The sequence below is a fragment of the Breoghania corrubedonensis genome, from assembly GCF_003053845.1.
GTDB lineage: Bacteria > Pseudomonadota > Alphaproteobacteria > Rhizobiales > Stappiaceae > Breoghania > Breoghania corrubedonensis.
Genome location: NZ_QAYG01000003.1, coordinates 285990 through 343218 on the forward strand (window position 1 = coordinate 285990; position 57229 = coordinate 343218).

Annotated in this window: 50 protein-coding genes, 1 tRNA gene and 1 pseudogene (2 of these 52 only partly in view); 19 read left to right on the forward strand and 33 right to left on the reverse strand. The window is 61.6% G+C overall.

The annotated features are described in order from the left end of the window. From C8N35_RS11740 to C8N35_RS11770, 7 genes are all read left to right on the forward strand, one after another. Window positions 1-568, forward strand: the 3' portion of a protein-coding gene (locus C8N35_RS11740; protein WP_107989873.1) for an ABC transporter substrate-binding protein. Its footprint begins 425 nt before the window's first position; 568 of the gene's 993 nt are visible here — the last part of the coding sequence; its start codon lies beyond the left edge, outside the window; its stop codon occupies window positions 566-568. Window positions 569-641: 73 nt separating this feature from the next. Beyond that, window positions 642-1427 (forward strand): ABC transporter ATP-binding protein, encoded by a 786-nt coding sequence (locus C8N35_RS11745; RefSeq protein WP_107989874.1) that lies wholly within the window; start codon window positions 642-644, stop codon window positions 1425-1427. A gap of 54 nt (window positions 1428-1481) precedes the next feature. After that, the gene (locus tag C8N35_RS11750) at window positions 1482-2213 is read left to right on the forward strand and encodes an ABC transporter permease (protein WP_107989991.1); all 732 of its coding nucleotides are present in this window, start codon (window positions 1482-1484) and stop codon (window positions 2211-2213) included. A gap of 4 nt (window positions 2214-2217) precedes the next feature. After that, window positions 2218-2718 carry a nucleoside deaminase gene (locus C8N35_RS11755; RefSeq protein WP_107989992.1) on the forward strand — a complete coding sequence of 167 codons (501 nt, stop codon included), beginning with the start codon at window positions 2218-2220 and terminating at the stop codon, window positions 2716-2718. Window position 2719: 1 nt separating this feature from the next. Beyond that, entirely contained in the window at window positions 2720-3448 is a 729-nt protein-coding gene (locus C8N35_RS11760) for an FAD binding domain-containing protein (protein WP_170122085.1), read from the forward strand. Further along, window positions 3445-5640 (forward strand): xanthine dehydrogenase family protein molybdopterin-binding subunit, encoded by a 2196-nt coding sequence (locus tag C8N35_RS11765; protein WP_107989876.1) that lies wholly within the window; start codon window positions 3445-3447, stop codon window positions 5638-5640. Before C8N35_RS11760 ends, C8N35_RS11765 begins: the two co-directional genes overlap by 4 nt. 137 nt (window positions 5641-5777) lie before the next feature. Next, window positions 5778-6083, forward strand: coding sequence for a (2Fe-2S)-binding protein (locus C8N35_RS11770; RefSeq protein WP_170122086.1), 306 nt, complete (start codon window positions 5778-5780; stop codon window positions 6081-6083). A gap of 20 nt (window positions 6084-6103) precedes the next feature. On the opposite strand, the gene C8N35_RS11775 is transcribed toward C8N35_RS11770, so the two are convergent. The 4 genes from C8N35_RS11775 to C8N35_RS11790 form a co-directional block, all read right to left on the reverse strand. Next, window positions 6104-7315 carry an ABC transporter permease gene (locus C8N35_RS11775; protein WP_107989878.1) on the reverse strand — a complete coding sequence of 404 codons (1212 nt, stop codon included), beginning with the start codon at window positions 7313-7315 and terminating at the stop codon, window positions 6104-6106. Then, window positions 7312-8235 (reverse strand): ABC transporter permease, encoded by a 924-nt coding sequence (locus C8N35_RS11780; RefSeq protein WP_210203493.1) that lies wholly within the window; start codon window positions 8233-8235, stop codon window positions 7312-7314. The genes C8N35_RS11775 and C8N35_RS11780 overlap by 4 nt, the downstream gene beginning before the upstream one ends. 5 nt (window positions 8236-8240) lie before the next feature. Continuing rightward, window positions 8241-9344, reverse strand: a complete 1104-nt coding sequence (locus tag C8N35_RS11785; protein WP_107989879.1) for an ABC transporter ATP-binding protein — start codon at window positions 9342-9344, stop codon at window positions 8241-8243. A 214-nt stretch (window positions 9345-9558) separates the two neighbouring features. Further along, window positions 9559-10698 (reverse strand): ABC transporter substrate-binding protein, encoded by a 1140-nt coding sequence (locus tag C8N35_RS11790; protein WP_107989880.1) that lies wholly within the window; start codon window positions 10696-10698, stop codon window positions 9559-9561. 257 nt (window positions 10699-10955) lie between these two features. On the opposite strand from C8N35_RS11790, the gene pdxR reads away from it, so the two are divergent. Then, window positions 10956-12443: a MocR-like pyridoxine biosynthesis transcription factor PdxR gene (gene pdxR / locus C8N35_RS11795; RefSeq protein ID WP_210203494.1), complete on the forward strand. Its 1488-nt coding sequence runs from the start codon at window positions 10956-10958 to the stop codon at window positions 12441-12443. A 66-nt stretch (window positions 12444-12509) separates the two neighbouring features. Here the strand turns inward: pdxR and aptA are convergent, their stop codons facing one another. Next, entirely contained in the window at window positions 12510-13826 is a 1317-nt protein-coding gene (gene aptA, locus C8N35_RS11800; RefSeq protein ID WP_210203495.1) for an omega-aminotransferase AptA, read from the reverse strand. Between the two features lie 183 nt (window positions 13827-14009). Between aptA and C8N35_RS11805 the strand changes: the two genes are divergently transcribed. Then, window positions 14010-14759, forward strand: a complete 750-nt coding sequence (locus C8N35_RS11805) for an SDR family NAD(P)-dependent oxidoreductase (protein WP_107989881.1) — start codon at window positions 14010-14012, stop codon at window positions 14757-14759. Window positions 14760-15060: 301 nt separating this feature from the next. Next, entirely contained in the window at window positions 15061-16167 is a 1107-nt protein-coding gene (locus C8N35_RS11810; RefSeq protein ID WP_107989882.1) for a siderophore-interacting protein, read from the forward strand. A gap of 54 nt (window positions 16168-16221) precedes the next feature. Here the strand turns inward: C8N35_RS11810 and C8N35_RS11815 are convergent, their stop codons facing one another. The 14 genes from C8N35_RS11815 to torC form a co-directional block, all read right to left on the reverse strand. Beyond that, the gene (locus C8N35_RS11815) at window positions 16222-17085 is read right to left on the reverse strand and encodes a F0F1 ATP synthase subunit gamma (protein WP_107989883.1); all 864 of its coding nucleotides are present in this window, start codon (window positions 17083-17085) and stop codon (window positions 16222-16224) included. Then, the gene (locus tag C8N35_RS11820; protein WP_107989884.1) at window positions 17082-18596 is read right to left on the reverse strand and encodes a F0F1 ATP synthase subunit alpha; all 1515 of its coding nucleotides are present in this window, start codon (window positions 18594-18596) and stop codon (window positions 17082-17084) included. Before C8N35_RS11820 ends, C8N35_RS11815 begins: the two co-directional genes overlap by 4 nt. Then, entirely contained in the window at window positions 18589-19323 is a 735-nt protein-coding gene (locus tag C8N35_RS11825; protein WP_107989885.1) for a F0F1 ATP synthase subunit B, read from the reverse strand. Before C8N35_RS11825 ends, C8N35_RS11820 begins: the two co-directional genes overlap by 8 nt. 4 nt (window positions 19324-19327) lie before the next feature. Beyond that, complete coding sequence (locus C8N35_RS11830; RefSeq protein ID WP_107989886.1) at window positions 19328-19573, reverse strand: F0F1 ATP synthase subunit C; 246 nt, start codon at window positions 19571-19573, stop codon at window positions 19328-19330. 15 nt (window positions 19574-19588) lie between these two features. Beyond that, entirely contained in the window at window positions 19589-20269 is a 681-nt protein-coding gene (locus C8N35_RS11835; RefSeq protein WP_107989887.1) for a F0F1 ATP synthase subunit A, read from the reverse strand. After that, on the reverse strand, window positions 20266-20568 hold the full coding sequence (locus C8N35_RS11840; protein WP_107989888.1) for an N-ATPase subunit AtpR: 303 nt from the start codon (window positions 20566-20568) through the stop codon (window positions 20266-20268). Before C8N35_RS11840 ends, C8N35_RS11835 begins: the two co-directional genes overlap by 4 nt. Next, window positions 20565-20840 (reverse strand): AtpZ/AtpI family protein, encoded by a 276-nt coding sequence (locus C8N35_RS11845; protein ID WP_107989889.1) that lies wholly within the window; start codon window positions 20838-20840, stop codon window positions 20565-20567. Before C8N35_RS11845 ends, C8N35_RS11840 begins: the two co-directional genes overlap by 4 nt. Continuing rightward, a complete protein-coding gene (locus C8N35_RS11850; protein WP_107989890.1) occupies window positions 20840-21253 on the reverse strand; it encodes a F0F1 ATP synthase subunit epsilon in 414 nt (137 codons plus the stop codon). Before C8N35_RS11850 ends, C8N35_RS11845 begins: the two co-directional genes overlap by 1 nt. Further along, entirely contained in the window at window positions 21250-22674 is a 1425-nt protein-coding gene (gene atpD / locus C8N35_RS11855) for a F0F1 ATP synthase subunit beta (protein ID WP_107989891.1), read from the reverse strand. Before atpD ends, C8N35_RS11850 begins: the two co-directional genes overlap by 4 nt. Before the next feature lie 351 nt (window positions 22675-23025). Further along, entirely contained in the window at window positions 23026-25503 is a 2478-nt protein-coding gene (gene torA / locus C8N35_RS11860) for a trimethylamine-N-oxide reductase TorA (protein ID WP_107989892.1), read from the reverse strand. Between the two features lie 191 nt (window positions 25504-25694). After that, entirely contained in the window at window positions 25695-28166 is a 2472-nt protein-coding gene (torA, locus tag C8N35_RS11865) for a trimethylamine-N-oxide reductase TorA (RefSeq protein WP_107989893.1), read from the reverse strand. Window positions 28167-28350: 184 nt separating this feature from the next. Then, entirely contained in the window at window positions 28351-30828 is a 2478-nt protein-coding gene (torA, locus tag C8N35_RS11870; RefSeq protein WP_107989894.1) for a trimethylamine-N-oxide reductase TorA, read from the reverse strand. 51 nt (window positions 30829-30879) lie between these two features. Next, window positions 30880-31521: a molecular chaperone TorD family protein gene (locus C8N35_RS11875; RefSeq protein ID WP_107989895.1), complete on the reverse strand. Its 642-nt coding sequence runs from the start codon at window positions 31519-31521 to the stop codon at window positions 30880-30882. A gap of 73 nt (window positions 31522-31594) precedes the next feature. Further along, window positions 31595-32896 (reverse strand): pentaheme c-type cytochrome TorC, encoded by a 1302-nt coding sequence (gene torC, locus C8N35_RS11880; RefSeq protein ID WP_245926765.1) that lies wholly within the window; start codon window positions 32894-32896, stop codon window positions 31595-31597. Between torC and C8N35_RS11885 the strand changes: the two genes are divergently transcribed. Next, complete coding sequence (locus C8N35_RS11885) at window positions 32895-33620, forward strand: response regulator (protein ID WP_107989896.1); 726 nt, start codon at window positions 32895-32897, stop codon at window positions 33618-33620. The genes torC and C8N35_RS11885 overlap by 2 nt on opposite strands. A gap of 23 nt (window positions 33621-33643) precedes the next feature. On the opposite strand, the gene C8N35_RS11890 is transcribed toward C8N35_RS11885, so the two are convergent. The 4 genes from C8N35_RS11890 to C8N35_RS11905 all read right to left on the reverse strand — a co-directional run bounded on the left by C8N35_RS11890 (window position 33644) and on the right by C8N35_RS11905 (window position 38568). Next, window positions 33644-36277: an ATP-binding protein gene (locus C8N35_RS11890; RefSeq protein ID WP_170122087.1), complete on the reverse strand. Its 2634-nt coding sequence runs from the start codon at window positions 36275-36277 to the stop codon at window positions 33644-33646. A 185-nt stretch (window positions 36278-36462) separates the two neighbouring features. Further along, window positions 36463-36984 carry a molybdopterin adenylyltransferase gene (gene mog / locus C8N35_RS11895; RefSeq protein ID WP_107989898.1) on the reverse strand — a complete coding sequence of 174 codons (522 nt, stop codon included), beginning with the start codon at window positions 36982-36984 and terminating at the stop codon, window positions 36463-36465. An 8-nt stretch (window positions 36985-36992) separates the two neighbouring features. Then, window positions 36993-38030 (reverse strand): GTP 3',8-cyclase MoaA, encoded by a 1038-nt coding sequence (gene moaA / locus C8N35_RS11900; protein WP_107989899.1) that lies wholly within the window; start codon window positions 38028-38030, stop codon window positions 36993-36995. Between the two features lie 4 nt (window positions 38031-38034). Further along, window positions 38035-38568, reverse strand: a complete 534-nt coding sequence (locus C8N35_RS11905) for a DUF2478 domain-containing protein (RefSeq protein ID WP_170122088.1) — start codon at window positions 38566-38568, stop codon at window positions 38035-38037. A gap of 483 nt (window positions 38569-39051) precedes the next feature. Here C8N35_RS11905 and C8N35_RS11910 point away from each other — a divergent pair, with 483 nt between their 5' ends. Further along, a complete protein-coding gene (locus tag C8N35_RS11910) occupies window positions 39052-39576 on the forward strand; it encodes a gamma carbonic anhydrase family protein (RefSeq protein ID WP_107989901.1) in 525 nt (174 codons plus the stop codon). Between the two features lie 171 nt (window positions 39577-39747). Here the strand turns inward: C8N35_RS11910 and C8N35_RS11915 are convergent, their stop codons facing one another. The 9 genes from C8N35_RS11915 to C8N35_RS11950 form a co-directional block, all read right to left on the reverse strand. After that, the gene (locus C8N35_RS11915) at window positions 39748-41274 is read right to left on the reverse strand and encodes an OmpA family protein (protein WP_170122089.1); all 1527 of its coding nucleotides are present in this window, start codon (window positions 41272-41274) and stop codon (window positions 39748-39750) included. Between the two features lie 239 nt (window positions 41275-41513). Beyond that, window positions 41514-41861, reverse strand: coding sequence for a hypothetical protein (locus C8N35_RS11920; protein WP_107989903.1), 348 nt, complete (start codon window positions 41859-41861; stop codon window positions 41514-41516). 317 nt (window positions 41862-42178) lie between these two features. Beyond that, window positions 42179-42472 carry a hypothetical protein gene (locus C8N35_RS23655; RefSeq protein WP_146177386.1) on the reverse strand — a complete coding sequence of 98 codons (294 nt, stop codon included), beginning with the start codon at window positions 42470-42472 and terminating at the stop codon, window positions 42179-42181. 223 nt (window positions 42473-42695) lie between these two features. Continuing rightward, on the reverse strand, window positions 42696-43529 hold the full coding sequence (gene sseA, locus C8N35_RS11925) for a 3-mercaptopyruvate sulfurtransferase (RefSeq protein WP_107989904.1): 834 nt from the start codon (window positions 43527-43529) through the stop codon (window positions 42696-42698). Window positions 43530-43573: 44 nt separating this feature from the next. Next, complete coding sequence (locus C8N35_RS11930) at window positions 43574-44287, reverse strand: alanyl-tRNA editing protein (RefSeq protein ID WP_107989905.1); 714 nt, start codon at window positions 44285-44287, stop codon at window positions 43574-43576. A gap of 90 nt (window positions 44288-44377) precedes the next feature. Continuing rightward, window positions 44378-45832: a cardiolipin synthase gene (gene cls, locus C8N35_RS11935; protein WP_107989997.1), complete on the reverse strand. Its 1455-nt coding sequence runs from the start codon at window positions 45830-45832 to the stop codon at window positions 44378-44380. Between the two features lie 163 nt (window positions 45833-45995). Then, window positions 45996-47033 (reverse strand): cysteine synthase A, encoded by a 1038-nt coding sequence (locus tag C8N35_RS11940; RefSeq protein ID WP_107989906.1) that lies wholly within the window; start codon window positions 47031-47033, stop codon window positions 45996-45998. A gap of 160 nt (window positions 47034-47193) precedes the next feature. Next, complete coding sequence (locus tag C8N35_RS11945) at window positions 47194-48642, reverse strand: cryptochrome/photolyase family protein (RefSeq protein WP_107989907.1); 1449 nt, start codon at window positions 48640-48642, stop codon at window positions 47194-47196. A gap of 174 nt (window positions 48643-48816) precedes the next feature. Then, the gene (locus C8N35_RS11950) at window positions 48817-49374 is read right to left on the reverse strand and encodes a hypothetical protein (protein ID WP_146177387.1); all 558 of its coding nucleotides are present in this window, start codon (window positions 49372-49374) and stop codon (window positions 48817-48819) included. Window positions 49375-50230: 856 nt separating this feature from the next. Between C8N35_RS11950 and gfa the strand changes: the two genes are divergently transcribed. After that, complete coding sequence (gfa, locus tag C8N35_RS11955) at window positions 50231-50857, forward strand: S-(hydroxymethyl)glutathione synthase (RefSeq protein ID WP_107989909.1); 627 nt, start codon at window positions 50231-50233, stop codon at window positions 50855-50857. A gap of 215 nt (window positions 50858-51072) precedes the next feature. Here gfa and C8N35_RS11960 read toward each other — a convergent pair. Then, window positions 51073-52638: pseudogene (locus tag C8N35_RS11960) on the reverse strand (methyl-accepting chemotaxis protein); the annotation flags it as partial. 450 nt (window positions 52639-53088) lie between these two features. Between C8N35_RS11960 and C8N35_RS11965 the strand changes: the two are divergent. From C8N35_RS11965 to nuoE, 6 genes are all read left to right on the forward strand, one after another. Next, a tRNA-Asp gene (locus C8N35_RS11965) sits at window positions 53089-53165 on the forward strand. A 619-nt stretch (window positions 53166-53784) separates the two neighbouring features. After that, complete coding sequence (locus C8N35_RS11970; RefSeq protein WP_107989911.1) at window positions 53785-54150, forward strand: NADH-quinone oxidoreductase subunit A; 366 nt, start codon at window positions 53785-53787, stop codon at window positions 54148-54150. Then, window positions 54141-54719 carry a NuoB/complex I 20 kDa subunit family protein gene (locus C8N35_RS11975; RefSeq protein WP_107989912.1) on the forward strand — a complete coding sequence of 193 codons (579 nt, stop codon included), beginning with the start codon at window positions 54141-54143 and terminating at the stop codon, window positions 54717-54719. The genes C8N35_RS11970 and C8N35_RS11975 overlap by 10 nt, the downstream gene beginning before the upstream one ends. A 34-nt stretch (window positions 54720-54753) precedes the next feature. Continuing rightward, a complete protein-coding gene (locus tag C8N35_RS11980; protein ID WP_107989913.1) occupies window positions 54754-55359 on the forward strand; it encodes an NADH-quinone oxidoreductase subunit C in 606 nt (201 codons plus the stop codon). A gap of 9 nt (window positions 55360-55368) precedes the next feature. Then, window positions 55369-56553 carry an NADH-quinone oxidoreductase subunit D gene (locus C8N35_RS11985; RefSeq protein ID WP_107989914.1) on the forward strand — a complete coding sequence of 395 codons (1185 nt, stop codon included), beginning with the start codon at window positions 55369-55371 and terminating at the stop codon, window positions 56551-56553. Between the two features lies 1 nt (window position 56554). Beyond that, window positions 56555-57229, forward strand: the 5' portion of a protein-coding gene (nuoE, locus tag C8N35_RS11990; RefSeq protein WP_107989915.1) for an NADH-quinone oxidoreductase subunit NuoE. It continues 471 nt past the right edge of the window; 675 of the gene's 1146 nt are visible here — the first part of the coding sequence; the start codon lies at window positions 56555-56557; the stop codon falls past the right edge of the window.

Below are 57229 nucleotides of genomic sequence, written 5' to 3' on the forward strand. Positions count from 1 at the left end.
CAACGTGGTCTGGCCGCTGGTGCTTGAGGCCAACGGCGTCGATCCGAGTTCCGTTCAGCTCATCAAGGTCGATCCGGGCGCCCTGGCGCCAATGCTGGCGACTGGGCAGGTCGATGCGACCATCAACTGGATGACGGTCGCTCCCGCCTTTGCCGGTCCGATGAAGGAAGCGAACAAGACCTTCAAGGCGCTGCCATGGTCGGAGTACGGCTTTGACGGCTACGGCCTGTCGATCTTCACGTCCGACAATATGATTTCCGAACGTCCCGAAGTCCTGAAGCGCTTTCTCGTCGCGTACAAGACGGCTACCGAAATGGCGATCAAGGATCCGGAAGGTGCTGCCGCCGCGGTCAAGGTCATGGTTCCGGAGATCGACGAGGCGACCGCCGCCGAGCAGTGGAAGGCCTCCATTCCGCTCATGGTCAACGACGTTTCCAAAAAGGATGGCATTGGAGCCTTCGAGCCTGAGCTTCTAAAGGCGACCTGGAGCTGGGTTGCCAAGTCGCAGGGACTGGCGGCGGATGCGCTCGACCCGGAGAGCGCCGTCAATCGCAGCTTCCTCAAGTGAGATAATTCCAGGGGGCGCCGGCGGGCGGCTTGATCCGCCCGCCGGCATTTCATTTTTTCGTCAGGGGATACGTATGGCGGCCAATCCACCGGTCATCCGGTTTCGCGATGTCGAGCAGATCTTCACCGGAAACGACGGACGTCCGATCCACGCGCTGACCGGGCTCGACTTCGAGATTTCGCGGCATGAGTTCGTCTCGGTTCTGGGCCCCTCTGGGTGCGGGAAGTCCACGCTGCTGCGGCTTGTCTCCGGCCTCATTCATCCCAGCGCGGGTGCTGTCGAGATCTACGGCATGGAGGTGACCGAGCCGCGCGACGAGATCGGCATCGTCTTCCAGAAGCCGACGCTGCTTCCCTGGTTCAACGTCCAGAACAACGTCACCTTCCCGATGCGCCACAAGTACGGCCGCGTCCACAAGGAAGACAATGAGCGCGCGCTTGAACTGCTGGACCTTGTCGGCCTCGCCGATTTCGCTCAGAAGCGGATTGATGAGCTTTCCGGCGGCATGCAGCAACGTGTCGCCATCGCGCGGGCGCTGCTGCTCGACCCCGATATCCTCCTGATGGATGAACCGTTCTCCGCGCTCGATGCGCTGACGCGCGACGAAATGAGTTTCGAATTGCTGCGCATCTGGTCGGAAAGACCCAAGACTGTGCTTTTCATTACCCATTCCATCCCCGAGGCGCTGCTTCTCTCCGACCGGATCATCGTGATGTCGGAACGCCCGGGGACGGTACGCGAGATCATCGACGTGCCTTTCGCCCGTCCGCGCACCATGCAGACCCTGTCGGATCCCGCCTTCACCGAACTCGCCAATCACATTCGCGGAGAACTCTTCTCCAAGCCGGCTGCGGCCTGAGGGGAAAGCGCCGTGAAGAACATCATTCGTCTCCTGGATCGCTTCGCACCCGTCATGGCGGTCGTCTGTGTCCTCGGTATCTGGCAGGCGGCCACTTGGCTCTTCGCCATTCCGTCGTTCCTGCTGCCATCTCCCACGAGTATCGTCGCGGCGGGCTTCGGCGTCGATCCGTCCGTGTGGATCGGCCACATATGGGCCACCTTGCGTGTGGCCGTGATGGGCTATGCGCTGGCCATCGCCATTGCCATTCCGCTTGCCATCAGCCTTTCCATGTCGCGGCTCTTGTCGCGCACCCTCTATCCGATGTTGGTCGTGATCCAGTCGACGCCGATCGTGGCCGTCGCCCCCATCATCGTCGTGACGCTGGGGGCCGGCGACATGCCGAAAGTGGTGATCACCTTCCTGATCACGTTCTTTCCCATCGTCGTCTCCACGACGACCGGTCTGCTGGCGACGCCGGAAGAGCTGATCGAGCTGTCACGGTCCCTGCGTGCCGGCCGGACACGGGAAATCTTCCACATCCGTCTGCCTTACGCGCTGCCGTTCCTGTTCTCGGCACTCAAGATCTCGACCACGCTCGCCGTGATCGGCACCGTGGTTGCGGAATTCGTCGCAGCTGAAAAGGGTCTCGGCTTTTTCATCGCGTTCTCCACCTCCTTCTTCAAGATCCCCCAGGCCTTTTCGGGGCTCGTCATTCTGGTGCTGCTGTCGCTGACGCTCTTCCGCCTTGTCGGCTTCGTCCAGAAGCGCTTTGCCCCCTGGTCGCTGCCGAAATCAGAAAGGTGAGTTGATGCCCAAGTTCGACGAAACCCGCGACGAGGAACACCTTCGCCGCGCCATCGCGGTTGCCGAGGAGGCCCGCAAGGGCGGGGACCATCCCTTCGGGTGCATTCTCGTGGGTCCCGACGGCGACGTGCTCATGGAACAGGGCAACGCCTATTCGGCCGAAGGCGGCGACCTGACGGCGCATGCGGAAAAGGTGCTCGCGAGCCGGGCGGCCAAAAAGTGGAAACCCGACTTCCTGGCCGGCTGCACGATGTTCACCTCCGCGGAGCCGTGCGCCATGTGTTCCGGCGCCGTCTACTGGGCCGGCATAGGACGCGTGGTCTACGGCCAGAGCGAGCGGTCGCTGAAGGAGATGACGGGTGATCACCCGGAAAATCCGACGCTCGACCTGCCTTGCCGCATGGTCTTTGCCGCCGGCCAGCGCGATGTCATCGTCAAGGGGCCGTTCCTGGCCGAGGAGGCGGCGAAGGTTCAGGCCGACTTCTGGAAAGACCGCGAGGACTGATATGGTCTTCGTCATCGCCGAAACCGCAGACGAGGCGCTGCACTTGAAGGCGACGTTCGGGGAGAGGGCTATCTTTGGCGGCGGCCTCACTGCCTTGCAGCTTGGTTGGGCGAGCGGCATGCCCGGTGCGCCTGTGATCGATGTCTCGCGGATCGATTTCGGCCCGATTGTTTCGGCGTTGCCGACAGGCGGGCTGCGCCTTGCGGCCAATGCCAGACTTGAAGCGTTGCGGCGCGATCGGATGGTGGCGGAACGCCTCCCGGCGCTTTGCGACCTGCTGGCACAGGTCGGCGCCTCGGGCGTGCGTAACCTCGCCACTATCGCCGGAAATCTTGCCTGGGGCACCGGTGACACGGAAGTCCTGCTGGCAGCGCTTGAAGCCGACTATCTTCTGGCTGGGGGCGCCCGTTTTCCGGTCGGGAAACGCCTGCCGACCGGCGGCCTCGTGGAGGCGGTAGAGGTTCGAGATGTCGGCGCAGGCGACGTCTTCGCCGAGAAGGTCGGGCACAGGGCATCCTTTTCGTCATCGAAACTCGTCGTTGCGGGCGCGCGGTGCGAAGGCGGCTGGAATATCGCAGTCCGATTGGGGGCGATACCGATCATCATTTGCAAGCTCAGTGGGGACGTGCCAGCCACGTCATCGGTATTCGCCGGGTCTGATCGGCGGCTGGCGCGTGTCGCCGCGAACCTCATCGCCGGTCATGTCCGGCGGCTTGGAGCCGTCGCATGAGCCTGCGTGTTGCCGAGAAGCTATCCGGACGCTTCCGCTATCTTGCAGACGATGCGCCGAAAGGTGCGCTCGTCGGGCTTGTCCTGCGCAGCGCGCACCCCCATGCGCGGATCTCGAGGCTCGATACGCGTGCGGCCGAGGCCGTGCCCGGGGTACATGCGGTGGTAACAACGGCGGATGTGCCCGCCGGTTTCCGCTTCGGCTTGCGCCTCAAGGATCAGCCAGTGCTGGCGGACGGCGTCGTGCGCCACCTGGGCGAGGCTGTCGCCGCCGTGGCGGCCGAAACCATGGAAATCGCAGCGGCGGCTCTGGCTGCCATTGATGTCGACTACGAAATCCTGCCACCTGTGACCGATCCTCATGTGGCGCTCGGGAAGGAGGCGGTCGCGCTTCACGACGGCGGCAACCTCTGCCATGCCTTCGATTATCTAAAGGGCGACGTTGCGGTTGCGCTTGAGGCATCCGCTCATACCGTCGATCTGTCGCTGGACACCCCGCGACAGATGCACGTGGCGCTGGAACTTGAAGGCGGCGTCGCCATTCCAGGCGAGGGAGACCTGGTGCTGCGCGCGCCCGCCCATGACCCTCACCATGTTCGTCATGTGCTGAGCGAACTGACCGGACTGGAGGAGGAGAATATCCATGTCGTCGGCTCTCCCATCGGAGGAAGCTACGGCGGCAAGGAAGATCTCCATGTACAGCCGGTCCTCGCGCTTCTTGGGTTGAAGGCAAGGCGACCTGTCCGTCTCGTCCTCAGCCGGCCGGAAGCGGTTGCGGCCGGCATCAAGCGCCATCCGTTCTCCATCCGGCTGAGGGCGGGATGCAATGCGGACGGACGCCTGACGGCCCTCGATTTTGATGCTGTGGCCGATACCGGCGCCTATGCCAGTCATGGGCCGGAGGTGCTGGAAACGGCCATGGAATGCGCCCCCGGCGCCTATGACTGGCCGTCCGTCCGTCTCGCGGGACGTCTTGCCTATACCAATAATGGCATATCCGGTGCCTTTCGCGGGTTCGGAGCAGTCCAGACCCAGAGCGCCCTGGAACTGGCCATCGATGCGCTGGCGGACAAGGCGGGTGTCGACCGGATCGCATTCCGCCGCCTGAACCTGGCGGCCGCCGAGGGGCCGGGTCCCCTTGGACAAACCATGGTGCCGATGCTGGAACTTGAGCCTCTTGGCGAGGCGCTCGCTGCTCTGCCGGCAGTGCCTGTGGGTCGGCCGGATGAGCGATTTGTTGCCGGAACGGGCGTTGCCCTCATTCGCAAGGGCGAGGGCTTTGGCGGCGGCGGACCGAACGGAGCACTTGGCCGGCTTGCGCTCGGTTTCGATGGCCGGATCCGTCTGGAGACCTCGCTGACCGAGATGGGGCAGGGGCTTGAAGCCGCTGCTCTGGCAGCGCTTCGGCAAGCCTTCGGCGTGGATGGCAGGGATGTGGGCTTGCGGATCGGGGAAACGGCCGTGGGCAATAGCGGGCCCACGTCGGCCTCGCGCGGAACGCAGATCGCGGTCCGTCTGGTGCGCAAGGGAGCCGAGACCATGCGCCAGGCACTTGGGGCGGCGGCCGCGCGCAAGCTGGGGGGCGCCGCCGAGGACTATATCAGCGGTCCCGGCGGGATGTTCCGGGCTGATGATCGTCGCAACCGGCCGGATATCGGCTTTGCCGCATTGGCGGAAGGGGAGGACATCGCGGTCGATGTGGAGATCGAGCCGATTGAAACCCATCTCGACGGCCTTGCCTGCCACACACTGTTCACGGCTTGCGCGGCGCGGGCTTTCATATTGGTCGACCGCTGGACGGGCCGGATTACCTGCACCGGTATCGATGTCCTGCCGGCTTGCGGCATGCCGCTGGTGCCTGCCGCCTTCGACGGACAAATGGCGGGCGGCGCGGCTCAGGCGTTGGGTTTCTGCCTTACCGAGGATCTTCTCGCGACAGACGGCTCGTTCGCCGCGCGCAATCTGGACGGATATTTCGTTCCGACCATTGCCGACATGCCGCCGGTCCGCATCCATCCGCTTGTCGAACTAGATGCGCGCGACCCCGTCGGCTTGCGCGGTGCCGGCGAAATCGGATTGAACGCCGTGGCGCCGGCCATCGCTTGCGCGGTGCGCGACGTGCTTGGCATCCCGCCGCTCCGATTGCCGGTGGACCCGGATTGGGTGCTGGATGTGCTGGAAGCCCGGCGATGAGGATCTCTTTTACCCTGAATGGGCGCCCGGCCGCACTCGAGGCGGAGCCTTTCGAGCGGCTCGCCCCGCTTCTATCGTCGAACTTCGACCTGAAAAGCGTTCGTACAGCGTGCGGTATCGGCAGGTGCGGGGCCTGCATGGTGCTGGTTGACGGCAAGGCCGTTAACGCATGCCTGCTGATTGCGGGCAAGGTCGAGGGCGCGGAGATCTTTACCGCCGAGGGGCTGGAAGCGGTCGCCGCGCCGCTGATCGCCGCTCTGGAAGCGCACGGCGCGATCCAGTGTGGCTATTGCGCGCCGGGCTTGCTCGTTTCGCTTGCTGCATCCTTGCTGGCCGGCGATCGGGTTCGGGCTGAGGACGTCGAGGCGACACTCACGGGCAACCTGTGCCGATGCACCGGCTATGCGGGCATTCGCGCGGCGATTGCAGATGTCTTCGGCTGAAGCTTTTCGCGAACGGGTGGTTATTCCTTCGGTTTCAGCGCATTCGGCTTGAAGGCCCCACCGAACGGGGAGGGGTTGGCGGGTGCCGTCTCTTCCTTCGGGGCGAGCATGCCGGGTTTGAAAGCGCCGCCGAACGGCGAGGGATTGTTGGTCGCAGGCGCATCGGTCGTCGCCGGGCCGGCCTTTTCGCGAAGCTTGCGAATACGCGCGCGCTGTTCCTCAAGGAGCTGTTCTTGAACCGCGCGCTTCTGTTGGAGGATACCCGCCTTGCAGGCGGATGCGTCGTGACGGCTGCCGAGATAGACGAGCAGGCCCGCGAGTGCGATCAGCATGATCGCAATGCCCGCCGGATGGGTCATCACCCGCGTGACCGGATTGGCATAAAGCGGGGAGAGCTGCGGTTTGCCCGAGCGCAGCAACGCCTGCCGGCGCGTACGCGCCTCGTGCACCATGGCGCCGATCAGGGTAAGCCCGATGATGATCACCGCCAGGGCGGAAAGTGAGGGATCGGTGCCGAGCCGGACTTTCGAGGCGAGAGCGGTCGTGAACGTGCTGTCCGACAGGATTGTGAAGACGGTGGTGTTGTAGTTCTCGAAGGAGGCGAGCAGCGTCAGGAAGGCGGCCGAGCCGATGGCGGGCTTGAGGAACGGCAGCAGGATCTTGCGGAAGCACTGACCGGGCGTCGCGCCGAGGTCGAGGGCCGCTTCCGTCAGTGTCGGATCGAAGCGCTGAAGCCGGGCGGAAAAGACAAGCATCGCATAGGCCGAGATGAAGGTGATCTGGCCGATAAGGGTGAGAAAGATGCCATTGTAGAAGGTGGAGGCGTACTCCTCGCCGAACGCGCGCCCGACAATGCCCCAGAAGACGATCGTGGAGATGCCGAGGACGACGCCGGGAATGAGGATCGGGGTGATCAGCACCGTGTAGAGTGCCGCGCGAAGGCGGGGCGGAAGCTCCGATAACGCCATAGCCCCGGCAAGTCCGATCGGGACGGCGCAGACAACCACGCCCGCACCGATGATGACGCTCGTTCCCAGCCCGCCCATCAGCCGCGCGTTGTTCACCAGAACGGAGAACCAGTCGGTGGTGAAGCATTCCCAGGGCGTGATGCGCGGAAACGACGAGGAGTTGAAGGCCGTCACCACCATGATGATGAGCGGTCCGAACAGGAACGCGAAGAAGAACAGCGAATAGAGGGTCGTGCCTGCGCCCGCGCCGGTGGCCTTGCTCATCGCCCGATCGCTCCGATGTTCACCTTGAAGACGCGCATCAGCAACATGACGAAGCAGATGCAGACGACCAGCAGGAGGACGGCGTAGGCCGATCCCCGCTGCCAGTTGGCGGACTGGTTGAACCACTGGTAGATGAGCTGCGTGAACCACAGGCTGGAGGGGCCGCCGAGGATCTGCGGAGCGGCGAGCGCGCCGGCCGTCAGCATGAAGACCATCGTCGCGCCCGAAGCGATGCCGGGCTTCGCGATCGGCAGCACCACGCGCCAGTGGACCCGCCACCAGCTTGCCCCCATATCGCGCGCGGCCTCGATCTGGTTGCGATCGAGCGCCTCCACGGCGTTGTAGATCGGGAATATCATCAACAGGATGTAGGCGTAAGTTAATCCGGAATAGAGCGCGACATCGGCGCGTATGAAGTCGATCGGAGCGTCCCAAAGGCCCATCGACTGGCCGATCCCGTTGATGACGCCCGTTGCTCCGAACAACACGCGGAAGGCGAAAGCGCGCAGGATCTCGTTGACCCAGAAGGGAACGATCAGGCCGATCACCATCAGCCGCGCGGCGACCCCTGTCGCCGAATGCGCCAGGATGAACGCGATCGGATAACACAGTGCGATATCGATCAGTGTGACGAAGATCGCTGCCAACATGGTGTTGCCGAGAACTCCGATATCGAGCGTGTTTATCGATCCGTTGGCGCTGAAGAAGAAATATGCGTAATTCGTGAGAGTATAGACGTCCTTCGGTCCGCCGACGTCCGCCACCGGCAGGTTGTTGCGGAACGAATAGTCGAGCATAGCCATCTGCGGCAGGACGATCAGGAAGATGACCCAGAAGAACACCGCGACGCCGATGAAGACCGCGGCCCCCATGCCGTGGCGCCCGACGAAACCGTGCATGGCCTTTGAAAGGGCGGACATGGCGCTCAGCCTCCGCTCTGGTCTGCGGGAAGGACGGTCGCGCTTGTCGGCGCGAAGCCGAACGTGGCGACTTCGTCGGTGGACAGCCGGCGGCTTCCCTCTCCCGAGTTGACGAGGGCCGCACGCAGATCGACCCCGCCGGCCTCCAGGAAGATCTGGCGTGCGCTCCCTTCGAATTCCTCCTTCACGCACCGTGCGACAATGGCATTGTCGCTGGTCCCGGCCTTGGCCCCGTCCCCTGCAAGGCCGAATTTCTCGGGGCGGATGAAAAGCAGGCAGTCGTCACCTGGCTTGTAGGTGCGCCCGCCGGCGGCCTTCCCCTTCAGGCGTCCAAGCGCGGTATCGATCGTCGCTATCTGGCCGCTCTGCCCGATGATCTTCCCCGCAATCCGATTGGTCTCGCCGACGAAGGATGCGACGAATGGCGTCTTGGGCCGATCGTAGACACTTTCCGGATCGCCGATCTGCTCGATGACGCCGGCATTCATCACGGCAACGCGGTCGGACATGGTCAGAGCTTCGCCCTGGTCATGGGTGATGTAGATGAAGGTCAGCCCGACGCGCTGCTGGATGGCGCGCAGCTCGGAACGCATGTGGTGGCGCAGTTTCAGATCAAGCGCGGACAGCGGTTCGTCGAGGAGCAGGATGTCGGGTTCCACGGCGAGTGCGCGGGCAATCGCGACGCGCTGCCGCTGGCCACCGGAAAGCTCGTGCACCTTCTTGTCGCCCACACCCGGCAACGCGATCATGTCCAGAAGCTCGTCCGCTCGCCTGCGCCGCTCGCGCTTAGAGATGCCGCGCACCTCCAACGGGAAGGCGATGTTGTCGGCAACCGACATAAGCGGGAAGAGCGCGAGGTTCTGGAAAATGAGCGCGGTCGGCCGCTTGTTGGGGCCGACATTCGCCATGTCCTTGCCTCCGATCAGCACGCGCCCTTCGGTGGGGTCCACGAAACCCGAAACACAGCGCAGAAGTGTGGTCTTGCCGCACCCGGACGGTCCGAGGAAGGAGAAGAATTCACCGCCCTTGATGGTGAGATACGCATTGTCGACGGCCGTATAGCTGCCGAAGCGGACCGATACGTGATCGAGGACGACGTCTTTGGTCATCTGAACTCCCGCACAAGGTGAGCAACTCGTTTCCCGAAGCCGGCATTTCCGGAAAGCCGGCTGGCTGATCTCCGCATGACAACCCAGGAAGCCGCGACGATCGCGTGGCAACGACACAGAGCGCGAATTGACGGGGAGGAGATCCGACGTGTCTTGCAGAAGCGGGAAGGCGCGGCCGTCAGCCCCCCGGCAGGCCGCGCCTCTACTGTCTGCCTCAGGCGCTCAGGAACTTGTTCGCGTATTCGGTCCGCTTTTCCGAATACCAGGGCGCCTCGGCCGGCCACGGATTGAGTTTGGCCAGTGCATCGCCGGGATAGGCGTCGGCAAAGTTCTTGGCATAGACTTCGCCGCCATAAGCGTCCGCGCCGATGACCGGCGAATTGTAGCCGTGGGTCTTGATCGCCTCGCCGGCAAGCTTGGCGTCGTAGGCTGCCCCGATGAAGGCATAGATCTGGTCGATATTCTTGGCGCCCGTGGGCATCGCGATGCCGTCGACCCAGGCCATAGCGCCTTCCTTCGGGGCCCGGTACATCACCGGCTCGCCGGCGGTTTTCAGCGCGATCGGCGGGCCGTCCCATGTCTGTCCGACGATGACGCCCTCGTTCAGAAGACCGTTCTTCTGGGTATCCGCATCGTTCCAGATGAGCTTGATGTTTTTCTTCTTCGCGATCGCCGTTTCGGTGAGCTTGGACCAGACCGCGTCCATCTTTTCCGGGCTTTCGTAGGCCGACCACATCGTGCCGGGCTCGATCTCGCCGCGGCCTTCCAGGCCGAGGCCGAGGCCAAGCATCATCGAATGGGCACGGCCCATGGTCTTGCCGGCATTCGCTTCGTCCCAAATGTCATAATAGCTCGGGAACTCGCCGGCCGGGGTGAACGCGTCGGTGCGCCATGCGACGCCCTCGGTTCCCCAGATGTGCGGCAACCAGAAGCAGCCCTTGCCGTCGAAGCTCCAGTACTCGTCGCCCAGCGCCATCGCCGGGTTCACCTTCTCCAGCGGCACCTTCGACATGTCGAACGGCTGAAGCAGGCCGAGGTCCTTCCACAGCAGGTTGCGGTTGACCGTCGGCGAGACGATGTCGAAGCCCTCGCCGTTGGTGGCCTTGAGCTTGTTGATGATCTCCTCGTTGGAGCCGATGCCGGTGAAATTGATGGTGATGCCGGTCTTTTCCTTGAAGCCGGAAACGAAGCTCTCCGGCAGATAGTCCGACCACATCATGATGTTGATCTCGCCGGAGGAGGCGAGGGTCCGGTTGGAGATGATCGCCGGCATGGCGAGGCCGGCGCCGAGCGCGCTGGCGTTCTTCAGGAAGGATCGGCGATCGATGCCGCCGCGTTTGCCAACTTTCTGCATCACATTCCCCTGGGTTGCCCGGTTTCCGGATCGATATCGCATCTCATTTTTCCGCTGCGCAAAGACCAGTCGTCCGTGTGTGTCTTTGCCGCTTTATTGCGCGGTTACTCCTGCACTGCGAAAACAGTATTGCGGTGCAGCACGGTGCCTTAGAGCCAGGGTTTGAAAACTATGGGGCCAGTGCGCGAAGGCCTGCCGGGGAACGGCGCGATCCTTGCTAGGAAGAGGGCCGGAGCCCGTGGGGGAGACAGCCTGCAATGATGATCGAGCACTATTTCGACGCGCCGTTTTCGCCGGACAAGCGTCTGCAGCAGCAGATCCAGGAACGGCTGGTCGAGGCCATTCTGGCTGGCGGCGTTTCCGCCCATGAGCCGCTGCCCTCCACGCGCTCGATGGCCGAACGCATCAAGGTCTCCCGCAACACGGTCAGCCTCGTCTACGAGCGACTGGCGGAAGATGGCTACCTGAAGCCCGTCAGCCGGCGTGGCTACTTCGTCGACGAGCGGTATGTCCGCGAGCAGCTCTCCATTCGCGTGGACGACCATGCCCACAATGCGCTGGGCGGACAGAGACGGGCAGTGGACTTCGCCCGCCGGATGAAAGTCAGGCTTTGCGACCAGCCCAACATCACCAAGCCGGCCAACTGGCACGAGTTCGAATATCCTTTCGTTTACGGGCAGATCCGTCCCGACCGGATTTCCATCAACCGGTGGCGCGATGCGGTGCGCGTGGCAGGCACCGCGGAACACGCTCCTTTCTGGATGAGCGATCTCGTCGACAATGACGATCCGATGCTGGTGGAGCAGATTATCCGCCGCACCCTACCGCAACGCGGCTTCCGGGCCGGGCCGGAGAACATCCTTGTGACGATCGGGGCGCAGAATGCGCTTTACCTCATCGCCAGCCTCCTTTCAGACAAGGGGACGCGGGTGGGCGTGGAAGAACCCGGTTATGTCGATGCCCGCAACATCTTTCTTGCCCGTGGCTGCACGCTGGCGCCTCAACCCGTCGATGCCAACGGAATGCGGGTGACGGAGGCGCTGGCGGGAACCGATCTCGTTTATGTCACGCCCGGTCATCATTCTCCGACCAATGTGACCATGGGCTTGCAGCGCCGTCTGGCATTACTGGAGGCGGCGGACAGGCACGACTTTCTGGTGATCGAGGACGATTACGAACACGAGCTGAATTTCGTCGGCGCAGCCCGCCCGGCGCTGAAGAGTTTCGATCAGTCCGGCCGGGTGATCCATGTCGGCTCGCTTTCTAAGCCGGTCTTTCCCGGTCTGAGGCTCGGCTTCATTGCTGCGGCGGAACCGCTCTTGCGGGAATTGCGGGCCTTGCGACGCCTGATGTGCCGTCATGTTTCCGCGCTGGACCAACGTGCCATGGCGATCTTTCTCGCCGACGGTCATTACGATGCGCATATCCGCCGCCAGCGCGAGAGCCTTGCCGCGAAGTGGAAGTGCATGTTGCGCGAGATCGGGCGTCAGCTGCCGGAATGCGATGTCACCATGACGACGGGAGGATCGGCGCTCTGGTTGTCTCTTCCTCGCGGCGTCGATGCCCGGCAGGTCGCCGAACGGGCGGCGCAACGTGGCGTGCTGGTGGAGCCCGGCGACGTGCACTATGCGAGCTCAAATGCTCCGCTCAATCGCCTCCGACTGGGATTTGCGGCGATTGCCCAAGAGAAGATCGCCCCCGGCTTGCAGGCATTGGGGGAGGTGATGCGCGACGTTCAGGGATAGGCGCGACCGGTCTGAAAGCCGGATTGCATCGCCGTCCGGCGTTCCGACCATTTCCGCGCGATGTCCTCAATGATCCGCCCGTCCCAGAACTTTCTGCAGGACCTCAAGCATCCGGCCGATGTCTTTCTCGCTGGAGACGAACGCGGGCGCGAAGATCAGCGCATCGCCTGTCGCCTTCAGATGAAGCCCCTCCTTGAAGAGGAGGCGCTGGATGATCGATCCCTTCTCGCCAGGGACGCTCCCGGGCTTCAGCTGAATGCCCGACATCATGCCGTATCCGCGCAAGTCGGCGACCTGCGGCAGGTTGCGCAGACCGAATACGCCATCGAGGAAAGTCTGCGACAGGGCTTTTGAGCGAGCGAAGAGACCGTCCTTCTCGTAGATGTCGAGCGTGGCCAGCGCGGCGGCGCAGGCGACAGGATGCGCGGAATATGTGTAGCCGTGCATCAGTTCCGGCCGGTCGGCCGTTATAGCATCGAGAACGGCCTGCTGGATTTCGGTCTTTACCGCCACGGCGCTCATGGGTACCGAGCCGTTGGTGAGTGCCTTGGCCATCGTGATGATATCCGGCGTGACGGCGAATTCCTGGGAGGCGAAAGCCGATCCTGTACGTCCGAACCCGGTAATGACCTCATCGAAAATGAGCAGGATGCCGTTTTCATCGGCAATCTCGCGAAGGCGCTTGAGATAGCCGACCGGCGGCACGATGGTGCCGATTGAACCTGCTATCGGCTCCACGAACACGGCCGCGATCGTCTCCCCGCCGTAGGTTCTGCACAGATCCGCCAGATCCTCGGCGAGTTCGGCGCCGGTTTCCGGCTGGCCGCGGGTAAAGCGCTGGTCTTCGTTCCAGGTGTGGCGCATGTGGACCACATCGCAGGTGATGCCGGAATATTCCCGCCGGTTGCCGACCATGCCGGCGAGCGACGTGCCGCCCAGGTTGACGCCGTGATAGGCCCACGAGCGCGATACGAAACGGGTGCGCTGCGCGTCTCCCTTCGCCCGATGATAGGCAATCGCGATCTTCATCGCGCTGTCCACGGCCTCCGACCCGGACGAGCCGAAAAAGACGCGGTCGATCCCGTCGGGCAGGATCGCCGCAAGGCGCTCCGCAAGCGCGAAGGAAACGGGCGCGGCGCGCTGGAAATGGGGCGAATAGTCAAGCTCCAGCAACTGGGCGTGGACAGCATCGGCGATCTCCCGCCGACCATGCCCGGCGGGACAACAGAACAGCCCGGAGGCGCCGTCGAGGATCTCGTTGCCCTCCGGCGTCCAGTAGCGGACCCCCTCGGCCCTGGCGAAGATCTGCGGCTCCTTGTGAAAGAGTTTGTTGTTGGTGAAGGGAAGCCAATGGTGATCCATGTTGATGGAATTGTGCATCATGGGGCCGGGTCCTCGCTGAAAGGCTGTCTGTTCACCCTCTACGCCGGAGCCTTGGCCTTGATTAGAGCCACAGCGCACAATCGTGAGGGCCAGCGGAAAATTCGGGGCGGGAAGTCTTGTCTTGCCGAATGGTGGGCGTAAGCATGCGGTCCGATTTTCAAAACAAGACAAGGGATCAGCCACATGAGTGGAACCGTCCTCATCACCGGAACGACGTCCGGTTTCGGTGCAGCCGCGGCGCGGCGCTTCGCCGGCGCGGGCTGGAAGGTCGTCGGAACCGGTCGTCGCCAGGAGCGTCTCGATGAGATGCGCAAGGAACTGGGAGACTGCTTTCACGGGGCCGCCTTCGATGTCACCGATGAGGCGGCCACAATCGCAGCCATCGAGGCGTTGCCGGCCGGGTTCGGCGAAATCGACGTTCTGGTGAACAATGCAGGCTTGGCACTTGGCACGAAGCCGGTGCCGGCGACGAAGCTCTCCGACTGGAAGACCATGATCGAGACCAACGTCACCGGTCTCGTGACAATCACCCACCATCTCATACCGAAGCTGATCGAGAGGCGGGGCGTGATCGTCAACCTGTCTTCGGTCGCTTCGACGTGGCCTTATCCGGGGGGCAATGTCTATGGCGGCACAAAGGCCTTCGTCCGTCAGTTCTCGCTCGGCCTGCGCTCCGATCTGCACGGAAAGGGCGTCCGGGTGACGTCCATCGAGCCGGGATTGTGCGAGAGCGAATTCACGCTGGTGCGGACCGGTGGCGACAAAGAGGCTTACGACAAGCTCTACGGTGGCGCCCACGCGCTTCAGCCGGAGGATATCGCGGAAACGGTCTTCTGGGTTGCGACGCAGCCACCGCATGTCAACGTCAATGCGCTTGAGATCATGCCTGTCACGCAGTCCTGGGCGCCGTTCCAGGTTGCGCGGGACGTCTGATCGGCGTCTCCCGGCGGCGGGCGGAGAGGTGCCGGTATGGCGCTTTCGCCCGCCGCCGGCATTTTGTCGCGGCCGCTTTTGCGCATGGAGTATTTGGAAAAGTTGATTTTTGCATTCAAGATTAGTAACTCTCGGCTTGACCCCCGGCGAATGCCGATGCGATTGCCTGCGAATTTGACGAGACATGTGCAAGGCGTGACCGTGACGGGCTGCTTGAGCAAGCCGTTCCTGGCCGGGGTTTTCACATCATATGGCTCCACTCCCGGAGCCATGATGCGCGAATTCCGCAAAGGAGAGGCACATGGCACAGTCAGCAGGGACGGGACAGTTTGCCGCCCGCGCCAGGATCGAGGTGTCGCAACCGGCCGTTCTGCTTGGCCGGCTGGCGGACCACTTCACCGAGCACGGCGAGGTGACGAGGGGCGAACGCGCTGCGCGTTTCGCGTTCCATTTCGGAACCGCTGAACTCGCTGTCGATGGCCGTCATCTCGATATCTCCGCGTTGGCATCAGACGCGAGCGGAATTGCCTTCGTGAAGGTGGCGCTTGCCGAACACATTTTCGAATTGTCGGAACCGGAAAGGCCGGAAATTCACTGGACGGGCGATTGTGCCGCCGGCTCCCCGGTGCCTTACCTGCGTCGCATGAAGGTCGAGCGTGTCGAACTGGTCACGTCACGGATGCGCCGGGTGCGGCTTTCGGGTGAGGATCTGGAACGCTTCTCACGAAAGGGCATGCATATCCGCCTGCTGTTTCCCCCGGAACCGGGTGGCGAATACGGCTGGCCCGTCATGGGAGAGGATGGCAGGCCGGCCTGGCCGGAAGGCTTGCCGAAGCCGATAGCCCGCGTTTACACGATCCGGCGGATCGATGTGGAGGCGGGTTGGCTCGATGTCGACATGGTCCTGCACGAAGGGGATGGATTTCCCGGTGCCGGGTTCGCCATGAGTGCAAAGCCGGGCGATGAGATCGGCATCACCGGCCCGGGCGGCGGGACCTACGGCCAGGCAAGGCGCTACCTGATCGCCGGCGATGAAACGGCGCTCCCCGCCATTGCCCGCATTCTGGAGGAATTGCCCGAGAACGCGACGGTAACGGCCGTCATCGAAATCCCCGACGCCGCAGAAGAACAAGAGCTTGCCTCTAAGGCCGATGTCGAATTGACGTGGGTTCACCGCAACGGCGTGGCGGCCGGTTCCTCGGACCTGCTTGAACAGGCGGTGAAGGCCGTCGACTGGCCGACAAACGCGCCCGACAGCTTTGTGTGGGTCGGTTGCGAACATGCGACTTTCCGCAAGCTGCGTGCCTATTTCCGAAAGGAAAAGCAAATGCCGCGCGAAAACCACATGATCGTGGCCTATTGGCGGCGCGGTCAGGCCGGTGAACATGCCGGCGGCAAGGAAGACTGACCAGCCTGGCACCAAGGTTCGTGCGAGGGGAACCGGGAGGAGCCGGCAGCCAGGTTAATCCGGCCGCCGGCGCTTGTCGTCGCGGCTCGCCAGCTCACCGGTGGCGAGTTCGATGATCTCTGCGGTAATCGCTTCCTGACGGATGTGGCGTTCGCGCGCGGTGAGCTCCGCAAGTTGGCTCTCTATCTGGCCGCGCGCCTGCGCCATGGCCGCTATGCGAGCCTCGTTTTCGGCGACGAAGGAATGCAGGGCCGCGTTGCACAGGAGCGCATGGACGTAATCGGCGCCGAGCGTCTCGAGCAGGAGAGGGGCGGGCAGGTTCGTGACCGGCGGCTGTGCGTCCCCCATGGGGGTAATCTGCGAATGATCGATCGGGAAGAGCCGACGCCGCACGACCCGGGCTCCGCTTGTCTCCCAGGTGCTGAACACCACTTCCAAGCGGTCGAGAACGCCGGCGTTGATACGTTCATAAAGCGTATTGCAGATGGTGTTGGCGAGTTTGGGGATCGCTGGAGAATGGGCTGGCAACGCGCTCGTCCAGGCGGGGGTGATGGCGCGCTCCGAGGCGACGGAGTGCCCCCGGGTGCCGATGAGAAAGAGCTCCGCCTTTTCGAGATCAGCAGAAATCGCATCGAAAATGTGCTCGGAAAAGGCGCCCGCGAACCCCTGCTCGGCACAGAAGACGACGAGGGCGAGCTTGCCACCCGTCAATCTCGATCCGTCCGGCCCGGGCGGCACTCCGGCGACGATGCGGCCCATCGCGGCGGTGATCGTTGTCGTGTAGCTGTCGACGGCGACGATCTGCCGGCGCGCCTGCTGGACGCGCACCGCTGCAATACCGCGCATGGCGTTTACCACGGCGTCGAGCTGATGGACGCCCGATATGCGGGCACCGATATCTGCAAGTCTCTCCGTCATGGCGAGAAGCGCACCGCCAGGCGCGTGAGGGCCTGAAGGAGCCGGGTTCGCCCCGTATCATCCAGTCCCCCCGTTGTCTCGATACCTACGACCGCGTCATGCGCTGTCTCGTCGAGGGCCTTCGGCAGAGCCTCGCAAAAGGCAGCGATATGGTCGATCTCGACTGCGTCGAGCAGTCCTTCCTGCACGGCTGCGACGAGTGCGACCTCGTCCGCAAGCCGCAAAGGCGCATGCGGCGGTTGCCTGAGAATGGCCCGGATACGTTCGCCCCTTGTAAGCTGGTCGCGCACGCGTTTTTCCGGCACCCCACCGAAACGGGTGAACATCTCCATCTCGAGGAACTGGGCATAATCGAGCCGGAGCGTCTTGGCTTCGTTGCGCAGCGCCTTGGCCTGGGTCTTGCCGCCCACCCGGCTTACAGACAAACTCACGTCAACGGCCGGCTTTTGCCCTTCCTGGAAGAGCTTGGCATCGACTACGATCTGGCCGTCCGTAATCGAGATCAGGTTAGTCGGGATATAGGCGGAAAGATTGCCCGCATCCGTCTCGGCTATCGGAAGCGCCGTCAGAGAGCCGCCGCCCTGCTCCTCGCTGAGCTTGGCCGCGCGCTCCAGCATCCGCGCATGTACATGGAAGATATCGCCCGGATAGGCTTCGCGCCCCGGCGACTGACGGGTGAGCAGCGCGATCTCGCGGTGGGTGGCGGCGTGCTTTGTCAGATCGTCGATCACGATCAGCGCGTGCTGGCCGCGATCGCGGAAATACTCCGCCATCGTGAACCCGGCGAAAGGCGCGAGCCATTGCAGGCCGGGAGGGCTGGCGGCCCCCGCGACGACGGTGATGCACCGTTCCGGCGCGGCGAACTCCTGTATGGCGTCGATCACCCGGCGCACGCTGGAGGTCTTCTGCCCGACCGCGACGTAGACACATATGATGTCGCTCGACTTCTGGGAGATGATCGTATCTATCGCGATCGTCGTCTTGCCGATCGCCCTGTCGCCGACGATCAATTCACGCTGCCCGCGCCCAAGCGCAAACAGCGTGTCGATCGACAGGAGCCCCGTCTGTACCGGCGCGGTGACGAGATCGCGGTCGATGATCGCTGGCGCCGGGCGCTCGGCGGGATGGTACTCGTCTGCGGCGATGGCGGGTTTCCCGTCAAGCGGGCGTCCCAGCGGATCGACCACGCGCCCGAGCAGGGCGGGGCCGACCGGCACGCGTATCACCTCGCCGGTTCCGCGCACGATATCGCCGGCCTCGATCGTGGCCACCTCGTCGAGCAGGACGCAACCAATCAGATCCCGGTCGAGCGTCTGGGCGAAGCCGAAGGCCCCCTTGTCGAAGCGCAGCAGTTCATCGAGGCGCGCATCGGGCAGGCCGGAGATGAGAGCGACGCCATCGCCGACCTCTTCGACCCGTCCGATCTGTTCCGCCTTCGGGCCGAGTTCGGTAGCTGCCAGACGAGAACGGGCATGATCGAGCCAGGTGTCGGCGGCCCTTTCGTCAGTCATGGGAAAGGCTCTCCTCGATCCGGGCGAGATCCGCGCGCCAGCTGTTGAGGATGGAGAAGTGTTCGCCGTGGAGTTCCAGTCCCTCGATCAAGGCCGGATCAGTGACGATAGCAAGATCGGGCTCGAACCCGAAGGCATCGGCGATCCTGCGGCGGCAGTCCGCTTCTTCGTTCTCCTGGAGCACGGTCGCACTGGTGAGACGCAGTGTGGCGTTGCGCATGGCGACCGACTGGCGGGTGTTCGCGGGAAGTGCCGTGATTTCGGCGACAAGGGATTCCAGAAAGACCGCGCGCACGACAGAGCCCTCAAGCCGCGCCGCGAGCTTCGCCGCAATACCGATCGCCAATGTGCCCGCTTCGTCCATTGCCGCTTTTCTCGCGGCCACGTACGCCGCTTTGATGTCCGCTTTTGCCTTGTCCTGCAGATGCTCCGCTTGCTTTGCTGCATCGTCGAGCAGGGACTGGCTGAGCTTTTCCGCCTCCTTTCGGGCTGTCTCCAGCATAGCGTCGTGTTCGCGCGAGATCCCGGCGCGCGCCGCTTCCACGTCAGAACGTGCCTGTTCGGCCGCTTGCGTTTGCACCCGCGCGTTCTCAAGCGCGGCCTCAGTCGCGGATCGGCGCTCCATGATGACGCGCGAGATCGGCTTCCAGAAAAAGCGGTGCAGGATCCAGATGAGGATAAGGACGTTGATCGCCTGAATGGCGAACGTCCACCAATCGAAGGTCATGGCGTCAGGGGATGAGAGGATTGGCGAAGAGCAACAGCAGCGCGATGACGAGGCAATAGATGGCCATCGTCTCGATCATCGCCAGGCCGACGAAGAGTGTCCGCGAAATCGTGTTCGCGGCCTCCGGTTGGCGGGCGATGGCGTCCATGGCGGCTGCAACCGCGCGCCCTTCCGCAAGCGCCGGTCCGATCGCCCCGAATGAAACGGCAACCGCCGCACCGATGATGGAAATGAAGGCCAGCCAGTTCATGAAAAGGCTCCTTTGTTACGAACGCTTGGGTTCATCGCCCGTTTCAGCCGACGCGGCCGAGATGAAGACGAGGGCGAGAACGGCGAAAATGTAGGCTTGCACGGCGCCGGTCAGCAGGTCGAGCGCCATGAGCGGAATAGGCACGAGCAGCCCGGCCAGCGACGCGACGATGCCGACCACGAAGACGCCGCTCATGATGTTGCCGAAAAGACGCACGAACATCGAAAAGACCCGCGTGAGGCTTTCCAGAATGTTGAGGGGGATCATGACGGGATTGGGCAAGGCGAAGGTCTTTAGGTATCCGCCGAAGCCGTTGGAGCGAACGCCGAACCGGATGACGGAGACGAACACAAGGACAGCCAGCGCAGCGTCGGTTTCCAGGTGCGCGGTTGGCGGTTCAATCCCGGGAATGAGCGCCGTCCAGTTTGCTATGAGAATGTAGATGAACAGCGTGCCGACGAAGGCCCGGTAGGCTTGCGGCGGCTCTCCGGTTGCCTCCCGAATTTGCAGATCCAGGGTTTCGACCACCAGTTCCAGCGTGCTCTGCAACGTGGACGGTATGAGCGTGAGCGAGCGTGTCGCCAGCCTGCACCCGATGCCGAGAAAGGCCATGATTGCCCAGGTGATGAGCACCGCCTCCGTTATCGGAACCGGCCCCAGATGGAACAGTGCGGAGGTCGCAAGCGGAGAGTTCATGGTGTGCTCCGCGAAAAACGCCGCATGACAAGCTGGCGTGCAACCAGAAGCCCCAGTGCGGCGATGAGCAACGGCAGCGCCCCGGCCCGGCTGACGAAATAGAGGCATGCCGCAAGAACCGCCATGCGGACGACGGTCAATGCAGCAGCCGCAAGGATGGCCTTGTGCGCAAACAGTGTCGCGCTTGTCTTCAGTACGAAGAAATAGCCGGCCCCGAGCGCCATTCCGAAGATAAAGAATGCTGCAAGCGCGGCAAGTGTCGCGGGATCGAACGACGTTTCAGCGAAGGTCGGGCTCATGCGCTATTCATCCATTTCCACGCAAACCAGCATCCAAGCGCCAGACCGATCATCAGCAGCGGCGCAGTCCAGAACAATCCCGTCTCAAGGGTGCGATCGAGCCAGCGGCCGGCGAAGATGCCGACCAGCATCGGCGTGACGACAATCCAGCCAAGCACGCCGATCTGCGCCAGCCGGCGCGAGATGGGCACATCCGCGTCTTCGCGTCGTTGGCGTTCCTGGCGCAACCGTATCTGCTTGACGAGCTTGTCTTCTTCATCCCTGCGCGCCATCACATTGCGTCCGCCCCCGAAGCAACCCCGGCTCGCGCGACAAGCCGGCGGATCATGTCGAGATGTAGTCGGGTTGCCTCCACGTTTTGCGTGCGCTCTTCATCGAGTTCGCCGTGGAAGCGTTCAAGAACGACCTCGTCCAGTGTCGCCAGATCCGTCCCCACGACCGCTTCGCGCGTGGCAATCGAGATTTCCGAGCCGCTCGCCACGGTCATGACGCCGCCGCGCACGGCGCAAAGGCCGGATGAGGCGTCTCGCCGTTGCCAGCGCACAATGGAGATTGCCAGGCTCGTGAGGAAATCCGCATGGCCCGGCAATATCCCGAAGCTGCCGCTGTTGTCCTCCGCGCGCACGGAGAGAACGTCCGGTTCGTCGACCGCAACCTGAAGAGGGGTGACGATAGAAAGCCTCATGACGCGGCCTCCGCTGTTGTCGCTGCGTCTTCCTTGTGCCGGGCATCGTCAAGTGTCCCAACCATGTAGAGCGAGCTTTCCGCCCATTCGTCGGCTTCGCCGTCCAGAATCGCGCGACAGCCGTCAAGTGTGTCCTGTCGGGAAACGCTGACACCCGGCGTGCCGGTGAAGGCCTGGGTGACGAAGAAGGGCTGGGCGAAAAAGCGCTGCAGGCGTCGCGCCCGCCGGACGATCAGCCTGTCGGCTGCGCCCAGTTCCTCTACGCCAAGAAGCGCGATGACGTCCTGCAGTTCGCGGAAGCGGGCGAGTGTTTCGCGAACACGCCCCGCGATTTCGTAGTGCTCTTTGCCGACAACCAGAGGGTCGAGCAGAATGGAAGAGGAGGCGAGGGGATCGACGGCGGGATAAAAGCCCTGGGAGGCCTGTGCCCGGGACAGCATGATCATGCAGTCCATGTGGCTGGAGATTGTCGTCACGGCCGGATCGGTGAAGTCGTCGGCGGGCACATAAACGGCCTGGATCGCCGTTACGGCGGCTTGCGCGACCGAGGCGATCCGCTCCTCCAGGGCGGCGACTTCGCTCGCAAGCGTTGGCTGGTAGCCCACGCGCGACGGCAGCCTGCCGAGAAGGCTGGAAACCTCCGCTCCGGCCTGGACGAACCGGAAGACATTGTCCATCAGCAGCAGCACGTTACGGTGTTGCACATCGCGGAAGTATTCAGCGATGGTGAGCGCTGTGAGCGGCGCACGCCAGCGCGCGCCCGGCGGTTCGGCCATCTGGCCATAGACCAGTACCGTCCTTTTCAGGACATCCGAACTGCGCATTTCCGTCAGGAGCTCGTGGCCCTCTCGCGCGCGCTCGCCAACGCCGGCAAAGACAGAAATGCCCTGATATTTTTCCACCATCGCGTGGATCAGTTCCATCACCAGCACGGTCTTGCCGACACCGGCGCCGCCGAACATCGCGGCCTTGCCGCCCTGTGTCAGCGGGGTGAGCAGATCGATCACCTTGATGCCGGTCTCAAAGACCTCGGTTGTCGATCGTTCGTCCTTGAGCAGCGGCGGCGGATTGTGGATGGGGCGGCGAGCGATATCGTCCGGCAACGGGGTCCCGCGATCGCCGATATTGCCCACCACATCGAGAAGCCGGCCGAGGATCGCGTCGCCAACGGGAACGGACACGGGCGCTCCGGTCGAGACAACGCGCGTTCCCCGGGCAAGACCCGCAGTCGCCTGAAGCGCGACACAGCGCGCCGTCGTCTGGTCGAGATGGGCATGAACCTCGAGAAGAAGCGGCTCCGGATGGTCCCATTTGACGATAAGAGCCGTGTCGACCGCAGGCAATGCACGGCCGGAAAACTCGACATCGATGACCGCGCCTCTGATCGAGACGACTGTGCCGTGAAGTGCTGCCACGTCCATACGGCTTTCGGTTGCCGGCGGGCTCTGTCGGATTGTCGCGCGAGGGTGCCAGAACCGCAGGCCGCGCCGGGAGCCGCCGGATGAGAGAAAATCTGGAACGGTCGCAGCTATGCATTCTCACGTTTCCCCTAGGGGAGCGCCTGGAGAAACCAATGTCAATGTATTTGGTGCGGTGCGGGAAAAATTGGCAAAAACAACAATAAAAATGACAGGGCCGGAGGGGGCTCCGGCCCTGTATGAGTCGGCGGTCCGGCCGGAAACGGTCTGCCGACTCGGGTGGCTCTTCAGAACGTCGAGGCGCTGCCGGGCCGGGTGACCGACGATACCGGCCCGGCAGGCCTGGTCGCTTTGCTACTCGGCGGCAGCGGGTGCGACGAAGGCAGTCACTTCCGGCACTTCGCCGGTGTATTTCTCGAACTGCACCATGCAGGTGTGAGCCGAGGTCGCCTGAGCGAGCCGCGAGGTGCCGATGTCGAGCGTGAGCACGTTCGGATCGCCGTATTTGCACAGCGTGTTCGGATCGCTGACATCGTCGGGATCGTACCAGGCGCCTTCCTGCACCTGGATCACGCTGCGGCGGATATCATCGGAGACCTTGGCACCGGCCAGGATCTGGCCGCGGCCGTTGAAGACCCGCACGATGTCGCCATCCTTGATGCCGCGTTCGGCGGCGTCCTCGGTGTTGATCAGGCAGGGTTCGCGGCCGGCGATGGCGTAAATCTCACGCACCTTGGTGGAGCAGAGCTGCGAATGCATGCGCCAGTCCGGGTGATTGGAGCTGAGATGGACGGGATAGGTCTTGTCCTTCTGTCCCAGCCATTCTGCCGGTTCGATCCACGAGGGATGCGGGGGGCAGTCGTCGTAGCTCATCTTCTCGATGGTCTTCGAGTAGATCTCGATCTTGCCGGTCGCCGTCGGCATCATGTTCATCAGCGGATCTTCGCGGAAGTCCGCATATTTCACGCGCCTCAGGTTTTCTTCCGGAACCTCGAATTCGACGATGCCCTTGTCCCAGAAATCATCGAAATCGGGCATTTCGACATTCTTGCGGGCCGCCATTTCCTTGGCCTGCTCGTAGATGCCCTTGATCATGTCCTGTTCGGACTTGCCTTCGGTGAACTGGTCCTTGACGCCCAACCGGTCTGCGAGTTCGGTGAAGATGTCGTAGTCGTTGCGGGCTTCGAACACCGGGTCGATGATCTTGGCCATCCGCAGAATGGCCTTGTTCGCGACCGAACCGATGCGATCGATATCGTTGCGTTCCGACGTCGTGGTGGCCGGCAGGACGATATCGGCGAAGCGGGCGGTTGCCGTCCACTGGTAGTCCTGAATGACGACGGTATCGAACTTCTTCCAGGCCTTCCGCATGCGGTTGCGGTCCTGGTGGTGATGGAACGGGTTGCCACCCGTCCAGTAGGTCATCTTCACATCCGGGTAGATGTGCGTCTCACCATTGTGCTCGAATTCCTTGCCGGGGTTCTCCAGCATGTCGACGATGCGTGCGCACGGAATGGTCTTGGCGCCGTTTTCGTCCGGCCATTCCTTGTTCTCAGTGCGCTTTCCAGGGTTGACCGCGCTGCCCAGCGCCGGGCCGTTCGATTGGGGCGCGCCCGGATTGTCGAGATGGTAGCGCTGGCAGAAGCCGCCGCCGGGCAGACCGATCTGGCCGACCATGCAGGCAAGCGTAATGAACATCCACGGCCACTGTTCGCCGTGCTGCTGGCGCTGCGGTGTCCAGCCGGAAACCAGCATCGTACGTCCGGCAACGAAGCTGCGAGCCAGTTCGCGGATCTTGTCGGCAGGCACTTCACACTGCTCGGCAGCCCATTCCGGCGTCTTCTCGATCTTGTCCCAGCCCTTGCCCATCAGGTAGTCGGCGAAGGTTTCGAAACCGTAGGTGTAGTTCTCGATGAAGTCCTTGTCGTAAAGGTCTTCGGTGAGAAGCGCGTGACAGATGCCGAGTGCCAACGGAATGTCCGCATGCGGGCGCGAGGCGAGCCATTCGCCGTCGGTCGCCTTGCACAACTCACCACGGATCGGGTTGATGAAGAGCTTCTTCATCTCGTTCTTCTTCTTCAGTTCGTCGAAGAAGAGATGCTCGCCATGGTCCGGCGGAGAATAGGCGATACGGTTGTTCTTCCAGGGATCACACGCCCAGAACACGATCTGGTCGGTGTTCTCCAGGATCGAGAGATAACTCGTCTGGGGACCCTCGGCATCGATCTGGCCCATAATGTAAGGCATGATGCCGGCCAGTGCGCCCTTGGAGTAGTCGCCCGTTGAGAAGACGGCGCCGCCCGTCAGGTTCATCAACTTCTTCAGCATTGCCTGAGAGTTGTTGGCGCGCCCCGAGCTCTGCCAGCCATAAGTGCCGGTGTAGATCGCCCAGGGGCCTTCCTCATCCTGAAGGCGCTTGACTTCCTTAGCGACCAGATCAAGCGCCTGGTCCCAGGAAACCTTGACAAAATCGCCTGAGCCGCGACTGTCGCGCTCTGCCTTCGGGCCGTTCTCCAGATACGCGCGGCGCACCATCGGATACTTGATGCGGGCCGCGTTGTAGACAACGTCCTGCACGCCATGGACCGCCTGGTTCGGGAACGGATCCTTGTCCCAGGGACGCAGGCTTACGAAGCGGCCGTCCTCGACCTTGCCGTAAAAGGCGCCCCAGTGCGACGCGGAGAGAACCTCCTTGGAATTATCGGCTGCAAAGGCGCGCGTCACGCCGCCCGGCAACACCGAGCCCGCTGCACCGAGTGCGGCGAGCGAGGCTGAGGATACGAGGAATCGTCTGCGTGATAGGGACGGGGACCATGAGCTTTTGGTCGACATCGACAGCTTCTCCAGTTTTTTGCGAAGTCCGGAACCGAGGGCTTCCGTCGGTTTATGTTCCGCCAATGGAGAGCCTAGCGACTGGGTGGTCGTTCGCCCTTGGGCGCGATACCGGACCTCGATAGTCGACCGGCATTATCGCCGGCCGGGTCCGGGCCGGCTGTGTGCCGACCCGGTATTCGTCGTCTGCGCTATTCGGCCGCCGCGGGGGCGGTGAAAACGTTGACCGCAGGAGGTGTTCCTGTGAACTTTTCCACGTCCGCCGCAGCCGAGTGACCGCAATTGCCTTGGGCGAGTTTCGAGGTGCCGACATCGAAGGTCAGAACGTTCACGTCGCCATAGGCATCGAGTGAGCCTTCCTTGAGCGGATCCGCAGGGTCGTACCAGCCGCCTTCAGAGACACGCAGGACGCCGGGAGCCGTGTCATCGGATACCCGTGCCCCGGTCAGGATCTGACCGCGGTCGTTGAAGACGCGCACGAGATCCCCATCGGAGATGCCGCGCTTGGCTGCATCGTCCGGATGGATCACGCAAGGCTCCCGTCCGTCAATCGCGTAGGTCTTGCGTAACTCGGTACCGCAAAGCTGCGAGTGAAGCCGGGCGTCGGGGTGGGAGGCGTTCACATGCAGCGGGTATTTGGTGCTTTCCACGCCGGTCAGTTCCCTGGCGGGCATCCAGGTCGGATGCGGCGGGCAATCGTCGTAGCTCATCCGCTCGATGGCCTTGGAATAGATCTCGATGAGGCCTGTCGGCGTTCCCAGCGGATTCAGCAGCGGATCGTCTCGGAATTCGGCGAAACGGACGAATTCCTTGTTGGCCTGTGGCACCTCGTAGAGGACGGAGCCTGCCTCCCAGAAGTCATCGAAGCTGGGGAAATCGATTCCCTTGGTTCCGGCCGTCGACGATGCGGTCTCGTAGAGGCTCTTCAGCCAATCCATTTCCGACTTGTTTTCGGTGAATTCGGCTTCCTTGCCGAGCTTCGCGCAGATAGCGGAGAATATGTCGAAATCACTCCGCGCTTCGCCGATCGGATCGACGATCTTCTTCATCGCCACGATGCCCTGGTTCGAATAGGAACCGATCTGCTCCATGTCGTTGCGCTCGTAGGACGTCGTTGCCGGAAGTACGATGTCGGCTTGACGGGCGGTCGCGGTCCACTGGGCTTCGTGAACGATGAACGTCTCGACCTTTTTCCAGGCCTTGACCATGCGGTTGCGGTCCTGATGGTGCGCGAATGGGTTGCCGCCCACCCAGTAAACCAGCTTGATATCGGGATAGGTCGCTCTCGTGCCGTTGAAGTCGAACTCGCCTCGCGGATTTTCCAGCATGTCGACGACGCGGGCGACCGGAATGCTGGACGCACCGCTTGAGGCGAGCCACTCCGGCTTGTTTTCGCTGGATTGCTTGCCGTCACCGATACCTGGCAGGGAGACACCATTGGCCGTCGGCGTTCCGCCGCTGCAATAGTGATAGGAGAGACCGAAACCGCCGCCCGGCGTGCCGATCTGGCCGAGCATCGCGGCCAGTGTCACCAGCATCCAGTGGGCCTGCTCGCCATATTGCATGCGCTGGATGGACCAACCGCTCGCAAGCATGGTGGTGCCACCGGCAAACAGCTTCGCGAGTTCCTTGATCTTGTCGGCCGGAATGCCGCAGATCTTCGAGGCCCATTCCGCATCCTTGGGGGTTCCATCGGCATCGCCCGTCAGATACGGCAGGAACTTGTCGAAGCCGTAGGTGTAGGTCGACAGGAAATCCTCGTCATGCAGCCCTTCGCTGTAGAGCGTGTGGGCGATGCCCAGCATCATGGCGACATCTGTCTGAGGTTTGGGGGCCAACCACTCTGCGTCCATCGTCTTGGCCGTTTCGGTGTGGAACGGATCGATGCAGATGACCTTTTTCCCTGTGGCCTTGTATGCCTTCAGGTAGTCATAGACGCCGTGATCGGGGATCAGCCAGTCGATCTGACAGGTCTTCATCGGGTCTGCGGCCCAGAAGACGAGGGTGTCGGTGTTGTCGATCAGCACCGGCCAGGAGGTCTGCTGCGAATAGACTTCCAGCCCGCCGACGACGTGCGGCATGATCACCTGGGCCGCTCCGGTCGAATAGTCGCCGGTGCCGCTGACGTAACCGCCCAGCACGTTCATCGTCCGCGCGACGAGCGTGCGGCAATTGTGAAACTTGCCCGGGCTCTTCCAGCCATAGGAACCGGCGAAGACGGCAGAGGGGCCGGATTCGTCCTGAACCCGCTTGATCTCGTTGGCAACGAGGTCGAGGGCCTTGTCCCAGGACACGCGGACGAAGTCACTGGCGCCGCGGCTGTCACGCTCCGCTTTCGGGCCGTTTTCAAGGTAGGAACGGCGCACCATCGGGTACTTGATGCGGCTCGCGGAGTACATGGAATCAAGCACGCCGGGCAACTGGTGGGTGGGGTGGGGATCCTTTTCCCAAGGTTCGATCTTGACAGCCAGACCGTCCTTGACGGTCATGTTGAAGACCCCCCAGTGGCTGCCGCTCTGAATTTTCTGTTCGCCTGCCGCGAAGGCCCTGGTGGCTCCCATCGGCATCATGGAACCGGCCATTCCAACGGCCGCCAGGGATGTGGAGGCGGTAAGGAAGCGTCGGCGCGTAAGCGAACACGATGCTAGGTGCTTGTCGGTCATTACTACTTCTCCTCTTCAGTAGCAGGACGTCTTTCGGGCGTCTTCGAAACGAGGCGTTCCGAACAAGGGAGCAAGGTCTGCTGGTCCTCGCCCCCCCCCTTTTTCGTTCTGATTGCCAGTCTGTTTCGTATGGAAGTTGTTCCGCGAGCCGGCCGGGCCGGCTCGCGAAGGTAGGCATGAGATTTTATTCGGCGGCGGCGGGCGCGGTGAACACGTCCACTTCGGGCACGTCACCTTCAAATTTCTCCACGTCCACCATGCACGTGTGAGCCGAGGTCGCCTGCGCGAGACGCGAGGTGCCGATGTCGATCGTCAGCACATTCACGTCGCCGTACTTGCACAAGGTGTTGGGATCGGCGTTGTCGAGCGGGTCGTACCAGCCGCCTTCCTGGACCTGAAGCACGCCGGGGCGGATATCGTCCGAGATAACCGCACCTGCCAGGATCTGGCCGCGGCCGTTGAAGACCCGCACCACGTCGCCGTCCGATATGCCGCGCTTGGCTGCGTCCTGCGTGTTGATAACGCAGGGTTCGCGATCGGCCACCGCGTAGAGTTCACGCACCACGGTCGCATTGAGCTGAGAGTGCATGCGGTAGTCGGGGTGGTTGGAATTCAGTTGGAGCGGATAGGTCTTGTCCTTCATTCCCAGCCATTCCACCGGCTCAATCCAGGAGGCATGCGGCGGGCAATCGTCGTAACCGAACTTCTCGATGGTCTTTGAGAAGATCTCGATCTTGCCCGTCGGCGTCGGCAGCATGTTCATCAGCGGATCCTCACGGAACTCCGCATACTTGACACGACGCAGGTTCTTCTCCGGGATCTCGAACTCGACAATGCCCTTCTCCCAGAAGGTGTCGAAGTCGGGCATGGAGACCTTGCCCTGGGAATCAGCCGTCGACTTGGCCTGCTCGTAGGTCTCGCGGACCATATCGAGCTCGCTCTTTCCTTCGGTGAAGGCCTGCCCAAATCCAAGACGACCCGCGAGGTCGGAGAAGATCGCGTAGTCGGTACGGGACTCAAACACCGGGTCGACGAGTTTTTTCATCGCAACGTAGGCGCGCTTGGACACCGTTCCCACCTGCTCGATCTCATCGCGCTCGGAAGTGGTCGTCGCCGGCAAGACGATGTCGGCGAAGCGAGCTGACGAGGTCCACTGGAAGTCCTGAACGACGACTGTCTCGAACTTCTTCCAGGCCTTGCGCATACGGTTGCGGTCCTGGTGGTGGTGGAACGGATTGCCACCGACCCAGTAGGTCATCTTCACATCGGGGTAGACGTGCGCTTCGCCGTTGTGCTCATACGGCTTTCCCGGGCCTTCCAGCATGTCGACGATGCGTGCGACGGGGATGACCTTTGCGCCTTTTTCAGCGGGCCACTCCTTTTTCTCCTGCCGCGTTCCGGTGGAAAGTCCCGGTGCAAGGTTCGGCGCGTCGGAGGAGGGAGAGCCCTGGCTGTAGAGATGGTAGTTCTGGCAGAAGCCGCCGCCGGGCAGTCCGACCTGACCGACCATCGCGGCAAGCGTCACGAACACCCAAGGCCACTGTTCGCCATATTGCATGCGCTGGGTCGACCAGCCGGAAACCAGCATGGTGCGACCGTTGACGAGCCTGCGTGCCAGAGCGCGGATATCATCGGCAGAGACCTCGGTCAGTTCGGCCGCCCATTCCGGCGTCTTTTCCACCTTGTCCCAACCTTCGCCCTTCAGATATGCGGCGAATTCGTCGAAGCCGTAGGTGTAGTCGTTGATGAAGTCCTTGTCGTAGAGGTCTTCGGTGAGCAACACGTGGCAGAGGCCGAGCGCGAGGGCAACGTCGCTGTGCGGGCGCACTGGTACCCATTCGCCGCCGAGCGACTTGCAGGACTCGATCTGGACGGGGTTGATGAAGACGGACTTGATGTCGGCCTTCTTCATGTCCTCGAACCACTTGTATTCCTCATGGTCCGGCAGGGCGAAGGCGATCTGGTTGGTCTTGTAGGGATCGGAGGCCCAGAAGACGATCAGTTCGGTGTTTTCCACGACCGACTGATAGCTGGTCTGCGGCCCGGCTGCGTCGATGGAGCCGAGCACGTAGGGCATGATGCCTTCAAGCGCGGCCTTGGAGTAGTTGGACGAACTCGTCACCGCTCCGCCAGCCATGTTCATCATGCGCTTCAGCATGACCTGCGGATTGCCGATCTTGCCGGAACTGCGCCAGCCATAGCTGCCGGCGTAGAGCGCCCAGGGACCTTCCTCATCCTCGAGCCGCTTGATTTCGCCGGCTACGAGATCAAGCGCCTGATCCCAGGTGACGCGAACGAAATCACCGTCGCCGCGGCTGTCGCGCTCTGCCTTCGGGCCGTTCTCCAGATAGGCGCGGCGCACCATTGGATACTTGATGCGGGCTGCGTTGTAGATGACGTCTTGAACGCCCGGGAGCTGTTCCGAGGGGTGATAGTCACCCTCCCAGGGGCGGATCTTGGTGAACCGTCCGTCCTCCACGGTCGCCCAGAAGGCGCCCCAATGGGAACCGCCGAGAACTTCCTTGGTGCCGTCCGCGGCGAAGGCGGAACCAACCGCACCCGGCAACAACGAGCCGGCGGCGCCGAGCGCCAGGAGCGAGGAGGTCGCGGTCAGAAAGCTCCTGCGCGACAGGGAGATGGTTGTGACGTCAGCAACGCTCATAACGTAATTCCTCCAACATTGGGTTGGCGATTGTTGTCTGTACGGTGGATTTCAGGCGGCCGCGGGCTCGGGACATGGCAGCGGAAGGTTCAGGAGGCTTTCGAGAAGGCGAGCCGCGTCAGCGTAAAACCCGGTGCGGTCAAACGCTGCGCACGCGGCTGCGAAGTCGGGAACCCAGCCATTCAGGCGTGCGTGCAGGTTGTGGATCACGTCGATATCGGCCTGCTCTTCGGTCAGCCCGGCAAGGCGCAGCGTTTCCTGAAGCAGTGAGAGCTCCAGCACCAGATGATCCGGCGCTTCGGGGAAGTCCGCGGAAGGCGCCAGACCCTGCTGGCGCAACAATTTGGCCATGATCCCGGCCGGCTCCTGGAAAAGCCGGCCATTGCCGACATAGGCGGATTCATAAGGAGGGGCAGACTTCGGTCCGCCCGCTCCCAGGAAGAGCAGGCAGAAGGCCTTGTTGAGTTCGACTTCGGCTTTCGTCGTTTCGCCGAAGCTGCGAACCCGTTCACGCAGGCCCTCCGCCGTGCCATTGAGTTGGGAAATCACGGCGAGCGCCGCCAACGGGCCCTGATCGAGTGGCAGGTAGAAATTCTCGACATCGCCCTTGTCCAGCGGGGCTCCGAATATTCCACTCAAAGTGGCGAGAGCCTCTGCGTAAAGCGGACCGGGAATGGTATCGGTGTGGTTCATGAGGACACTCGTTCCTGAAAGGCGGGAAGGAAGGGGATCTCGCCGGCGTTGACTGGCGAGATCCGCAAGAAGGTCAGCTCTGCTTGGGCATGTCCTTGGCGTGGAGCTGCAGGTAGTTCTGCAGGTAGCGGACTTCTTCCTTGCTGAGCGCGGTGTTGCCTTTCATGTCCTTGACGATGCCCATCCATTGGTTCGCCAGGAAATGATCGGGGGCGGGGGCGCTGTGGCAGGCACCGCAAGCGGCGCTATACATTTCCTCGCCATAGCCGGCCAGGGCGGTTTTTTCGGATGTGAAGTCGTCGATCCTGGTCCAGACGGTTATCTCGCCTTCCTTCCAGTTCAGGTCGGTGTCCGGATCGGTCTTCGTTTCAAGAACCTTGGCTTTCTCTGCCATTTCCTGGGTCACTGTGGCCAGGAACAGCCGGCGGCCCATTTCCTTGACGAGAACGCGCTCCATGCCTTCCTGCATCCAGCCGTCGATCCGCACCTTCATCCAGTCGCCGTTGCGCTCGACGACATGCACTTCCGTCAGCGGCAGGATGTTGCCGGCGGCCCGTCCGCCGTCGCCCTCAGGCTTTTCGGCGAACAGCTTAGTGGTGCTCATGGCGTAAAGCGTGTCGGCGCTGCGATTGTCGGGTGCCGCTGCGGCGATGTTCTTGAACAGTGACTTGTAGCCGCTTGCCATATCGGGCAGGTGGTGAGCGATGCCCTTGTGGCAGTCGATGCAGGTGTCTCCGTCCTTCATTGCCTTCTGCATCATTTTCGCCGCATTCGGCTTTTGATGCTCGAAATCCATGGCTTCGAAGGAATGGCAGCTACGGCATTGGGCGGAATCGTTGGCCTTCATATCGGCCCAGACGATCTTGGCCAGGCGCAAGCGCTCCTGTTCGAATTTCTCGCGCGTGTCGATCGAGCCGGTGAGCTCGCCCCAAACGTCGCGCGCCGCGAGGATCTTGGCCTTGTAAAGTGGCCAGCCGGCCTTGGGGACGTGGCAGTCCGGGCAACCGGCGCGAACACCCACGGGGTTTGTGTAGTGGATGGTCGTCTTGTACTCTTCGAAGTTGTTGTCCCGCATGGTGTGACAGCTGATGCAGAACTCTGTGGACGTCGTCATTTCCAACGCTGTGTGGAAGCCGATATAACCGACAACTCCAACGGCTATGCCGACAATGGCAAAAATGCCCGCGCCGCCTATAGCGACGGGGCGTTTCATGAAGCGGCCAATCGCTTTCAGGATTTTTTTCATTTGGTTCCCGACAGTCCGTAAGCAGATCACAATTAGGTGTAGGGGGAGGGTGTCGGGATGATGTAAAGGGAGGTGGCGATGACCTTTAACGAAGGTCGTGAAGTTGTAAACGAAATGAGACAGCCCCATGAGACCAGAACCCGCGAACAATCCCTTGGGGGTTCGGATTGCAGTCATCGATGACGAGCCGACTATTCAGGAAACCCTGAGGACCTACTTCGAAACCGCAGGATTCCACGTCTTTACGGCCGACAGCGCGGAAGCGTTCCGTCGTGTCATGGACCGCGAGCGCATCGATCTCTTCCTTCTCGACATCAAGTTGCCGGACTGCGACGGACTGACGCTGATGCGGGAGATCCGGGATCGTACAGATGCACCGGTGATCCTCGTGACATCTCGCTCCGACGAGATCGACAGAGTGATAGGACTGGAGCTGGGAGCGGATGACTACGTAACCAAACCGTTTTCCACACGAGAGCTGCTTGCCCGGGTGAACAGTGTTTTGCGGCGCACGCGCTCGGATGCAAGGGAAGAGCGAGTGGGGACTCGCCGGTTCGCGGGTTGGACACTTGATCTGGAATCACATCGGCTCACGTCACCCAACGGTGAGTCGAGCAGGTTGACGCATGGCGAGTTTGATCTGCTGGCCTCTTTGACGCGGCATCCGGGGAAGATCATGAGCCGGGATGAACTCATCGCATCTGTGACAGATCGTGAATGGAATCCGAACGATCGCACGATCGACGTTCTCATCAGCCGGCTTCGACGCAAGATCGAGCCGGAACCGGGCAAGCCTCGCCTGATCGCCACGGAATACGGTATCGGATACGTGTTCACCGAGCCGGTTACCTGAAGCGACCCTTCATGCCACCCGCATCACGCGGGGCGGGCTGTTCCCTTCGTTCCCTCAAGTTCACTGTCTGCCTGAGTTGCGAACCTCTTCAGTTCATCATCGAGAACACGAAGAAGAGTGGCTGCTGCGCGTAAGGCGACCTCGGCATCCCCGGAATCTGCCGCACGCTCGGCGTCGCGCGCATGCTTGGCAATCGTGCGGGCGCCCACATGCTCGGCACCTCCCGCCATCCTGTGAGCGATGTCCGCGATGGCCTGCAGATCGCCTTTGCGCAACGCCAGGTTAAGTCCTTCTGCGACATGTGGCGTCTCGGTTATGTATAGTTCGACGATCTTGTGGGCCCAGTCGACGCCCAGATCCCGAGCATGCTGGAGAAGGATGTTCTCTTCTTCCTCTGATGCCGCAGTGGTTTCCTCGTGGGCCAAAAGGCCGATGGCGCGGGCTATTGCGACATTCAGCTCCTGACGCAGATATGGCTTGCCCAGGAAGCCGTCGAAAAGATCGATTTCGTTGCCAAGTCTTTGTTCAGCTGTCAAATCCGCTGTCAGGGCGATTACGGGCACCATGCGGCGCGTTTCGTGGTCAAGAGCGCGGATCCTGCGGGTCGCTTCGATGCCGTCGATCCGGGGCATGGACAGGTCCATCAAGACAACATCGAAGTCTTCTCGCGCAGCGGCTTCGACCGCCGAAATACCATCTCCGACGACGGTCACTCCATGACCCGATCTGCGAAGGAATTCCTCCGCGATCATGGCATTCACGCGGTTGTCTTCGGCGACAAGTACCGAGAGCCGGGACACGGCCCTGATCTGTTTCCGCTCTTTCTCATCCTCTCCATGCGACCCCGCGATTTCGAACGGAATCCGGACGACGAAAGTCGTGCCACCCGTCTCCGGGCATTCAAACTCGATGCGACCGGCCATCATCTGCAGGAGCCCCTTGCAGATCGCCAATCCGAGCCCTGAACCGCCGAAGCGTCGCGATATGCTGCCATCCGCTTGCGTGAAAGGATCGAAAAGGATGTCGCGTCGTTCAGTCGGGATGCCAATGCCGGTATCCGCGACGACGAACCGGATCCAGGTGACGTGGGAATCGCGATGAGCCGGATCGAGATCCACGGTAAGGCTGACGGATCCGCTTTCGGTGAACTTCACAGCATTCCCGACGAGGTTGAGCAGGATTTGCCCGATTTTCGCGGGATCGCCAATCAGGTGATCGGGTACATCGGGCGCAATCCGCGAGGTGTATGAGAGCCCTTTCTGCTGAGCGGAGGTGGTGATGGCCGCCTCGACCACCGCCACTTGATCCCGCAGGTTGAACGGCATGCGTGCCAGAACGAATTTGCCGGCCTCGATACGCGAATAATCCAGGACATCGGTCACGAGATTTCGCAACAGGTCGCCCGACATTTCAAGGGCCTCGATCCAACGTCGCTGATCGGAGTTGAGCGGGCTGCCTCCCAGCAACTGCACGGTACCCAGAATGCCGTTGAGCGGGGTGCGTATCTCGTGGCTGATGGTTGCCAGGAACAGGGACTTTGCCTTGTTTGATTCTCTCGCATGGTCGACGAGATCATCGCGCAACTGGTCCAGATGCCGGCGCAGACGCTCCGCTTTCTGCACTTTCGCTCGCAGGCTTTCCAGCGTCGCGCCGATTGCGCCGGGCTCGTCTTCGTAACGGGAAACCGGGATCGGCGTCTGGTAGTCTCCACCTTCCAGTCTCTTGATGGAGGATGTGATCGTTGCCATCGGTTGGGAAAAACGTCTGCGGAGAAAGCGCGAGGTCAGATAGCTGAAGACGATCGAGAGGATCAGGGCCAGGGTCCAGAGGCTGCCATACGCGAGAACGCGGGTCTGCTCCGCTTCGGCATCCTTGCGCGCCAGATCAAGCGCGATATGGCCAATACCGATGATGGAGCCATAGACGTCGAAGCAATGACTGGCCCAGATCGCGGGATCCGCACCGCGCTTGCCCGTGCCGGAGAGACCGTTCAGAACAGAGCTCATCATGCGCTGGGTTTCGGCCGTCTTGGTTTGTCCCAGGCGCACAGCCTCTTGGAGTTGAGGATATTCGGGGAGATGAGAGGCGGTGACTTCCATCCGTCTCCACAATTCGCGATAGGCGCCGATATCCTGCTGCCAGGCGTCACGTTCTGCGGTTCGCAACCGGATGTCGCGTTCCACCGAACGCCGGAAGGCGGAGCATTGCCGTGAATAGCGGTCCCGGACAGCAAAGGACATTTCCCGGATCGCGACGAGCTGTCCCAACCGCGGATTGAGCGCGATGAGATCTGTTCCCACATGTACGGAAGTCATCACATAGGCCCGCGACATGCCGTAGATCGCCTGACGCCAACTTTCGATCTTGCCGACGTCGCGTTGACTGTGTGGCAATGTCGCCTGGTCGCGCGGAATATCTGCTAATGCCGCCTGCTGTGCGTAACTGCGCGAAAGTCGCGCAAGATCATCGGCCTTGCCGCCGAAATCGCGCTTCTCGATGCCCTGGTAGACGAGCCGGTAGATGTTGTCGACGCGGTGAAGCGCGTCATCGACTTTGCTGCCGGCATCCTCGTCGGTGAGGAGGGCGACGCCGATATTTCCGATTTCGCCCCGCGTCTCGGTGGATGCCACAAAAAGCGTGCGGTCGAGCGCGACCAAGTCGACGATACGCTTGGCATCCAGAAAATGGCCCCACGAAATCGCGACGCCGACAAGCGTAGCGCCGATGATGATCGCGATGGTCGTGCCATAGAGAAGCTTGATCCCCTTGGCGACGGATATCCGGTCGAACGGGCTCTCCCGGCGGCGCCCTCCCTGCGGCCGGTCTTTTGCCATCAGATCGGTCAGCCCCCCGGTCGGAAGCTGACCACCACGGCAGGATCCGTCTCGATCCGCCCGGCGCCAATAAGGTCGAGGCAATAGGGAATGGCCGGAAAGACGGCATCGAGCGACATCTCGATCGCAGCCGGCTTGCCGGGGAGGTTCAGATAGAACGTTTTACCGCGTGTGCCCGCTGTCTGGCGCGACAGAATGGAGGTCGGCGTCTGGGCCAGGCCGACCTTGCGCAGCAGTTCTCCGAACCCTGGCAGCTCCTTCTCCAGAACCGCCTTCATCGCCTCCGGCGTCTGGTCGCGCGGGGAGGGGCCGGTGCCGCCCGTGGTCAGCACCATGTCGGCATGTTCCTCATCGGCGATGCGGATGAGTTCGTCGCGAACGACTTCCTCGCCGTCCGGGATGATCACCCTCACGATCTCGCAAGGGCTGGTGATGGCCTTCTCCAGCCAGTCGACGATGGCGGGGCCCGAGATATCTTCGTATACGCCCCGACTCGCGCGGTCGGAAATGGTGACGACGACGATCTTCATTTTCGGATTCAGCCTCCGAGCACGGACATGTGACGGCCGATGCCGCTGACGGCCTCGGCTGCGACGGAAAGATTGTGGCATTCGGGTTTGTGTGCCACCGCGTCGAATATCTGGGTTTCGACCTGTTCATCACCCGAGGACCCGCGAAGCGCCTCACGCAGGCTGACTGAGCTATCCTTGCCAAGGCAGGTGAAGAGTTCTCCCGTGCAGCTTACGCGGAGTCTGTTGCAACTTGCACAGAAATCGCAGGAAAGCGGGGTTATGAGCCCGAGCCGGCCACCCGTCTCCTCGATCCGGACGTAGCGGGCGGGACCTCCGGTCTTGTCCTCGATTGGGACCAGGGTCCAGCGACTCTCCAGATCTTTCCTGACCTTGTCGAGTGGCAGGAAGCTCTTCGCGCGGTCGTGATGGACGTCGCCGAGCGGCATTTCTTCGATCAGTGTCAGGTCCATGCCGCGACCGTGAGCGAAGTCGATCAGATGGTCAACCTCGCGTTCGAACTCGCCGCGCATGGCGACCGAATTGAGTTTGATCTTCAGGCCGGCCTCCTGGGCGGCGTCGAGGCCGGCGAGCGCCTTCCTGACATCGCCGCCGCGCGTCAACGTGCGATAGCGCTCCGGATCAAGGCTGTCGAGCGAGACGTTGATGCGACGAAGGCCCAGTTCATGCAGCTTTCCGGCAAAACGTGGCAACTGGGTGCCATTGGTCGTCAGGACGAGTTCGTCGAGCTCGCCCGATTTGATGTGTCTGGAGAGCATCTCGAACAGGCACATGATGTTCTTGCGCACCAGCGGCTCGCCGCCGGTAATGCGGATCTTGCGCACCCCGTGGCGCATGAAGACGGCCGATAACCGGTACAGCTCTTCAAGCGTCAGCAGATCACGGTGCGAAACGAAACACATGTGCTCGGCCATGCAGTAGACGCAACGCAAATCGCAGCGATCGGTCACCGAGAGCCGCAGATAGGACATGGTGCGACCGAAGCTGTCGGTGAGGAGGGGGCCCTGGGGAACGGCCGGGAGAACGGAAGCTGGGTCTTGAGACATGCTGTTAACGTGCTCGGGAATGTTCAAGGGTGTCACGGCACCAGGCGAGCACAGCGACAGGGCTGGCCGGGAGGAGGACGGGAGAGAGAGCGCCGACATAGGCGGTCCAGGCGGAGCGATAGTCTTCATTGACAGCAGTGAGGACCGGGACGTCGAGTTCCAGTGCCGTTTCGAAAACGGCACGCATCCCGCCACCATCCGCCTCCGCACGCCCGAAGCGGTTGACCACTGCAATATCGGGCAGTGCCGGCAGGCGTGACAGTACCGACGCGGTCACTCTGGCGAGCTTGTCGGGATCGAGCTGGCAGCTTTGGGAGGACGGACCCAGCGACTGCATGATTGGTATGCGCTCGCCGGTTTCGACGTCTTCCATCACCGTCGTTTCGGGACATCCGGGATCGTTGCAGGCGCCGCGCTGAATAAAGCCGACGACCGTCCGCCCCTCGTCACGCAGGGAGGCGAGGATGATATCGAAAAGCGGTTCGATCGAGCCCTTTTCATCGGCGGCGATTGCCGCGAGGCGATAGTCGCTCGTCACGGTCGTATCCCGGCTTTTGTGTTGGGCGGCAGGCAGGGCTTTCGGTTCGCGCGATCGCCTGCGGCAGGAGACCTTGTGTAGCCTTGGTGTCGTCGTCCGCAAACATGCGCATCATCTGTTCATGCTGGCGAAACGTCGCGACAGACGCAACTATCGGTTGGGACCAGGCGGTACGTCGGTTCCCTTCCAATCTCCCTTTTGCGAGCGATGGCGGGATGGAGCCTTGATTTGCCTCAAGAGACGAAGTGATGGTGTGCGAATTCTGCGGGCACAAGCGCGCAGGAAGCGCAGCAACCCGCGATTGTGGCGCCGTGCGCGACAAATCGCCATAAGCATGGTCGCTCACCGGGGAGGCGGCCGATAGATGCGCTGTCAGCGGTGTCTTGATGGGGCCCGGCGAATTCGCGATGATCGCTGCGCATCCATTTGCTTCGCCGACTTTTGCATTCCGCGGCGAACGTTCCCTTTCCTTGGAGTTGTTTCATGACGCTTTACCGCCTGGACGATCATGCACCGCAGAGCGATGGAGATGCCTTCTGGGTTGCCCCCGATGCGCATGTGATCGGTCAGGTGGTCATCGGCCGAGATGTCGGAATATGGTTCGGCTGTGTTCTGCGTGGGGACAACGAGCCGGTCCGCATCGGCGCGCGCAGCAATATTCAGGAAATGACGATGATCCACACCGACCCCCGCTTTCCGGTGACGATCGGCGAGGGCTGTACCATCGGACATCGGGCGATCATCCATGGCTGCATGATCGGCGACAATTCGCTGATCGGTATGGGTGCAACCGTTCTGAATGGCGCGAAGGTCGGAAAGAACTGTCTGATCGGTGCCGGAGCGCTCGTCACTGAAGGAAAGGAAATCCCGGACGGCAGCCTCGTCATGGGAATGCCGGGCAAGGTGGTTCGCGCACTCGGGGAAGAGGCAATCGCCGACCTGCGCCTGTCAGCCGACAGATATGTCGCCAACTGGAAACGTTACGCGGCGGGGCTTGCTGAGGTTTGACGGCGGGCAATCGCCGATGAGATCTCGCGCCTTGGGGAAATACGGCCGAAAGCCACGCTCGGCGTGGCGGAGGCGAGGCACCTGACTACGAAATTCCGACGCATGCAGGAAGGGCCGCAGCTTTTGCCGCGGCCCTCTGTATCCCCGCCAATGATCCTCACAAAATGAGGGTCAACGCGAGCCTTCCAAAAGGGGAGTGATCCTGCGGATCGTCACCCGCCTGTTTCTGCGCTCCCGCTCAAGCGTATCGATCTTCAGATATTCCTCGCCGTAGCCCTGGGTAACGAGGTTCTCGGGCGGAATGGCGAAGTAGTCCGACAAGGCGATAGCAACCGATTCAGCCCGGGCATCGGAAAGCCGGAGGTTGTAGTCGTAGGATCCTGGCGCATCCGTATGGCCTTCGACGAGAAAGACCTCTGCAGGATCTCGGGCCAATTCGTCCTGGATCGAGACGCCGATCGCCTCGAGCTGGTCATACTGGTCGCCGGGAATTGCGGCCGAGTCGAAGGCAAACGTCAGGCTCAGGTCAACGCGGCGCATTTTGGCACGCAAGCGCTCGTTACGCCTGATTTCGTAGAGGGAATACGGCCTCTCTACCCGCTCGACCGGCCCTGCACGCAGGGCTTCCTCGATCATTGGCCTGCGCCCGGCTTCACCTTCCACGATGTAGCGATCTCTTGGAATGTCCACGCGAAGTGGCGGTAACCGCAGGGGGCGCTCGTCGCGACGCACGCGATCATTGTCAATCAGGACGATCTCGCGGCCATCCCGTGTCCTGCGAACGCGGCGGACGATATCTCCATCACGATCACGAACGGTAATGACGGCGCTGCCATTGGGACGGCGGATTACGGTCTGCGTCCGTCCACCCGACAGCTTTCGCACGTCGCGCTCGCCCCTGCGTCCGTCGAAGCGGTCTTCGTCGTTGGAACGAACGGTGACATTGCCGTCGTTCCGGATGATCACGCGTCCGTTCACACCGGGGATCGGAACGGAATATTCAAGCGCTCGGTCCTTGTCGGGTTTCCTGCGGTTCCTGTCGCGATCCTGGCTTTTGTCCGCAGCCCCGTTCCTGTCGTTCGCACGCTCGTCGCGTTGTTTGCGTCCGTCTGCATCGCGCTTTCGATCCGGCGGACGACGGTCTTCCGCTTGCGGACGGCGATCCATATTGTCTCGGCGTTCGTCAGGGCGCTTGCGCCCATCGAACTCTCTCGACCTCGGCTTCGCGCCAGGTTGTGCTTCCTGTCGCGGCCTCTGGCGTTGCTCGGGGCGCTTCCGCTCACGCTCGGCGGCACCGGAAGCGGGAGGCGCCTCGCGCGCTTTCTCCGGCCGTGCGGGCGCGGGTTGCTCGGGGCGGGGCTGTCTCGCCTCGTCCTTCGGTTTGTGTTCGCGCGAGGCCTTCTCTTTCTTCAACTCCTGATGCAGCCGTTGCTGGGTCTGCGAGTTGCGATTTCCGTCTTGCGAAGGCGACTTCTTCTCGAGAGGGCGCAATGCCGGTCCTTCGCCTTTCGCTTTCTGAGACGGTGCCTTCTTTCCATTGTCACGGCATCCGGGTGAATCCGGGTTCTTCTGACATTTGAAGATCGGTGGCAATGCAGACTGAGCAAGCTTGAGTTCAGCAGCATCGGCGCGGGGCGTTCCCATGACAGAGAGCCCAAGCAAGCCGACGGAAATTGCAGCGCCCAGAAGCCTCGCCATGTTGATTTGACCGGGCATGGTAATCGGAAAACCTCGCATTTGAACGGGCCTATTCAGGTGTGGGGTCGAACACTGCCGACGTTGCGGAAACAATGTGATGCACTTTGCGGTGAAAACCGGGCGTACAGGGAAAATGTTCCCCACATCGTTCCAAATTTTCAAAAAAACACCCCCGGGGCGATGTGCTCCGGGGGCTTCTTCTGCCTTGATGAGGCATAGGGAACTGTATCTGCGAACGATTAGTAAGACTTGGCCAGTCCAACCGGTTGCGAATGAGCGATGACACCCTCATACGGCCGCGTGGAACTGTTCAAGGTCTGGTCGCGCGTGGCTTCCCCGCGGGAGAAGGCGACGCCCGACTTCAACGTCGGAGCCGCGATCACGTGTTCTACGGGCCGGGTCGTCCTGGTGCCGTAACCGGTATCCATACGCGTGGCGCCGTAATTGGAAGTGACGCCGACAGGCTGCGGTGAACTGATCACGCCCTCGATGGGACGGGTATTGTTGTTCGCGGCGAGAGCGATACTCGGAGCGGCAATCGCGAGTGCCGCAATCCCGGCAACAAGCGTCTTGTTCTTGATAAACATTGTTGCGCCTTTCCTTGTTCAATGCTTGTCGTGGCGATCGGCCGACCCCGAAGGGCCCGTCGACCGCGCTTTCAGGAAATAAACGCGCGCTTCAAGAGTTGGTTTCATTCGGCGTGAAAAAAATTTACGCCCCTGAAAAAAATTACAATCCAAAACCGGGCTTCAACGAATGGCGATAGCCGTGAGAGATTGTCGTTCAGGCGTGAGGAGAAAACCCGCGGACGTTTGTCGCGCGATAACGCCCGGAACCCTGCTTCATACGGTGGGCGATAAAACAGAGCGGCTGAATCGACATATCGGGACGTGGTGAGAGAACGTCAATCGTTCGGAGTTGTGATGTTGGGTTGGACTGGCCTGTGGGCCTGATCGTCCACACGTCTTGGCGTCTTCCGCTCACTGCTTTCCTTCGGCCCTGCCTTTTTCTGCGTCGTAGGAGGTTGGCCCGTTGCATCGGGTGTTTTGGTGATTGTTTTGGGGGGTGGCGTCTGTTTGACCGTCTCGTCATGCGGGTGCGGCGTATTCTGAGCGCCCGCCGCATCCGCTCCGATCACAGGAGCGAAGATCGCCGCAGCAGCCAGGGCCGCGATGAGTTTTCCCGGTGTGCGTATCATTTGCGTTCTTTCCTCGCGTTGATCGAGCGAAACGAACCGGAGCCTCCAAGCATGGGAACCGCGCGTTTCGCTCGGCATGAGCCCAACAACCGAGAAAAGGTTTGACCAAATCGTCGTGTTTTTTGCGTGCCGATGAAATGACGAAAAGAAGGCGGCGTTGCATTGCCGTGCGGTTGGAAAGGCAGCCTTCTTTCCGATGTTTCGCGCCGATGGTACGGCGGTATCAGGGTTCTATCGGGGTATCCGGATCTCCGCCCCATTCTGTCCAGGATCCGTCGTAGACTGCCACGTGGCGGGCCCCGATTTCATCCAGCGCAAGCGCGAGAATCGCGGCGGTGACGCCGGAACCGCAGGTGGTGATGACCTGTTGCGCCGGATCCACGCCCGCTTCGCGAAACACCGCGGCGAGGCCTTCGGTCGGCTTGAGCCGGTTCTCGCTCTCGAGAAGACCCTTGTAATGGACGTTGATACTGCCTGGAATGTGTCCGCCGCGCAGGCCCGGACGCGGTTCGGGCTCCTGGGCATCGAAACGTGCCCGGGAACGTGCGTCCACGATCTGGGTCCCATTGGCGGACGCGATGCGCATGTCATCGATATCGCGCAGCACTGCGTGGTTGAGCCTGGCCGTGAAATGGCGCTCCGGCCTGGAAACCTCGCCGGTTTCAAGCGGTCGGTCTTCCGCCTGCCATTTTGGCAGTCCTCCGTCGAGCACATAGACGTGCTCGGCCCCCATCGCCTTGAACATCCACCACACGCGCGCGGAGATAAGCCCCAGACTGTCATACGCCACGATTGTCTGGCCGTCGCCGATCCCCATCTTGCGCATCATCGAGGAAAAGGCCGCAGCAGAAGGCAGCATGTGCGGCAGATCGCTGGATGTATCCGCAATGGCATCGATATCGAAAAAGAGGGCACCAGGGATATGGGCGTCCAGATATTCGCGCTTTGGGTCGCGATTTTCGGCGGGCATGTGCCACGATCCGTCGAGCACCACCACGTCCGGCGCATGGAGATGGTCCTGAAGCCAGTCCGTTGATACGAGATTGCGGCGGTCCATATGACCTCCCTTGAATGTTCTTCGTGATTGATTGGGGGTGGAGCTCAGTCGTCCAGTCGGATGCGGATGCGCCGGTTGAGGCGGCCTTTCTTTTCAATCTTGGTGATTGTGACCTGTCCGATTTCGGAGGTCGTCCTGACGTGCGTGCCGCCGCACGGCTGGAGATCGAAGTTCGCGCCGATCCTGACCAGTCGCACTAGGCCGGAACCACGCGGCGGCGAGACGCTCATCGATTTTATCAAATCGGGATTGGCGTCGAGTTGCGCGTCGGTGATCCATTCGGTCGTGACCGGATGATCCGCATTGACCGCCTCCATGATCGCGGCGAGCACGGCGTCGCGGTCGGGCGGATCCTGCATGTTGAGATCGATCCGGCTCTCTTCCTCGCCGATCTGCGCCCCGGTGATCTTCGTGCGCATCGCGGCGCAGATGATGTGAAGAGCAGTGTGCATGCGCATGTGGCGATAGCGCCGATGCCAGTCGATCGTGGCGACGATCGTTTCGCCCACGTCCGGCAAGGGGCCTTCGGCGGCCGGCACGTGGACGATCTGCTCCTTGCTCTCACCAAATACGGTTGCGCCGATGGCGATGCTGCTTCCATCCGGGCGCTCGATCATGCCGGTATCGCCGGGCTGACCTCCGCCGGTGGCGAAGAAGATGCTCCGGTCAAGCAGAATGCCGCCCCGCTCGTTGACGCCGGTCACGCGCGCCTGGCAGGTCTGAAGATAGGAGTCGTCGCGGAAAAGAGCCTCGGTCATGGAGTTGCCCAAGGTTGGAAGGGAACGGGAGTTTCGGACCTTAGAGCAAGGGCGGGGGCAAAGGAAATAGCCCTTGGCCAGCGACCGCTCTCAAAGCAGCGGCGCAAAGAGGCGCGCAAACCTGCTCGCAAGCCGGCGCCACCGGGGTCTTGTCTGGAAGTCGGCCGGCTGAAGATTGACGCTGTGGGAGAAGTCGTTTTCGAGCATCCGCTGGATGAAGGCAATCGAACCGGGGGCCGTAAGCCACAAGGTGATCTCGAAATTGATGTGGAAGGAGCGGTTGTCGAAGTTCACCGTGCCGATGCTCGCCAGCCGATCGTCCACAAGAACGACCTTCTGGTGCAGAAACCCGGCCTTGTAGAAGTATGCCTGCACGCCTTGTGCGGCCATTGTCTCGGCGAAGCAGTCGCTGGCAAGGCCTACGAACCAGTTGTCCGGGCGATAGGGGACGAGGAGCCGGACATCGACGCCGCGCAGCACGGCAGCGGCCAGTGCCGTCTGGATATCGTCTCCGGGCACGAAGTAGGGGCTGACGATCCATAGCCGTTTGCGCGCTTGTCCGATGGCCTCGGTGAAGGCGATGGCGCTTGTCTCTATGGTATCTGCCGGTCCCGATGGCATGATCAGCACTGGCTCGCCGTCAGCATGCGGTATGGGATCGGGCCAGGTGACGGGAAGCGTTTCACCTGTCGCCCAACGCCAGTCCTCGGCGTAGGATATCTGGGCTGCCAGCGCTGCCGGACCGGACACGCGCACATGTGTGTCCCGCCAGTGTTTGAACGCGGGCGTGTCGCCAAGATACTCGTTGCCGATGTTGAGACCTCCGATCCATGCCTGTCGCCCATCGGCAATGACGACCTTGCGATGGTTGCGGAAGTTGATGCGGAACGGTCTCAACAAAGAGAACATCGGACGGCTGCGGTTGAAGCCGCAGACAAGGACGCCGGCCTCTTCCAGCTTGCTCAGGTAGCGGCGCGGCAGTCCGGCTGAACCGATATCATCGTAGACAAGCAGCACGGTGAGCCCCGCGCGCGCCTTCTCCATCAGCAACCGGGCAAGCTCGCGGCCGACACGGTCGTCGCGGATGATGTAGAACTGAAGCAGCACGTAGGTTTCGGCCGCGCGGATTCCTTCGAAGATCGAATCGTAGGTTGCCTGTCCATCGATCAGGACCTCGACCTCGTTGCCATCCAGAAACGGTAGATGGGAGATGTTGGCCAGAAGTGTCCAGGTGTCCGATGCGCGATCCGCACGGTGGATGATGCGCAAATCGCTCCCCGGCTCATCGCTGCCCGACTTTGGAAGCCTGCCACCTGTACGCCTGCGCACGCGCACATAGTCGTCAAACCGTTTCCATCCGAAAGCGAGATAGAGAAACACGGTCAGGTAGGGAAAGAAGAAAAGCGACAGGAGCCAGGCGATCGAGCCCTGCGAGCTGCGTCCGTAGAGAAGCTCGCGCACCGCGCACACGGCCGCCAGAGTATAAAAGAAAAGAACGATTACGACAGGGATGGCGATGCCGACCTTCTCTATCAAAGCCGTCATGGTCGCCATCCACCCATCATGTTTCCGCTCGCCTCGGGTCTCTGCCGTGTTGTTCCTGGTGTCGCGAGCGTTATGAGGCCGCTCTGTGACACCAGGGAGGCGAGCCGCTCCCGAGACTATTCATGCTGATCAGCCAATATCAATGCGATCGCAAGAGGTTTCCTCATGTCGGTTCGTAGGGAACGGCGATCTCCGTCTTGCGTTCCATCCACGCCGGCACGGGCAGCCCCTTGGAGCGGAGAAAGTCGGGGTTGAAGAGCTTCGACTGATACCGGTTGCCGAAATCGCAAAGCACGGTGATGATCGTGTGGCCGGGCCCCAGCTCGCGCGCGAGCCGGATTGCGCCGGCGACGTTTACACCCGACGATCCGCCGAGGCACAGGCCTTCGTGTTCCAGAAGATGAAAGACCTCGGGCAGCGCCTCTTCGTCGGCGATCTGAAAGGGGAAGTCGAGAGGTAGCCCCTCCAGGTTCGCGGTGATCCGTCCTTGGCCGATGCCTTCGGTGATCGAGCTGCCTTCCGACTTGAACTCGCCGCTTGTGTAGTAGCTGTAGAGCGCGGCTCCCATCGGATCGGCGAGGCCGATCTTGATATCCTTGTTGCGCTCCTTGAGCGCCATGGCGACGCCTGCAAGCGTTCCGCCCGAACCAACGGCGCAGATGAACCCGTCGATCTTGCCGTCCGTCTGGTTCCAGATTTCAGGACCCGTCGTTTCGATATGCGCGCGACGGTTGGCAACGTTGTCGAACTGGTTCGCCCAGATCGCACCGGCCGGTTCGCTTTGCGCCATCTGCGCAGCGAGACGACCGGACACTTTCACGTAGTTGTTGGGGTTCTTGTAGGGCACCGCCGGCACTTCAACGAGCGTCGCACCGGCCAGCCGCAACATGTCCTTCTTTTCCTGGCTCTGCGTCTCGGGGATGACGATCACCGAACGAAAGCCCAGAGCATTTCCCACGAGCGCCAGCCCGATGCCGGTATTGCCCGCCGTGCCTTCCACGACGACCCCACCCGGTCCCAGGGCGCCGCGCTCTATCGCATCGCGGATGATGAAGAGTGCCGCGCGATCCTTTACCGATTGACCGGGGTTGAGAAATTCGGCCTTGCCGAGGATTTCGCAACCGGTCAGTTCGGAAGCCCGGTTCAGACGGATAAGCGGCGTGTTGCCGATCGCATCCACGACAGAGGGGCAAATGGACATGTTTCCTCGGAGATTTATGGTTCAAGGAAGGCCAAGCTAATGCTCGCTTTCCCCTCCATCAAGCGAACCGGTTTTTACCTCACGCCGATGCGAGGAAAAATAACGGGCGCAAGGTGGCGATTTGCGGAAACCGGTTTGCCCGCGATGGCGCGGGAGAGCCTTACGAACGCGCGCGCTTCATTTCCTCATAGGACGCCAACGCACGCTTGCGGGCTTTCGAATGGTCGACGAGGGGGGACGGATACGTCTGCCCCAGCGTGATCTTGGCCGACTTCAGAGCCGCTTCGGGAGCATCCCAGGGGTGATGGAGCCAGCGCTTGTCGAGAAGTGCCAGTTCGGGCACCCAATGTCGCGTGTAGGCGCCGTCGGGATCGAATTTCTCTCCCTGGAGCACCGGATTGAAGATCCGAAAATATGGGGCGGCATCCGCGCCGCAACCGGCGACCCATTGCCAGCCGGCCGGATTGTTGGCCGGATCCGCATCAACGAGCGTGTCCCAGAACCATTTCTCGCCAGCGCGCCAGTCGATCAGCAGGTGTTTGGTCAGGAACGAAGCGGTGATCATCCGCACGCGATTGTGCATCCACCCGGTGGCCCACAGTTCACGCATGCCCGCATCCACAACCGGATAACCCGTCCGGCCCTCCTGCCAGCGCGCCAGCGCCACCTCATTCTCGGCCCAGGGGAAATGGTCGAAGTCGGAATTGAAATTTCGAACGGCGAGGGCAGGATGCGCTGCGAGCAGCTGATGGCAGAATTCGCGCCAGCCGAGCTCGGCCAGGAACTTCTCGCCTGCACGGTCGGGAATGTCACCCGAGCTCTGGGCGGCCTTGACGCTGTGCCAGATCTGGCGCGGCGATATTTCTCCGAACCGCAAGGAGGGGGAGAGCCGGGAGGTAACCGCCTCTGCGGGAAAATCGCGCCCCTCGGCATAATCAAGAACCGGATGTCCGAGAAAGACCTGTAGACGCCGTTGCGCATCTTCTTCGCCCGGCGTCCATGCCTCGGCGATGCCGCCGGCCCAGTCAGGTGCTGTCGGTCGGAGGCACCATGCGTCCAGTATGTCTCCCGATATCTCACCTTCCCATCCGCTCATTGCCTTAGGAATGGGAAGGGGCCTTTCGGGCGACAGGCGGCAGGCAGCGCGCCAGAACGGGGTGAATACCCGGTAGGCCGCGCCAGAGTTCGTTCTCAGGTCATTTGTTGAGAACAGAACGTTCGCCTGAAAATGTGCTGAATCGATTCCTCGGTTTTTCAGGGCTCCGACAAGGGACTTATCCTCGTCGGCCTCACTATCCGCCCCCGCGCGCCGGTTCCAGAAGACCGCCTGCGCCTTTAGCGAGGTGGCCAGGTCGACAAGGTGTTCCATGGCCGGCCCGCGTCGCAAGACCAGCGGAATGCCACGTTTGCGCAAATCCTTTTCCAGAGCCCGCAGCGAACCAGCGAGCCACCATCGCGCCGCGCCACCGAGGGGGCGCCGCGTCTCTTCATCGAGCAGGTACAAGGCGACGATCGGTGCTTCCGAACTGGCGGCTCTGGTCAGCGCCGGATTGTCGGATAGCCGAAGGTCGTCACGAAACCACACTATGTGCGGACGGGAGGGGGACATTTCTTGCTCGTCAGCTTTGCCGGGGGAGAGGGAAAAGGGAACGTTCGGGGCTATAGAGTGCCGGCGCGGGATATGGCAATGGTGGCCGGGTCTCTAGCGGGTCGGTAAAGAGAAAGACCGGCCGGCATTGATTGCCGGTCGGCCGGGTACTTCCGGGCTACGACCGCCCTTCGATCACGCGGCAACGACGTCCATGACCCATCTGAACGCATAGCGGATGTTGTCGGCCGTGCCACTGACGAAAGCGGTAACGGCTTCCCAGACGCGCTCACCGAAGCGGGCCAGCGCAACAAGTGCGGTATCCGCGTTCTCGTGATGGGTATTGTCCTGCGTCTTTTCCTCGAAGAACTCGACGGATGTCGGCGTATCATTTTCATCGACCACGCGCCGCGTCACGACGAGATTGGCATCAGAGGCGACACGGCGGCTGTCCACCTTGGCGATCTGCGTGCCGTCCGGAAGGGCGCGAACGACGATCGCGCGACCATCAGGCAGAAGATGTGTCTCGTTCTTCTTGACCTCCGCGTCGTAGACCACCTCGCCATAGTCGTCGATCAGCTCGACCCAGACGGCCTTGCGACCCTTCAACGACACTTCGCCGACCCAGATATCCATGTTGCGCGTTGCGTCGGCCGCATCCTCGTGTCCGGCAACGCGGGCCACGGTTACGGCCAGACGATCTCCCCGGCCGTTGGCATTCGTGATGCCGTCGACGATTGACGAGGTTTCCATCCCTCCGTCCTTACCGGCGAACGCGTCGGACAGTTTTGTTTCGGCGAGAGCAGGCGCCGAGATTGCAACTGTCATGAGGCTTGTCGCCAGGACCGTGACGGCCATCCCTGCAACCGCAAGGAGACGGCTGGTCAGCAGTTGAAACGATCGATCGCTATTCAGTTTTCCATTCATGACTGCCTCCCGGGCAATGCGCAGTATCGCCGCGCGAGCGGGTCGTAACCTCTATCGGGTCATCGACCGGGCCAGATTGCATGGATCAGGCGCAACGCTTTCACTCCGTAATAATTCCATGCGGCTGACAGCCAACATGATCTACTTGCGCATTCCATTGTGTGACCTACGTCATAATAACCGCGTTAGACGCCACTTGGTTCCCATAATTCGCTACGAAAGCTGAGTGCGCTGCCATTTTGAAGGGCCGTGACAACACGCGCTCCGACTGCTGTGTGGGACTATCTTGCATCGGATGCGTGTGGTTTGCCTGAAGGATCCAAAGTCATTTTGTATCAAAATCTCCGCTGAGCATGCATTCGCATAAAGTGCGCTGTAAACAAAACGTGAGAGTTCGCGGTTCCGCGTGAATCGGCAGCCGCGGGTGGGGGATGGGTGCCAGGTAAGGGACAAGACGTTCTGTCATAAATACTGGTCCTTCGTACGATAGTAGTGAACGCCCTGGCCGCGCTACCCTGAAGGTTACCGGTCCGGAGGAGGCCGGTGTCATCCCGCTTCCGCGCGGGCCGGGTCGAGTGGCCGCGTGATCGAACCGTGTATCGATCGTCCGAACCACGACCGTCCGTCGATCTTTCCGGTCGACGGAACCCGCAAGGAGCGGGAACAATGGGGAGGATCCTGAATGGGTATTCTGAGTTCGCTGTTCGGCAATGGCGCAGAAGCGGAAACGAAGGCGCCCCGCTACGCCCATGTCAAAATACATCCTGCCGTCGATGGTGGGGTGAAGCCGGGATCTGCAAACTTCAACGGCGGAGTTCTGACCTGCCACTGCAAGAGCAATCCGGTGAAGGTGCGGGTGAGCGCCCAGACCGCACATAATCATGTCTGTGGGTGCAGCAAGTGCTGGAAGCCGCGTGGTGCGCTGTTTGCCCAGATCGCGGTCGTGTCCCGTGACAAGGTCGAGGTGATTGCAAACGGCGACAAGCTACAGATCGTCGATCCTGCCGCCGCAATCCAGCGTCATGCCTGTCGGGAATGCGGCGTGCACATGTTCGGCCGCATCGAGAATTCCGAGCATCCATTCTACGGTCTGGATTTCGTCCACACCGAACTGTCAGACGAAAGCGGCTGGTCGCCCCCGCAATTCGCCGCCTTCGTGTCATCCATCATCGAAACGGGAACACCGGCGGAGCGCATGGGCGAGATTCGCGGGCGTCTGCACGAGCTCGGCCTGGAGCCCTATGACTGCCTGTCTCCACCGCTTATGGATGCCATCGCCGCCCATGCCGCCAAAAGCAAAGCCGCCTGAACGCAAATGGCAGTTTGGGATGGCGCAGCGCGCCGCAAGGGGCGGCCAACCTGAGCTTCAGCGAGATCGTATCGATGATGCAGTGTCAGTGAACGAGCGGTCGGGTTTTCCATGTCTGAAGTTAAAAATGAAAAGACCGCCGCGAGAGGCTCGCGGCGGTCAGGGGCGTTACGTATGGCCGGTCTTTCAATCGGCCCTTTATGACACGATCTCGTTCAGGTGGTGGCAACGCGGCTGAGGAAGTGATTGATGCGCTTGCTCAGATCCGCGGTACTTGAAGACATCTGCCCGGAGGCGTCGAGTACGAACTCGGCCGTGCGTGTGGTGTCGGTCGCAGTGTTGGTCAGCTGAATCATGTTGTCGCTGGCCTTGCGCGTGCCGGACGCGGCCGCCTGGACGTTTTCCGAGATCTCCGCGGTCGCAAGTCCCTGTTGCTCAACGGCATCGGCGATAGCTGTCGTGTAGCCGTTCACTTCCTCCATGATCGCGGCGATCTGCTCGATCACTTCCACTGTTTCCTTAGTGGAGCCTTGAATGGCGCCGACGTGGGCGGAGATTTCTTCTGTCGCCTTGGAGGTCTGGTTGGCCAGTTCCTTGACTTCCGCAGCAACGACAGCGAAACCCTTGCCGGCTTCGCCTGCACGCGCGGCTTCGATCGTGGCGTTGAGGGCGAGCAGGTTCGTCTGTTCGGCGATGGCCTGAATGAGACTGACGACCTCACCGATCTTTTGCGCCGCCTCGTCGAGGCTTGCCACCTTGGCGTTCGACTGCTTGGCGCTTGAGGTCGCCTTGGAAACCACCTCGTTGCTCTGAGAGACCTGACGTGTGATCTCGCCGATCGACGCGGCCAGTTCCTCGGCGGCAGATGCCACGGTCTGCACGTTCTGGCTGGCCCTTTCGGAAGCCTGCGAGGCATCCGCGGCGCTGCTTTCCGTATGAGCCGCATTGGCCTTCAGCGATTTCGCCGCATCATCGAGCCGACCGGAGTTCTGGTTGACCACGTCGAGCGCGTTTTCAACGTCCACCTTGAAGTCCGTGATCATGGCCTCGATCTGGTTCTGACGTTGCTCGCGCGCGGCGCGCGCTTCCGCGCTCAGTCCCTCCAGGCGATGGCGTTCCAGCGCGTTCGTTCGGAAGACTGCCACGGCGCGGCTCATCTCTCCGATTTCGTCTGTGCGCTCTACGCCTTCAACCTCATGTTCCAGGACGTCGTTGGCGATCGCTTCCATCTGCTGGTTAAGCCGGCGAATGGGTTTCGCGAGCGAACGGGCGAGCAGGAAGGCGAGGGCGAGCGAGATGCCCATGAAGACAAGCGTCAGGCCCGCGCTCTTGACGGCTTCGCTCCAGAAGATTGTTTCCATGTCGACCATCAGGACGCCTGAGCCGAACACCCAGTCCCACGGCTTGTAGTAGGCGATGTAGCTGGTTTTCTGGAACGTCTTCTTCTTCGGCGATTCCCAGCCATAGTTCACATATCCGCCGCCGGAAACGGTCGCCGCGTTGATGAAATCGCGCACATAGTGGCGACCGGCGGGATCCTTGACGTCAAATCGGCTGGTGCCTTCCTGCTCGGGCCGCGTGGGGCGCAGGACGGTGTTGCCGTCGGACTGGTAGATGAAAACGTAGTTTTTTCCGTTGTAGCGGATTGCGCGAATGGCTGCGAGCGCGCGGGCACGGGCTTCTTCGTCAGACATCTCGCCGGATTCGGCGCGCTGTCCGTAAGCGACCGCAATACTCTTCGCGGATTCGACGACGCTTCGGATCTCTGTACGCTTGAACGCTTCCAGATTAGTGTACAATGCGTACATCTGGTAGGCCAGCATCACGACAAAACAGAGAGTGAAGAATACGACGAGGCCGTAGAGTTTTCCCGAGAGAGAGCGGGGGGTTCGGATGGGCATTTATAGCTCCAGAGAAGGCGCCAATATTAGGTGATCGATGAGCGTTTGATCATAAGGGAGAGTAAATTAAGGAAAGATTGCGGGCTAAGCGCAAATGCAATGGGTAGCAATACGTGTGTGGCTCGGTATTGGGAAAAGATGCCTAGATTGCGATGAGTGGCAATTATCCACAGGTGTAAGATCCCGGAATTGCGAGGAAAAACGTCGCTTCTCGGGCTCGGGACGAAAAGTTTTTGTCAAAATGACGCGGCCGGATTTTCCGGGCGCTTGACTTCCGATGCACCGCGCCGTACATCGAGCCCACTTCGCAGCGGCCAGCCGCTTCGAAACGCGGGTGTAGCTCAGATGGTTAGAGTGCCGGCCTGTCACGCCGGAGGTCGCGGGTTCGAGCCCCGTCACTCGCGCCACTTCCCACTGGAACCCTTGAGGGTCCAATCAAGTAAGGGAAGTGGCGCGGCGCCGTGTAGAACGGCCGGACATCCCCCCTTTCATGTTCTCCTTCGATACTTCAATCGCTTGAATGTCGTCGCGCGCATACTGTGCTGTCGGTCCATATCGCAGGTCTGAAGCGTGCGATCCGCTCTCTGGTTCGGACCTGGATCGGGGAAGGGGCGGCATCCTTGTGTGGAGCCCGGTGGCTTTAAACTTGAGTAATTTACTCAAGTAATTGAACAGGCGATGGATTCTTTTCTGAGTCGTCTCCTGAGGAAGGTGTTTCATGCCCCGGCGCCAGCCACGGTGGCGACACTTATGGAAATTTCGCAAATTCTGTATCGACCGCGTAATTCTGCGGCTGGTGGTGGTGCGCTGCGGCAAGATACAGTCAACTCGCGGATATCAACGTCCGCAGGGGACTTGCCACGTTAGAACCAGTGGGATAAGCGTGCGGTCGCGCCTCGGCCGCGCTGCCCATTCTGGGAGGCGGTTCGGAATGCCGGCCGGGTCGCGCTGCGGGTTCTCCGCCCGCACCTCTCCCAATCCGGCTCCGCGCGGTTAGACCGAACCAACGCGCAAGGATGTTCGACCATGGAAGATCTTCTGAAAGACTACGTGCCAATCGTCGTCTTCATCGGGATTTCGCTCGTCATTGGTCTGGCCCTTCTCGTTTCGCCATTCCTGCTTGCCTTCAAGAGCCCCGATGCAGAAAAGAACTCGGCGTATGAGTGTGGCTTCAATGCGTTCGACGATGCGCGCATGAAGTTCGACATCCGGTTCTATCTGGTTGCCATTCTTTTCATCATCTTCGATCTTGAGGTTGCCTTTCTGTTTCCGTGGGCCATTACTTTCGGCAAGCTCGGCTGGTACGGCTTCACGTCGATGATGGTGTTCCTTGCCGTGTTGACGATCGGCTTCATATACGAATGGAAGAAGGGAGCGCTGGAATGGGATTGAGCGCATCCGAAGCCCTGGTGGCGCAAAAGCCCAAGGGGATAATCGATCCGAACACCGGCAAGCCGGTTGGTTCCGACGATCCGTTTTTCCTCGACATGAATGACGAGCTCGCTGACAAGGGCTTTCTCGTCACGTCGACCGACAATCTGATCCAGTGGGCGCGAACGGGCTCGCTGATGTGGATGACCTTCGGTCTTGCGTGCTGCGCGGTCGAGATGATGCAGCTTTCAATGCCGCGCTATGATGTGGAGCGCTTCGGCTTCGCGCCGCGCGCCAGCCCCCGCCAGTCCGACGTGATGATTGTGGCAGGCACGCTTACCAACAAGATGGCGCCGGCGCTGCGCAAGGTCTACGACCAGATGCCCGAGCCGCGTTACGTCATATCGATGGGCTCGTGCGCCAATGGCGGCGGCTACTATCACTATTCCTATTCGGTGGTGCGCGGCTGTGATCGCGTGGTACCGGTCGACATCTACGTTCCCGGCTGCCCTCCGACAGCCGAGGCGCTTCTTTACGGCGTGCTGCTTCTGCAGAAGAAAATTCGCCGTACCGGCACGATCGAACGGTAGTTTCTCACTCGACGACGCACAGGTTCCAGACACGATGGACGAGACGCTTCAGGAGCTAGGCGAATACATCTCGCAAGTCCGCGGCGAAGATGTGCTTGGATTTGATGTTGCCTACGGGGAGCTTACGGTTCGCGTAGCAGTGGAATCGATCGTTGAGACGATCCGCTTTCTGCGCGATGACGTTCGCTGCCAGTTCGTCAATCTCACGGACATTTGCGGTGTCGACTGGCCGACGCGGCCGCAGCGTTTCGACGTCGTCTACCATTTCCTGAGCCCGCGCCAGAACCTGCGGATCCGGGTGAAGGTCATGACGGATGAAGCCCGTCCAGTGCCTTCGGTCACATCGATTTTCCCCAGCGCCGACTGGTTCGAGCGTGAGGTTTACGACATGTATGGGGTGCTGTTCACGGGCCATCCCGATCTGCGCCGCATCCTCACCGATTACGGTTTCGACGGTCACCCGCTGAGGAAGGACTTTCCGCTCACGGGTTTCGTCGAGGTTCGTTACGACGACGAGCAGAAGCGGGTTGTCTACGAGCCTGTCCGGCTCAATCAGGAATTCCGCAATTTCGACTTTCTCTCGCCCTGGGAAGGCACTGACTACGTGCTTCCCGGCGATGAGAAAGCCAAGACCAACTGAGGCGATCCGATGGCCGAGGCGCAGGTCCGTAACTTCAATATCAATTTCGGTCCGCAGCATCCGGCGGCGCATGGCGTTTTGCGTCTCGTGCTGGAGCTTGACGGCGAACTCGTCACCCGGGTTGATCCTCACATCGGCCTGCTGCACCGCGGCACCGAGAAGCTGATCGAATACAAGACCTATCTTCAGTCCGTGCCCTATTTTGATCGGCTCGACTACGTCGCGCCGATGAATCAGGAACATGCCTTTGCGCTGGCTGTCGAAAAGCTTCTGGGTATAGAGGTGCCCAGGCGCGGCCAGCTTATCCGTGTCCTTTATTCCGAGATCGGGCGCATTCTCAATCACCTGCTGAACGTCACCACGCAGGCGATGGATGTCGGCGCGCTCACTCCGCCGCTTTGGGGGTTCGAACAGCGCGAAAAGCTCATGGTCTTCTACGAGCGGGCCTGCGGCGCGCGCCTCCATGCGGCCTATTTCCGCCCGGGCGGCGTCCATCAGGATCTGCCTCCGGCACTGCTCGATGATATCTGGGATTTCTGCGATCCGTTCCTTGATGCGCTCGCCGATATCGACGGACTGATCACCCAAAACCGCATCTTCAAGCAGCGCAATGTCGATATCGGCGTCGTCACCCTTGAGGATTGCTGGAAGTGGGGTTTTTCCGGCGTGATGGTGCGTGGCTCGGGCGCGACCTGGGATCTGCGCAAGAGCCAGCCTTACGAGTGCTATCCCGAACTCGAGTTCGACATTCCCGTCGGCAAGAACGGCGACTGTTACGACCGTTATCTCATCCGTATGGAAGAGATGCGTCAGTCCATCCGGATCATGAAGCAGTGCCTGGAGAAGCTGACCGTGGAGCGTGGCCCCGTTTCCTCGCGCGATGGCAAGGTGGTGCCGCCCAAGCGCGGTGAGATGAAGCGTTCCATGGAAGGGCTCATCCACCACTTCAAGCTATACACCGAGGGCTACCACGTGCCGGAAGGCGAGACCTATTCCTGCGTCGAGGCGCCGAAGGGCGAATTTGGCGTCTATCTGGTTTCCGATGGCACCAACAAGCCGTATCGCTGCAAGATCAAGGCGCCTGGCTACGCGCATCTTCAGGCGATGGATTTCATTTGTCAGGGCCACCAGCTCGCCGACGTCTCGGCAATTCTCGGCTCGCTCGATATCGTGTTTGGAGAGGTTGACCGGTAAAATGACAGTTCGTCGCCTCCACCCCGAACAGCCTGCCGATTTCGCGCTGACGCCCGAGAATCTGGAGTGGGCGAACGCGCAGATCGCGAAGTATCCGGAAGGCCGTCAGGCCTCGGCCGTGATCCCGATCCTGTGGCGCGCTCAGGAACAGCACGACGGCTGGCTGCCTGAACCGGCGATCCGCTGCGTCGCCGATCTCCTCGGGATGCCCTATATCCGCGTGCTCGAGGTCGCCACCTTTTACACCATGTTCCAGCTCTCGCCCGTGGGCAAGAAGGCGCATGTGCAGGTCTGCGGGACGACACCGTGCATGCTGCGCGGATCGGACGGTCTGATCGCGGTCTGCAAGAAGAAGATCGCGGCTCATGCGCATGATTTGTCCCAAGACGGCAATTTCTCGTGGGAAGAGGTCGAGTGTCTCGGTGCGTGCTCCAACGCGCCGATGGTGCAGATCTGGAAGGACACCTACGAGGATCTGACGCCGGAAGATTTCGAGAAGCTGCTCGATGATATCGCGGCGGGCAAGGACGTGGTGCCGGGTCCCGCCAATGGCAGACGCTTCGCGGCGCCTCTGGAAGGGGCGACGACGCTCGGTGAGATCAAGGACGATACCAAGGGCGCTGATCCGCTTCCCCATGTGGTGAACGGCGCCGAGGCGGCCTCTCGGGTTTTCGCC

Excerpts from the sequence above, each read along its gene's own strand:
- C8N35_RS11745 (WP_107989874.1), top strand. The coding sequence starts at position 642 with ATGGCGGCCAATCCACCGGTCATCCGGTTTCGCGATGTCGAGCAGATC.
- C8N35_RS11750 (WP_107989991.1), top strand. The coding sequence starts at position 1,482 with ATGGCGGTCGTCTGTGTCCTCGGTATCTGGCAGGCGGCCACTTGGCTC.
- C8N35_RS11755 (WP_107989992.1), top strand. The coding sequence starts at position 2,218 with ATGCCCAAGTTCGACGAAACCCGCGACGAGGAACACCTTCGCCGCGCC.
- C8N35_RS11760 (WP_170122085.1), top strand. The coding sequence starts at position 2,720 with ATGGTCTTCGTCATCGCCGAAACCGCAGACGAGGCGCTGCACTTGAAG.
- C8N35_RS11765 (WP_107989876.1), top strand. The coding sequence starts at position 3,445 with ATGAGCCTGCGTGTTGCCGAGAAGCTATCCGGACGCTTCCGCTATCTT.
- C8N35_RS11770 (WP_170122086.1), top strand. The coding sequence starts at position 5,778 with ATGGTGCTGGTTGACGGCAAGGCCGTTAACGCATGCCTGCTGATTGCG.
- C8N35_RS11775 (WP_107989878.1), bottom strand. The coding sequence starts at position 7,315 with ATGAGCAAGGCCACCGGCGCGGGCGCAGGCACGACCCTCTATTCGCTG.
- C8N35_RS11780 (WP_210203493.1), bottom strand. The coding sequence starts at position 8,235 with ATGTCCGCCCTTTCAAAGGCCATGCACGGTTTCGTCGGGCGCCACGGC.
- C8N35_RS11785 (WP_107989879.1), bottom strand. The coding sequence starts at position 9,344 with ATGACCAAAGACGTCGTCCTCGATCACGTATCGGTCCGCTTCGGCAGC.
- C8N35_RS11790 (WP_107989880.1), bottom strand. The coding sequence starts at position 10,698 with ATGCAGAAAGTTGGCAAACGCGGCGGCATCGATCGCCGATCCTTCCTG.
- pdxR (WP_210203494.1), top strand. The coding sequence starts at position 10,956 with ATGATGATCGAGCACTATTTCGACGCGCCGTTTTCGCCGGACAAGCGT.
- aptA (WP_210203495.1), bottom strand. The coding sequence starts at position 13,826 with ATGATGCACAATTCCATCAACATGGATCACCATTGGCTTCCCTTCACC.
- C8N35_RS11805 (WP_107989881.1), top strand. The coding sequence starts at position 14,010 with ATGAGTGGAACCGTCCTCATCACCGGAACGACGTCCGGTTTCGGTGCA.
- C8N35_RS11810 (WP_107989882.1), top strand. The coding sequence starts at position 15,061 with ATGGCACAGTCAGCAGGGACGGGACAGTTTGCCGCCCGCGCCAGGATC.
- C8N35_RS11815 (WP_107989883.1), bottom strand. The coding sequence starts at position 17,085 with ATGACGGAGAGACTTGCAGATATCGGTGCCCGCATATCGGGCGTCCAT.
- C8N35_RS11820 (WP_107989884.1), bottom strand. The coding sequence starts at position 18,596 with ATGACTGACGAAAGGGCCGCCGACACCTGGCTCGATCATGCCCGTTCT.
- C8N35_RS11825 (WP_107989885.1), bottom strand. The coding sequence starts at position 19,323 with ATGACCTTCGATTGGTGGACGTTCGCCATTCAGGCGATCAACGTCCTT.
- C8N35_RS11830 (WP_107989886.1), bottom strand. The coding sequence starts at position 19,573 with ATGAACTGGCTGGCCTTCATTTCCATCATCGGTGCGGCGGTTGCCGTT.
- C8N35_RS11835 (WP_107989887.1), bottom strand. The coding sequence starts at position 20,269 with ATGAACTCTCCGCTTGCGACCTCCGCACTGTTCCATCTGGGGCCGGTT.
- C8N35_RS11840 (WP_107989888.1), bottom strand. The coding sequence starts at position 20,568 with ATGAGCCCGACCTTCGCTGAAACGTCGTTCGATCCCGCGACACTTGCC.
- C8N35_RS11845 (WP_107989889.1), bottom strand. The coding sequence starts at position 20,840 with ATGGCGCGCAGGGATGAAGAAGACAAGCTCGTCAAGCAGATACGGTTG.
- C8N35_RS11850 (WP_107989890.1), bottom strand. The coding sequence starts at position 21,253 with ATGAGGCTTTCTATCGTCACCCCTCTTCAGGTTGCGGTCGACGAACCG.
- atpD (WP_107989891.1), bottom strand. The coding sequence starts at position 22,674 with ATGGACGTGGCAGCACTTCACGGCACAGTCGTCTCGATCAGAGGCGCG.
- torA (WP_107989892.1), bottom strand. The coding sequence starts at position 25,503 with ATGTCGACCAAAAGCTCATGGTCCCCGTCCCTATCACGCAGACGATTC.
- torA (WP_107989893.1), bottom strand. The coding sequence starts at position 28,166 with ATGACCGACAAGCACCTAGCATCGTGTTCGCTTACGCGCCGACGCTTC.
- torA (WP_107989894.1), bottom strand. The coding sequence starts at position 30,828 with ATGAGCGTTGCTGACGTCACAACCATCTCCCTGTCGCGCAGGAGCTTT.
- C8N35_RS11875 (WP_107989895.1), bottom strand. The coding sequence starts at position 31,521 with ATGAACCACACCGATACCATTCCCGGTCCGCTTTACGCAGAGGCTCTC.
- C8N35_RS11885 (WP_107989896.1), top strand. The coding sequence starts at position 32,895 with ATGAGACCAGAACCCGCGAACAATCCCTTGGGGGTTCGGATTGCAGTC.
- torC (WP_245926765.1), bottom strand. The coding sequence starts at position 32,896 with ATGGGGCTGTCTCATTTCGTTTACAACTTCACGACCTTCGTTAAAGGT.
- mog (WP_107989898.1), bottom strand. The coding sequence starts at position 36,984 with ATGAAGATCGTCGTCGTCACCATTTCCGACCGCGCGAGTCGGGGCGTA.
- moaA (WP_107989899.1), bottom strand. The coding sequence starts at position 38,030 with ATGTCTCAAGACCCAGCTTCCGTTCTCCCGGCCGTTCCCCAGGGCCCC.
- C8N35_RS11910 (WP_107989901.1), top strand. The coding sequence starts at position 39,052 with ATGACGCTTTACCGCCTGGACGATCATGCACCGCAGAGCGATGGAGAT.
- C8N35_RS11915 (WP_170122089.1), bottom strand. The coding sequence starts at position 41,274 with ATGGCGAGGCTTCTGGGCGCTGCAATTTCCGTCGGCTTGCTTGGGCTC.
- C8N35_RS11920 (WP_107989903.1), bottom strand. The coding sequence starts at position 41,861 with ATGTTTATCAAGAACAAGACGCTTGTTGCCGGGATTGCGGCACTCGCG.
- C8N35_RS23655 (WP_146177386.1), bottom strand. The coding sequence starts at position 42,472 with ATGATACGCACACCGGGAAAACTCATCGCGGCCCTGGCTGCTGCGGCG.
- sseA (WP_107989904.1), bottom strand. The coding sequence starts at position 43,529 with ATGGACCGCCGCAATCTCGTATCAACGGACTGGCTTCAGGACCATCTC.
- C8N35_RS11930 (WP_107989905.1), bottom strand. The coding sequence starts at position 44,287 with ATGACCGAGGCTCTTTTCCGCGACGACTCCTATCTTCAGACCTGCCAG.
- cls (WP_107989997.1), bottom strand. The coding sequence starts at position 45,832 with ATGACGGCTTTGATAGAGAAGGTCGGCATCGCCATCCCTGTCGTAATC.
- C8N35_RS11940 (WP_107989906.1), bottom strand. The coding sequence starts at position 47,033 with ATGTCCATTTGCCCCTCTGTCGTGGATGCGATCGGCAACACGCCGCTT.
- C8N35_RS11945 (WP_107989907.1), bottom strand. The coding sequence starts at position 48,642 with ATGTCCCCCTCCCGTCCGCACATAGTGTGGTTTCGTGACGACCTTCGG.
- C8N35_RS11950 (WP_146177387.1), bottom strand. The coding sequence starts at position 49,374 with ATGGAAACCTCGTCAATCGTCGACGGCATCACGAATGCCAACGGCCGG.
- gfa (WP_107989909.1), top strand. The coding sequence starts at position 50,231 with ATGGGTATTCTGAGTTCGCTGTTCGGCAATGGCGCAGAAGCGGAAACG.
- C8N35_RS11970 (WP_107989911.1), top strand. The coding sequence starts at position 53,785 with ATGGAAGATCTTCTGAAAGACTACGTGCCAATCGTCGTCTTCATCGGG.
- C8N35_RS11975 (WP_107989912.1), top strand. The coding sequence starts at position 54,141 with ATGGGATTGAGCGCATCCGAAGCCCTGGTGGCGCAAAAGCCCAAGGGG.
- C8N35_RS11980 (WP_107989913.1), top strand. The coding sequence starts at position 54,754 with ATGGACGAGACGCTTCAGGAGCTAGGCGAATACATCTCGCAAGTCCGC.
- C8N35_RS11985 (WP_107989914.1), top strand. The coding sequence starts at position 55,369 with ATGGCCGAGGCGCAGGTCCGTAACTTCAATATCAATTTCGGTCCGCAG.